Annotated in this window: 40 protein-coding genes and 2 pseudogenes (1 of these 42 cut by a window edge); 29 read left to right on the forward strand and 13 right to left on the reverse strand. The window is 71.8% G+C overall.

Annotated features, from left to right (window positions below):
- The 4 genes in view from ABZZ04_RS16720 to ABZZ04_RS16735 are tightly spaced (at most 3 nt apart) and all read left to right on the forward strand, a layout consistent with a single transcriptional unit that may run on beyond the window.
- Positions 1-4481, forward strand: the 3' portion of a protein-coding gene (locus ABZZ04_RS16720; protein WP_356932939.1) for an amino acid adenylation domain-containing protein. The gene continues 688 nt to the left of window position 1, outside the view; 4481 of the gene's 5169 nt are visible here — the last part of the coding sequence; its start codon lies beyond the left edge, outside the window; the stop codon is at positions 4479-4481.
- Positions 4478-11083, forward strand: coding sequence for an amino acid adenylation domain-containing protein (locus ABZZ04_RS16725; protein WP_356932940.1), 6606 nt, complete (start codon positions 4478-4480; stop codon positions 11081-11083). Before ABZZ04_RS16720 ends, ABZZ04_RS16725 begins: the two co-directional genes overlap by 4 nt.
- A 3-nt stretch (positions 11084-11086) precedes the next feature.
- Positions 11087-12058 carry an ornithine carbamoyltransferase gene (locus ABZZ04_RS16730; RefSeq protein WP_356932941.1) on the forward strand — a complete coding sequence of 324 codons (972 nt, stop codon included), beginning with the start codon at positions 11087-11089 and terminating at the stop codon, positions 12056-12058.
- A complete protein-coding gene (locus tag ABZZ04_RS16735) occupies positions 12055-13545 on the forward strand; it encodes an MFS transporter (protein ID WP_356932942.1) in 1491 nt (496 codons plus the stop codon). The genes ABZZ04_RS16730 and ABZZ04_RS16735 overlap by 4 nt, the downstream gene beginning before the upstream one ends.
- A 102-nt stretch (positions 13546-13647) precedes the next feature.
- On the opposite strand, the gene ABZZ04_RS16740 is transcribed toward ABZZ04_RS16735, so the two are convergent.
- Positions 13648-14553, reverse strand: coding sequence for a hypothetical protein (locus ABZZ04_RS16740; protein ID WP_356932943.1), 906 nt, complete (start codon positions 14551-14553; stop codon positions 13648-13650).
- Between the two features lie 410 nt (positions 14554-14963).
- Between ABZZ04_RS16740 and ABZZ04_RS16745 the strand changes: the two genes are divergently transcribed.
- The 12 genes from ABZZ04_RS16745 to ABZZ04_RS16800 all read left to right on the forward strand — a co-directional run bounded on the left by ABZZ04_RS16745 (position 14964) and on the right by ABZZ04_RS16800 (position 28035).
- Positions 14964-15752, forward strand: a complete 789-nt coding sequence (locus ABZZ04_RS16745; protein ID WP_356932944.1) for a Tat pathway signal sequence domain protein — start codon at positions 14964-14966, stop codon at positions 15750-15752.
- A gap of 51 nt (positions 15753-15803) precedes the next feature.
- Entirely contained in the window at positions 15804-16991 is a 1188-nt protein-coding gene (locus ABZZ04_RS16750; RefSeq protein WP_356932945.1) for an inositol-3-phosphate synthase, read from the forward strand.
- Positions 16988-17902, forward strand: a complete 915-nt coding sequence (locus ABZZ04_RS16755; RefSeq protein WP_356932946.1) for an SCO3242 family prenyltransferase — start codon at positions 16988-16990, stop codon at positions 17900-17902. The genes ABZZ04_RS16750 and ABZZ04_RS16755 overlap by 4 nt, the downstream gene beginning before the upstream one ends.
- On the forward strand, positions 17899-18786 hold the full coding sequence (locus ABZZ04_RS16760) for a sugar phosphate isomerase/epimerase family protein (protein ID WP_356932947.1): 888 nt from the start codon (positions 17899-17901) through the stop codon (positions 18784-18786). Before ABZZ04_RS16755 ends, ABZZ04_RS16760 begins: the two co-directional genes overlap by 4 nt.
- On the forward strand, positions 18783-19442 hold the full coding sequence (locus ABZZ04_RS16765) for an EboA domain-containing protein (protein ID WP_356932948.1): 660 nt from the start codon (positions 18783-18785) through the stop codon (positions 19440-19442). The genes ABZZ04_RS16760 and ABZZ04_RS16765 overlap by 4 nt, the downstream gene beginning before the upstream one ends.
- Before the next feature lie 63 nt (positions 19443-19505).
- Positions 19506-20363 (forward strand): TatD family hydrolase, encoded by an 858-nt coding sequence (locus ABZZ04_RS16770; protein WP_356932949.1) that lies wholly within the window; start codon positions 19506-19508, stop codon positions 20361-20363.
- 12 nt (positions 20364-20375) lie between these two features.
- Positions 20376-21557: a metabolite traffic protein EboE gene (gene eboE / locus ABZZ04_RS16775; protein WP_356932950.1), complete on the forward strand. Its 1182-nt coding sequence runs from the start codon at positions 20376-20378 to the stop codon at positions 21555-21557.
- Positions 21554-22930, forward strand: a complete 1377-nt coding sequence (locus ABZZ04_RS16780) for a nucleotide pyrophosphatase/phosphodiesterase family protein (RefSeq protein ID WP_356932951.1) — start codon at positions 21554-21556, stop codon at positions 22928-22930. The genes eboE and ABZZ04_RS16780 overlap by 4 nt, the downstream gene beginning before the upstream one ends.
- A gap of 36 nt (positions 22931-22966) precedes the next feature.
- On the forward strand, positions 22967-23755 hold the full coding sequence (locus ABZZ04_RS16785) for a 4'-phosphopantetheinyl transferase superfamily protein (protein WP_356932952.1): 789 nt from the start codon (positions 22967-22969) through the stop codon (positions 23753-23755).
- 89 nt (positions 23756-23844) lie between these two features.
- Positions 23845-24579: a hypothetical protein gene (locus tag ABZZ04_RS16790; protein WP_356932953.1), complete on the forward strand. Its 735-nt coding sequence runs from the start codon at positions 23845-23847 to the stop codon at positions 24577-24579.
- Between the two features lie 103 nt (positions 24580-24682).
- The gene (locus ABZZ04_RS16795; protein WP_356932954.1) at positions 24683-25468 is read left to right on the forward strand and encodes an ABC transporter ATP-binding protein; all 786 of its coding nucleotides are present in this window, start codon (positions 24683-24685) and stop codon (positions 25466-25468) included.
- On the forward strand, positions 25468-28035 hold the full coding sequence (locus ABZZ04_RS16800) for an FtsX-like permease family protein (protein ID WP_356932955.1): 2568 nt from the start codon (positions 25468-25470) through the stop codon (positions 28033-28035). The genes ABZZ04_RS16795 and ABZZ04_RS16800 overlap by 1 nt, the downstream gene beginning before the upstream one ends.
- Before the next feature lie 148 nt (positions 28036-28183).
- Here the strand turns inward: ABZZ04_RS16800 and ABZZ04_RS16805 are convergent, their stop codons facing one another.
- Positions 28184-29194 (reverse strand): TauD/TfdA family dioxygenase, encoded by a 1011-nt coding sequence (locus ABZZ04_RS16805; protein ID WP_356932956.1) that lies wholly within the window; start codon positions 29192-29194, stop codon positions 28184-28186.
- A gap of 249 nt (positions 29195-29443) precedes the next feature.
- On the opposite strand from ABZZ04_RS16805, the gene ABZZ04_RS16810 reads away from it, so the two are divergent.
- Together ABZZ04_RS16810 and ABZZ04_RS16815 are read left to right on the forward strand one after the other, a co-directional pair.
- A complete protein-coding gene (locus ABZZ04_RS16810) occupies positions 29444-30283 on the forward strand; it encodes a 4'-phosphopantetheinyl transferase superfamily protein (protein WP_356932957.1) in 840 nt (279 codons plus the stop codon).
- On the forward strand, positions 30280-30816 hold the full coding sequence (locus tag ABZZ04_RS16815) for a hypothetical protein (RefSeq protein WP_356932958.1): 537 nt from the start codon (positions 30280-30282) through the stop codon (positions 30814-30816). Before ABZZ04_RS16810 ends, ABZZ04_RS16815 begins: the two co-directional genes overlap by 4 nt.
- Before the next feature lie 59 nt (positions 30817-30875).
- Here the strand turns inward: ABZZ04_RS16815 and ABZZ04_RS16820 are convergent, their stop codons facing one another.
- Positions 30876-32699, reverse strand: coding sequence for a BTAD domain-containing putative transcriptional regulator (locus ABZZ04_RS16820; RefSeq protein WP_356932959.1), 1824 nt, complete (start codon positions 32697-32699; stop codon positions 30876-30878).
- Between the two features lie 232 nt (positions 32700-32931).
- Between ABZZ04_RS16820 and ABZZ04_RS16825 the strand changes: the two genes are divergently transcribed.
- Positions 32932-33699, forward strand: a complete 768-nt coding sequence (locus tag ABZZ04_RS16825; protein WP_356932960.1) for a hypothetical protein — start codon at positions 32932-32934, stop codon at positions 33697-33699.
- Between the two features lie 53 nt (positions 33700-33752).
- On the opposite strand, the gene ABZZ04_RS16830 is transcribed toward ABZZ04_RS16825, so the two are convergent.
- The 4 genes from ABZZ04_RS16830 to ABZZ04_RS16845 form a co-directional block, all read right to left on the reverse strand.
- Complete coding sequence (locus ABZZ04_RS16830; RefSeq protein WP_356932961.1) at positions 33753-35066, reverse strand: BNR-4 repeat-containing protein; 1314 nt, start codon at positions 35064-35066, stop codon at positions 33753-33755.
- A 226-nt stretch (positions 35067-35292) separates the two neighbouring features.
- Positions 35293-36594 (reverse strand): extracellular solute-binding protein, encoded by a 1302-nt coding sequence (locus tag ABZZ04_RS16835; RefSeq protein WP_356932962.1) that lies wholly within the window; start codon positions 36592-36594, stop codon positions 35293-35295.
- A gap of 80 nt (positions 36595-36674) precedes the next feature.
- Complete coding sequence (locus ABZZ04_RS16840) at positions 36675-37598, reverse strand: carbohydrate ABC transporter permease (RefSeq protein WP_356932963.1); 924 nt, start codon at positions 37596-37598, stop codon at positions 36675-36677.
- The gene (locus ABZZ04_RS16845; RefSeq protein WP_356932964.1) at positions 37598-38542 is read right to left on the reverse strand and encodes a sugar ABC transporter permease; all 945 of its coding nucleotides are present in this window, start codon (positions 38540-38542) and stop codon (positions 37598-37600) included. Before ABZZ04_RS16845 ends, ABZZ04_RS16840 begins: the two co-directional genes overlap by 1 nt.
- 433 nt (positions 38543-38975) lie before the next feature.
- Between ABZZ04_RS16845 and ABZZ04_RS16850 the strand changes: the two genes are divergently transcribed.
- The gene (locus ABZZ04_RS16850) at positions 38976-41273 is read left to right on the forward strand and encodes an FAD-dependent oxidoreductase (protein ID WP_356932965.1); all 2298 of its coding nucleotides are present in this window, start codon (positions 38976-38978) and stop codon (positions 41271-41273) included.
- A gap of 117 nt (positions 41274-41390) precedes the next feature.
- On the opposite strand, the gene ABZZ04_RS16855 is transcribed toward ABZZ04_RS16850, so the two are convergent.
- Both ABZZ04_RS16855 and ABZZ04_RS16860 read right to left on the reverse strand, forming a co-directional pair.
- Positions 41391-42179, reverse strand: a complete 789-nt coding sequence (locus tag ABZZ04_RS16855) for an IclR family transcriptional regulator (RefSeq protein ID WP_356932966.1) — start codon at positions 42177-42179, stop codon at positions 41391-41393.
- 232 nt (positions 42180-42411) lie between these two features.
- Complete coding sequence (locus ABZZ04_RS16860) at positions 42412-43317, reverse strand: LysR family transcriptional regulator (RefSeq protein ID WP_356932967.1); 906 nt, start codon at positions 43315-43317, stop codon at positions 42412-42414.
- 95 nt (positions 43318-43412) lie between these two features.
- On the opposite strand from ABZZ04_RS16860, the gene ABZZ04_RS16865 reads away from it, so the two are divergent.
- From ABZZ04_RS16865 to ABZZ04_RS16875, 3 genes and pseudogenes are all read left to right on the forward strand, one after another.
- On the forward strand, positions 43413-44570 hold the full coding sequence (locus ABZZ04_RS16865) for a nuclear transport factor 2 family protein (protein WP_356932968.1): 1158 nt from the start codon (positions 43413-43415) through the stop codon (positions 44568-44570).
- 88 nt (positions 44571-44658) lie between these two features.
- Positions 44659-44931: pseudogene (locus ABZZ04_RS16870) on the forward strand (LLM class F420-dependent oxidoreductase); the annotation flags it as partial.
- Positions 44928-45332 carry a VOC family protein gene (locus ABZZ04_RS16875; RefSeq protein WP_356932969.1) on the forward strand — a complete coding sequence of 135 codons (405 nt, stop codon included), beginning with the start codon at positions 44928-44930 and terminating at the stop codon, positions 45330-45332. The pseudogene ABZZ04_RS16870 and the gene ABZZ04_RS16875, both read left to right, overlap by 4 nt.
- A 25-nt stretch (positions 45333-45357) precedes the next feature.
- Here ABZZ04_RS16875 and ABZZ04_RS16880 read toward each other — a convergent pair whose 3' ends face one another.
- The 4 genes from ABZZ04_RS16880 to ABZZ04_RS16895 all read right to left on the reverse strand — a co-directional run bounded on the left by ABZZ04_RS16880 (position 45358) and on the right by ABZZ04_RS16895 (position 47744).
- Positions 45358-45789, reverse strand: a complete 432-nt coding sequence (locus ABZZ04_RS16880) for an HIT domain-containing protein (RefSeq protein ID WP_356932970.1) — start codon at positions 45787-45789, stop codon at positions 45358-45360.
- 132 nt (positions 45790-45921) lie between these two features.
- Positions 45922-46602 carry an O-methyltransferase gene (locus tag ABZZ04_RS16885; protein WP_356932971.1) on the reverse strand — a complete coding sequence of 227 codons (681 nt, stop codon included), beginning with the start codon at positions 46600-46602 and terminating at the stop codon, positions 45922-45924.
- A 102-nt stretch (positions 46603-46704) separates the two neighbouring features.
- Positions 46705-47121, reverse strand: a complete 417-nt coding sequence (locus tag ABZZ04_RS16890; protein ID WP_356932972.1) for a DUF4267 domain-containing protein — start codon at positions 47119-47121, stop codon at positions 46705-46707.
- 176 nt (positions 47122-47297) lie between these two features.
- A complete protein-coding gene (locus ABZZ04_RS16895; RefSeq protein WP_356932973.1) occupies positions 47298-47744 on the reverse strand; it encodes a DUF1772 domain-containing protein in 447 nt (148 codons plus the stop codon).
- 90 nt (positions 47745-47834) lie between these two features.
- Between ABZZ04_RS16895 and ABZZ04_RS16900 the strand changes: the two genes are divergently transcribed.
- From ABZZ04_RS16900 to rpsI, 6 genes and pseudogenes are all read left to right on the forward strand, one after another.
- Entirely contained in the window at positions 47835-48413 is a 579-nt protein-coding gene (locus ABZZ04_RS16900) for a TetR/AcrR family transcriptional regulator (RefSeq protein WP_356932974.1), read from the forward strand.
- 100 nt (positions 48414-48513) lie between these two features.
- Positions 48514-49062: a YciI family protein gene (locus ABZZ04_RS16905; protein WP_356932981.1), complete on the forward strand. Its 549-nt coding sequence runs from the start codon at positions 48514-48516 to the stop codon at positions 49060-49062.
- 70 nt (positions 49063-49132) lie between these two features.
- Positions 49133-50272 carry a lipase gene (locus ABZZ04_RS16910; RefSeq protein ID WP_356932982.1) on the forward strand — a complete coding sequence of 380 codons (1140 nt, stop codon included), beginning with the start codon at positions 49133-49135 and terminating at the stop codon, positions 50270-50272.
- Positions 50273-50605: 333 nt separating this feature from the next.
- Positions 50606-51166 (forward strand): hypothetical protein, encoded by a 561-nt coding sequence (locus ABZZ04_RS16915; RefSeq protein WP_356932975.1) that lies wholly within the window; start codon positions 50606-50608, stop codon positions 51164-51166.
- Positions 51167-51654: 488 nt separating this feature from the next.
- Positions 51655-51825, forward strand: coding sequence for a hypothetical protein (locus ABZZ04_RS16920; RefSeq protein WP_356932976.1), 171 nt, complete (start codon positions 51655-51657; stop codon positions 51823-51825).
- Between the two features lie 991 nt (positions 51826-52816).
- Positions 52817-52911, forward strand: a pseudogene (rpsI, locus tag ABZZ04_RS16925) (30S ribosomal protein S9); the annotation flags it as partial.

Below are 52911 nucleotides of genomic sequence, written 5' to 3' on the forward strand. Positions count from 1 at the left end.
ACCGCCTGGGCCCGGCCGACCGGGTCCTGCTCAAGACGACCGTCGGCTTCGACGCCGCCGGACTGGAACTGTTCTCCCCGCTCATCAGCGGCGCCGCCCTCGTCCTCGCCCCCGAGGGCACCGAACACGACCCCGCGGCCCTGCTCGCCGCCGTCGCCGACCACGGCATCACCGTCCTGCAGGGCGTCCCCTCCGTCTACCGGCGCCTGGTCGAGGAACCCGGCTGGGAACGCGCCGGCGCCCTGCGCCTGGTCTTCAGCGCCGGCGAACCCCTCCACGCCGACCTGTGCCGCCGCATCCTCGAACGCGCCCCCGGCGTCCGCATCTGGAACACCTACGGCCCCACCGAGGCATCCGTCGACATCACCGAACACGAGTGGGACCCCGACCGGGACACCGCGGCCGTCCCCATCGGACGCCCCATCGGCAACATGCGCGTCCTGGTCCTGGACCCGGCGGGACGGCCCGTCCCCGTCGGCGTGCCCGGCGAACTCCACGCCGGCGGCATCGGACTCGCCCTGGGCTACCTCGGCCGCCCGGACCTGACCGCCGAACGCTTCGTACCCGACCCGCACAACGAGGGACAACGCCTCTACCGCACCGGCGACAAGGTCCGCTGGCGCGCCGACGGCGCCCTGGAATACCTCGGCCGCCTCGACCAGCAGACCAAGGTCAACGGCGTCCGCATCGAACCCGGCGAGGTCGAGGCCGCACTCACCGCCCACCCCTGGGTACGCGCCGCCGTCGCCGCCGCCGTGCCCGACCCCACCGCAGGCGGCAACCGCCTGGCCGCCTGGATCCAGCCGCGCGGCCAGGAACCCCGCCCCGACGAACTGCGCGCCTTCCTGCGCCGCACCCTGCCCGACGTCCTGGTGCCCGCCGTGTTCGTCACCGTCGACCAGTGGCCGCTGACCGCCAGCGGAAAGACCGACCGGGGCGCCCTGCCCGACCCCGCCGACGTCCGCACCACCACCGAACACGTCCCGGTGCGCACCACCACCGAACGGGCCGTCACCGAGATCTGGACACGGCTGACCGGCGTCCCCGCCGAACAGATCGGCGCCACCCACGACTTCTTCCAGCTCGGCGGCTCCTCACTGATGCTGACCCGGCTGGCCGAACTCCTGTCCGCCGCGGCCGGCACCCCCGTACCGCTGCGCGCCCTGTTCACCGCCACCACCGTCCAGGCCCAGGCCGCACTGATCACCCGCCCCGCCGCCCCGGCCGGCGACGACCACACCGCCGAAACGGTCCTTCCCGTACCCCGCAGGCCCGAGGGCCTGCCCCTCTCACCCGGCCAGCAGGGCATGTGGCTCCTGGACCGGCTGCGCCCCAACAGCAGCGAGTGGAACGCACCCGCCTTCCTCACCCTGCCCGCCCACTACAGCGACGCCACCGTCGCCGCCGCCCTGACCGCACTGGCCGACCGGCACGAGATCCTGCGCACCCGCTACGTCCTGCACGGCACCGAACCCGTCCAGATCGCCGACGCGCCCGGCACCCGCCCGCCCCTGCTGCGCACCGCGCACGCCGCGACCGCCGCCGAACTGAACGCCCTGGTGCAGGAGGAGTTCGCCCGGCCCTTCGACCTGGAGAACGGCCCCGTCTGGCGGGCCCTGACCGTACGCCGGGACACCGGACACCTGCACGTGATCCTCTGCCTGCACCACATCGCCTGCGACGGCTGGTCCTCCGTCGTCCTGGAACGCGACCTCAAGGCGCTCGCCGCCGCCGCCCACACCAACACCCGGGCCGACCTGCCCGAACTCCCCGTGCAGTACGCCGACCACGCCGCCCACCGCCGCGCCCGGCTCACCGACACGGTCCTCGCCCGCGAACTGGCCCACTGGAAGAAGACCCTGGACGGCATCGTCCCGCTCGACCTGCCCGCCGACCGGCCCCGCCCCCCGGTGCGCGACGCCCGCGGCGCCGTCCACCTCTTCACCGTCCCCGCCGCCCTCACCGAACGCGCCGCCGCCCTCGGCCGCAGCTGCGGGGCGACCCTCCAGCAGACCCTGCTCACCGCGTTCGCCACGCTCGTCGCCCGCCTCACCGGCCGCTGGGACGTCCCCGTCGGCATCCCCGTCGCCGGCCGCGAACGGCCCGAGACCGCCGACGTCGTCGGGTTCTTCCTCAACACCCTCGTCCTGCGCTGCGACGCAGCCGCCGACGACACCTTCCACGACGCCGTCGTACGGGTCCGCGACACCGCCCGCACCGCCTTCGCCCACCAGGAACTGCCGTTCGACCGGCTCGTCGCCGAACTCGACGAGAACCGCGACGCCGCCCGCACCCCGCTCTACCAGGTGATGTTCGACCTGCACGAGGAAGGCCGCACCGGCACCGCGACCTCCTGCGGCGACCTCGACGCCTTCCAGGGCGCCTGGCAGGCCGCCCGCACCGACCTCACCCTCGTCGTGCAGCGCCAGGACGACGGCTCCCTGCTCGGCATGGCCGAATACGCCACCGCCCTGTTCGACCCGGCCACCGTCGAACGGTTCACCGCCTGCTGGACCCGCCTGCTGGAGACGGTCACCGACGACCCGTGGACACCACTGGGCACCGCCGACATCCTGCCCGCCGCACTGCGCACCGAACTCCTCGCCCACGGACCCGGCCCCGCCGAGACGGACGGCACCGTCACCGAAACGACCGGCGGCGTCCACACCGCGATCGCACACACCGCCCAACACTCCCCGCACGACCCCGCCGTCGTCTGCGGCGACGAGACCTGGACCTACCAACGGCTCACCCGCCGCGCCGAATTCCTCGCCCACCGGCTGCGCGACCTCGGCGCCGGACCGGAGACCACCGTCGCCGTGCTGCTCGGCCGCACCCCCGACCTGCTCGCCACGATCCTCGGCAGCTGGCACGCGGGCGCCGCCCACGTCCCCCTCGACCCCGGCGCCCCCGACGACCGGATCGCCCACGTGCTCACCGACTCGCAAGCCCGCGTCCTGGTCACCGACACCGCCGGCGCCATACGCCTCGCCAGGATCCACCACGGCCCCGTCCTCACCCTGGACACGGAGACGGACACCGCACCACCGGCCGACGGCGCACCCCTGCCCGCCGCGGACCCCGCACGCCTCGCCTACCTGATGTACACCTCCGGCTCCACCGGCCGCCCCAAGGGCGTCGCCGTCGAACACCGCACCCTGCTGCCGACCCTGCGCGCCTTCCAGGCCCACCTGGACTTCGGCCAGGGCCCCGACGACGCCTACCTCGCCCTGGCCCAGCCCACCTTCGACATCTCCTGGACCGAACTGATCATGCCGCTCGTCGCGGGCGGCCGGGTCGTCCTGGCCCAGGACCACGAACTGCGCGACCACCGCGCCCAGCTGACACTGCTCGACCGGCACGGCGTCAGCCACCTCCAGGCCGCCCCCGCACACTGGCAGATGCTCATCGACGCCGGATTCGGCCGCCGCCCACTGGTCGGCAAGACCGGCGGCGAGGACTGCCCGCCCGCCCTGGCCCGCGACCTCTCGCGCAGACTGCGACGCTTCATCAACGAATACGGGCTCACCGAGACGACCATCGCCTCCACCCGGTGGGACGCACACGACACCGCACCCTCCACCCCCATCGGCCGCCCCTACCCGCACTGCACGGTCCGGGTCCTGGACGAACACCTCACCCCCGTCCCCTACGGAGTCACCGGCGAACTGTGCATCGGCGGGACCGCCCCGGCCCGCGGCTACACCGGCCGCCCCGACCTGACCGCCGCCGCGTTCGTGCCCGACCCGCACGGCGAACCCGGCGCCCGCCTCTACCGCAGCGGCGACATGGCCCGCATGCTGCCCGACGGCACCCTCGAATTCGCCGGACGCGCCGACGGCCAGGTCAAGATCCGCGGCCGCCGCGTGGAGACCGGCGAGGTCCAGGCCGTCCTGGCCGAACACCCCGCCGTCGCCCAGGCCGTCGTCACCGTCCACGACACCGGCCCCGACGCCGCACTCGTCGCCTACTGGACGGCCGCCGACAACACACCCGTACCCGGCGACAGCGAACTCCTGGACCACTGCGCCCGCAGCCTGCCCGACTACATGGTCCCCGCACTGCTCGTGCCGATCACCACCGTGCCGCTCACCCGGCACGGCAAGGTCGACACCACCGCCCTGCCCGTGCCCGACCTCGCCGCCGCACTCGCCGACGAGCCGTACACCGCCCCCGAGGGCCCCGTCGAGGAGATCATCGCCGGGATCTGGGCCGAGGTGCTGCTCGGCCCCGACACCGCCGCGGACCACCGCATCGGCTCCCGCCAGGGATTCTTCCGCAGCGGCGGGAACTCCGTGCGCGCCGCCCGGGTCATCGCCCGCATCCAGGAGGAGTTCGACGTCGAACTTCCCCTGCGCACCATCTTCGAACGCCCCACCGTCACCCGGCTCGCCGAAGCCGTGGAAGAGGCCGTGACGGCCGAGATCCAGACCCTCACCGAAGCCGAACTCGCCCTCGCCCACAGGGAGTACCAGCCGTGACCGCACCCACCGCGCCGACCCAGCCCACGCAGGAGGAGCTGCGCGCCGAGCTCCTGCGCCGCCGCCTGGCCGGACGCGCCGGGCGAGGCACCGCCACCCCCGCCCGCACCGCCGCGATACCACCCGCCGACCGCACCCGGCCCCTCGAACTGTCCTCCGGACAGCGCCAGCTGTGGTTCCTGCACCAGCTCGACCCCGACAGCCCCGAATACCTCCTGCCGATGGCCCACCGGCTGCGCGGCCCCCTGCAGACACACACCCTCCAGCAGGCCTTCGACTCCCTCGCCGCCCGCCACGAGATCCTGCGCACCCGCTACGTCCTGGACCCCGACGGCCCCCACCAGGTCATCGACCCGCCCGGCCCCGTCGACCTCGCCCTCACCGACCGGCCCAGCCTGGACACCACCGCCCGCGACGAGGCCGCCGTCGCCTTCACCCAAGCCCACGCCGCCCAGACCTTCGACCTGGCCACCGACCACCCCCTGCGAGTACGGCTGCTGCGCCTGGCCCCCGACGACCACGTCCTGCTCGTCGTCATGCACCACATCGCCTGCGACGCACTGACCCGCCCCCTGCTCCTGGACGACCTCGCCGCCCTCCACCGCGGCGAACAACTGCCCGAACTGCCCGTCCAGTACGCCGACTACGCCGCCTGGACCGCCCGCCGGCAAAACGGCCCCGACGCCGACCGCGGCCTGGACCACTGGCGCAGGCAACTCGCCGGCGTCGAACCGCTCGCCCTGCCCACCGACCGGCCCCGCCCCGCCGTACGCACCTGGGACGGCGCCACGCACGGCTTCGACATCCCCGCCACCACCACCGAAAAGCTGCGCACCGTCGCCCGCGACAACGACGCCACCCTCTTCATGGTCCTGCTCACCGCCTACCAGACCCTCCTCGGCCGCTACACCGGCAAACGGGACATCGCGGTCGGCACCGCCGTCTCCGCACGCACCCGCCCCGAACTGCGCCGCATGGCCGGATACGCGTACAACACCCTGGTCCTGCGGGCCCGCTGGGGCACCGACCCCACCTTCCGCGACGTCCTGGCCGCCAACCGCACCACCGTCCTGGACGCCTTCGACCACCAGGACACCCCCTTCGACCGCATCGCCGACGAACTGGAACCCGAACGCGACCTGTCCACCACACCGCTCTTCCAGGTCATGTTCGACCTCGCCACCGGCGAGGGAACCGACGCCCCCGACCTGCCCGGCATCACCGCCGAACCCGTCCCCGCCACAAGCTCCATCGCCCGCTTCGACCTCACCCTGCACCTGGCCGAACGCGCCGACGGCACCCTGCACGGCAGCCTCGAATACGCCACCGCCCTCTTCGACCCCGCCACCGCCGCCCGCATCGCCGACCACTACACCCGCCTCCTCACCCAGATCGCCACCGCCCCCGACACCCCCCTGCACACCCTCGACCCCATCGGCCCCCAAGAACGCGCCCTGCTCCTGGACGGACCGGCCACCCCCGTCGGCACCGACCACCCCCTCGACCCCACCGCCCTGCGCCCCGTCCTGCACACCATCCTCGAACAGGCCGCCGCCACCCCCGACGCCACCGCCCTGCGCCACGACGGCACCCCATACACCTACCGCCGCCTCGCCGAGGAATCCGAACAGCACGCCCGCCGCCTCGCCGGCCTCGGCATCGGCCCCGAGGACACCGTCGCCGTCCTCCTGGACCGCTCACCGCAACTGATCGCCGCCCTGCTCGGCATCTGGCGCGCCGGCGCCGCCTACGTACCCGTCGACCCCGGCCACCCCGACGAGCGCATCGGCCACATGCTCACCACCACCCACACCCGCACCGTCCTCACCCAGACCCGCCACGCCCACCGCTTCGCCGCCCACACCGCCCCGGACGGCGGCGAGGACGGCCTCACCGTCCTGGTCACCGACGACCCGGCCGAACAGACCGCCCGCACCACCGCCACCGCCGCCCTGCCCACCACCCACGACCTCGACACCCTCGCCTACGTCATCCACACCTCCGGCTCCACCGGCACCCCCAAGGGCGTCCTGGTCACCCACCGCGGCCTGGCCAACTACCTCGGCTGGACCGCCCACGCCTACGCGCACGCCGGCCCCGGCGGCGCCCCGCTGTTCTCCTCGATCGCCTTCGACCTCGGCGTACCCGACCTCTACGCACCCCTGATGACCGGCCGCGACGTCCACCTGCTCCCGCAGGACCTCGACACCGCCGACCTCGGCACCCTGCTCGCCCGGGGCGCCCCGTACGCCTTCATCAAACTCACCCCCGGCCACCTCGACCTGCTCCAGCAGCAACTGACCGACGACCAGATCAAGAACCTGGCCGGCCTCGTCATCGCCGCGGGCGACTCCTTCACCGCCCGCCTCGCCGAACGCTGGACCACCTCGGCGGGCCCCGACGGCACCCGCCTGGCCGCCGAGTACGGCCCCACCGAGATCACCGTCGGCAACTCCGCCTACTTCCTCGACACCCCCCTCACCACCGAACTCGTCCCCATCGGCCGCGCCATCCCCAACACCACCATGTACGTCCTGGACGAACACCTGCGGCCGCTGCCCGTCGGCGTGCCCGGCGAGGTATGGATCGGCGGCACCGGCGTCGCCCGCGGCTACGCCGGCCGCCCCGACCTGACCGCCGAACGCTTCGTCCCCGACCCCTACGGCCCGGCGGGCACCCGCCTCTACCGCACCGGCGACATCGCCCGCGTACTGCCCGACGGCAACCTCGACTTCGTCGCCCGCGCCGACCACCAGGTCAAACTCCGCGGCTACCGCATCGAACCCGGCGAGATCGAAACCGCCCTCACCGCCCACCCGGCCGTCGCCGAAGCCGTCGCCCTGGTCCGCGAGGACACCCCCGGCGCCAGGGAACTGGTCGCCTACCTCGTCCCCGCCCAGGACGCCGAACCCGACGACCTCACCCCGGCCGCGCTGCGCGCCCGCCTCGTCGAAACCCTCCCGCCCTACATGGTGCCCGCCGCCTACCTCACCCTCGACGCCCTGCCCCTGACCGCCAACGGCAAACTCGACCGCCGCGCCCTGCCCGCCCCGGGCCGCGCCGCCACCGCCGTCAACAGCACGTACGTCGAGGCCCGCGACACCACCGAGGGCGCCATCGCCGGGATCTGGGCCACCGTCCTGGGCCGCGACACCGTCGGCGTCCACGACAACTTCTTCGAACTGGGCGGCGACTCCATCCGCGCCGTCACCCTCGTCGGCGCACTGCGCGAGGCCGGCTGGGAGACCAGCGTCCGCGACATCTTCGCCCACCGCACCGTGGCCCGGCTCCGCGCCGCCCTCGGCGACACGCACACCACCGCACCGGACACCGCCGCACCGGACGGCACCGTCGCCCGGTTCGCCCTCATCGGCGAAAAGGACCAAGCCGCCCTGCCCGCCGACGTCACCGACGCCTACCCCGTCTCCCTCACCCAGGCCGGGATGCTCGTCGAGATGTACGGCCGCAGCACCGAGAACCGCTACCACAACATCACCTCCTTCCGGATCCGCGACGACCTCCCCTTCGACCCCGACGCCTTCCAGCGGGCCGCCGACCTGATCGTCGAACGCCACGAGGTCATGCGGACCTCCTTCGCCCTGGACGGCTACTCCCGCCCCCTCCAGCTCGTCCACGCCGCCGGACGGATGCCCTGCCTCTTCGACGACCTGCGCCACCTGCCCGCCGAACAACGCGAGCAGGCCCTGTGGGAGTTCGCCGACCGCGACCGCGAAGAACTCTTCGACCTCACCCGCGCACCGCTCATGCGCATGGCCGTCCACCTCCTGGACGACGAGAGCTGGTGGCTGTCCATCACCGAATGCCACCCCGTCATCGAGGGCTGGAGCTACCACTCCCAGCTGATGGAGATGCTCCGCGCCTACCACGCACTGCGCTCCGGCACCGAGCCCCAGCCCGCCCCGCCCCTGCCCGCCGTCCGCTACGCCGACTTCGTCGCGGGCGAACTGCGCTCCCTGGACGACCCGGCCGACCGCGACCACTGGCGCCACATCGTCGACACCCACGAACGGTTCAGCGTCCCGGCCGGCTGGCAGGGCGACGACGAGACCGACGAGCGCTACCGCATCGACATCCCGCTCACCGGCATCGAACCGGGCCTGCGCGCCCTGGCCACCGCCGCCGAAGTCCCCTACAAGAGCGTCCTGCACGCCGCACACAGCAAGGTCCTGTCCCTGCTCACCCGCGCCGAACGCTTCCGCGGCGGCATGGTCGCCGACGCCCGCCCCGAACAGGCCGGAGCCGAACGCGTCTCCGGCATGTACCTCAACTCGGTGCCCTTCCCCTACGAACGCACCGCCACGACCTGGGGCGAACTCGCCCGGCAGGTCTTCGCCCGCGAGGTCGAGCTGTGGCCGCACCGCCGCTACCCCATGCCCGCCATGCGCACCCCCGGCGGCGAGTCCCACCTCATCGACGTCCTCTTCCACTACCTCGACTTCCACCAGGTCGACACCGAACTCATCGACATCATGGCCAGCCGCGACGACAGCCCCAACGAGTTCCGGCTCGTCGTCGGCACCCCCGTCCGCGGCCACCTGTCCATCGCCTCCCGCACCCGCACCCTCTCCCGCGGCCGCGCCAGACGCCTCGCCGCGCTCTACACCGCCGTCCTCACCGACATGGCCCGCACCGGCGCCGACGGCGACGCCCGCGGCGCCTACCCCGACAGGCACGAGCGCGCCGCCCTGGCCGCCCCCGCCCTGCCGCACTCCGACACCCCCGCCGACGTCCTCACCGCGTTCGAGGCCCAGGCCGCCCGCACCCCGACCGCCCCCGCCCTCTCCCACGGAACGGCCACCCTCTCCTACGCCGCGCTCGACACCCGCGCCGAAGCCGTCGCCCACCACCTGCGCACCCTGGGCGCCGGCCCCGAGACCCGCGTCGCCGTCCTCCTGGACCGCGGCTTCGACCTGGTCGCCGCACTCCTGGGCATCTGGAAGGCGGGCGCCGCCCAGGTACCCCTGGACCCCTGCACCCCCGATGCCCGCATCACCGCCACCGGCTTCTCGCTCGCGGTCACCGAACGCCGCCACGCCACCCGCCTGGGCGACGTCCCGCTCCTGATCACACAGGACATCGAGGACACCCCCGCACCCGCCCGGAAAACCGCCGCCCACGACCCGGACCGGCTCGCCTACGTCCTGCACACCTCCGGCTCCACCGGCACCCCCAAGGGCGTCGAGATCAGCCACCGCTCGCTCTCCCACTACCTGCACTGGGCAATCGAGCAGTACGCCGCGGCGGGCACCGGCGGCGCACCGTGGTTCACCTCCGTCGGCTTCGACCTCGGCATCCCCGCCCTGTACGCACCCCTGATGACCGGCCAGACCGTACGGCTGCTCCCGCAGACCCACCGGCCGCAGGAGTTCGGCGCCGAACTCCTCAAGGGCGCCCCCTACTCCTTCGTCGGACTCACCCCCGGCCACCTGGCCCTGCTGGAAGCCCAGCTGACCGACGCCGAACTCGGCTCCCTGGCCGCGCTCGCCGTCTGCGCGGGCGACGCCTACCCGGCCGCCCAGGCCGACCGCGTCGCCGCCCGCATCCCGGCGGGCGGCATGACCCTGGCCGCCGAATACGGCCCCACCGAGACCACCGTCGCCGCCACCGCCCTGCGCGTCCTGCCCCGCCACCGCGACCGGCACCCGGGCCCGCCCCGCCCCGCCGCACCCGCATCCGGCGTACGGGCCGGACTCCAGCACGCCGACACCCTGCACGCCCCCGAACGGCCCCGAAACCCGCACACCCTGGTGGCCCTCGGCTCCCCGATCCCCGGCACCACCCTGCGCCTCCTGGACGACGCACTGCGACCCGTCCCCGACGGCACCGCCGGCGAGGTGTACCTCGGCGGCGACGGACTCGCCCGCGGCTACGCCGACCGCCCCGACCTGACCGCCGCCGCATTCCTGCCCGACCCCTACGGCCTGCCGGGCGCCCGCCTCTACCGCACCGGGGACCTGGCCCGCCGCCTGCCCGGCGGCGCCCTGGAATTCCTCGGCCGCACCGACGACCAGGTCAAGATCCGCGGACACCGCGTCGAACCCGGCGAGGCCGAGGCCGCACTCGCCGCCGACCCCTCGGTACGCGAAGCCCTCGTCGCCGCCGTCGACGCCGCCGACGGCAAAAAACGCCTGGCCGCCTGGGTCGTGCCCGCCCAGGGACACACCGTCCTGGTACCCGCACTGCGCGACCGCCTGCGCACGGTACTGCCCGCCGCCGCCATCCCGGCCACCGTCACCGCCCTGCCCGCCCTCCCGCTCGGCGACAACGGCAAACGCGACAGAGCCGCCCTCGTGGCCCGCGCCGCCACCGCCACGGACACCCCCCACCAGGAACCGCGCACCGACACCGAACGCCGCCTCGCCGCCGTCTGGGCCCAGGTCCTGGGCCTCGAACAGGTCGGCGTGCACGACGACTTCAGGGACCTGGGCGGCGACTCCCTGCTCGTACCGCCCCTGCTGCTCGCCGCCCGCAGAGCCGGCCTCCCGCTCGACCTCGCGACGGCACTGCGCCACCACACCGTGGAACACCTGGCCGCCGCACTCGACGTCCGCACGGCCCACGACCCGGCCCAGGAAGGCTGAACCATGCGCCATCTGATCTCCATCGACGACCTCACCGACGCCGAACTGCGACGGATCGTGCACCGCGGCGCCGAGTTCTCCGCCGGCTCCGCCCGGCGCCCCGCACCACTGGACGGCCAGGTGGTCGGCGTCTACTTCGCCAAGACCTCCACCCGCACCCGCACCGCCTTCTCCTCCGGAGCACTGCGCCTGGGCGGCTCCCTCATCGCCTACGGACCCGGCGACCTCCAGCTCAACACCGGCGAGACCACCGAGGACACCGGCCGGGTACTGTCCGGGATGCTCGACGTCCTGGTCGCCCGGACCGCCGGACCGGAAGCCGAACTGCGCGGCTGGGCACAGCAGAACACCATGTCCGTGGTCAACGCCATGACCGCCGGGGAACACCCCACCCAGGCCCTCACCGACCTCACCACACTGCTGCGCCACTTCGGCCGCATCGAGGGCCTGCGCATCCTGTACGCGGGCGAGGGCAACAACACGGCCGCGGCCCTCGCACTCGCCCTGACCCGCTTCCCCGGCGTCCACCTGGAGATCCGCACCCCGCCCGGCTACGGACTCGCAGGGACGGTCGCGCACCGGGCCCGCGCCCGGGCCGCCCGCACCGGCGCCACCCTGGTGGAACGGCACGACATGGACGAACTGCCCGGCGGCTACGACGTGATCTACACGACCCGCTGGCAGACCACCGGCACCAGCAAGCCCGATCCCGGCTGGCGCGACACGTTCGCCCCCTTCCAGGTCACCCCCGCCCTGTGGGCCACCAGCCCCGGCGCCGTGTTCATGCACGACCTGCCCGCCCACCGGGGCGAGGAGGTGGCGGCCGAGGTGCTGGACGGACCGCACAGCATCGCCTTCGCCCAGGCCACCAACAAGATGCACAGCGCGATGGCGGTACTGGAGTTCGTCCGCACCCCCGCGAAGGCCGAAGAGCCCGCGGCGGCCCCGGACCGCACCCTGGTGGCCGCACGATGAAACCCGCGACCGAGCCCGCGACCGACCCGGCAGTGCTGCCATGGCTCCCGGCAGCACCACACAACAACACCGAAACCGAAACCGACACCGAAACCGAAACCGACACCGGCACCGGCACCGGCACCGGCACCGGCACGGACGCCGGTGCCGTACCGGGGGAGGACCACCGCCCGGCCGAACAGCTGCGGCCCGCCCCGGACGGGAACCGGAACCGGAACGGGAACGGGAAGGGGAGCGGGGGAGGGGAGGAGGGCGGGGGGACCGCGCCGCCCCCGCCCGTACCGCTGCGCCGCAACCGCGACTACCGCCTGCTGTGGGGCGGCGCCGGCCTCTCGCTGCTCGCCGGACGCGCCACCGCCGTCGCCTACCCGCTCGCCGTCCTGTGGGCGACCGCCTCGCCCGCCGACGCCGGACTGGTCGGCACCGCGCTGCTGCTCCCGCAACTGGTGGTGCAACTGCCCGCGGGCGCACTCGTCGACCGCTGGGACCGGCGGCGCATCCTGCTGGCGGCCGGACTGGGACAGGCGGTGGTGACCGCCGCGGTCGCGGCGCTCCTGCTGAGCGGGCACATCTGGCTGTGGGCGCTGCTGGCCGCCGCGTTCGCCGAGGGCACCCTGGGCGTGCTGTTCCAGCTGGCCGAACGGGCCGCCGTGCCCGCCGTGGTGCCGCCCGAGCAGATCGGCGCCGCCATGACCGGCAACGAGGCCCGCACCCGGGCGGCCGCCATCACGGGCCAGCCACTGGGCAGCGCACTGGTCACCCTCGGCACGGCACTGCCGTTCGCAGCCGCGGCCCTGGGCCAACTCGCCTCCACCGCCTGCCTGTTCAAGGTACGCGGGAAACTCCAGCAAGAACGCCAAGACACCCGGGAGACCGCCCTGGCCGCCGAGGTCCGCGCCGGCCTGGCCTGGATGTGGCGCCAGCACTTCCTGCGGGCCGTGATGGCCGCCATAGCCGTCTCCAACCTCCTCTTCCAGGGCCTCAACCTGGCCGTGATGTCCGGCATCCAGTCGGCGGGCGGCACCGAGTTCCAGGCAGGCGTCGTGCTCTCGCTCAGCGGAGCCGGCGGCCTGGCCGGAGCCCTGAGCGGCGGCAGATGGACCGAACGCCTGTCGATGCGCGCCCTGGTCATCGCCGGACTGACGGTCTGGGCCCTGCTGATGGTGCCCGTCGCCGTGCTCCGCGACCCCTACGCCCTGGGCACGATCTTCGCCCTGAGCGGCTACGTGGGCGGAGTGTTCAACGTGGCCGGCGGGGTCTACCTCGTACGGATCGCCCCGGACAACATGCGGGGCCGGGCCAACTCCCTGGCCATGCTGGTCGGCGGCGGCGCCATGGCCGCCGGCCCCGTCGCGGCCGGCTTCGCCCTGGAGGGCATGGGCCCCACCCGCACGATCCTGGCACTCAGCCTCGCGATGGCCGCGACCGCCCTGGCCGCCCTGATCTCCCCGGCCCTGCGCCGGGGCCCCTTCGCGACAACCCGCTGAACAACCCCCCGGGCGGGCCCCGGGAACACCGCACCCCGCACAGGTGCCCGCGGGGGACCGCCGCAACCGCGACGGCCCCCCGCGGGCACCCTTGCGGGAACATCACCTCCCGGGCGAGGCCCGCCCCGCACGGCACGCCGCCGCGACGAGCACCGCGACCACCGCCGCCACGACCGCACCGGCCAGCCAGGCACCGGCCATGAGCGTGGCACGGTCGGGCTCGAACAGCGCCTGGCCCCGCCGCGCCTGCCACAGCAGCAGAGCGGTCACCGCGGCATGGCCCGCACCGCAGACCACGACCAGGGCCGTGCGCGTGCCCTCGCCCCGCAGCAACGGCACCCGCACCGCGAGCATCCCCAGCCCCACGGCCACCAGAGGCAGCAGCTGCAGCGCGTGCAGACCCACGAAGTGCGCCACCCGCAGATCCCCGCCGCCCGTCGCCCAGCCGGTCAGCGGCAGCCCCGGACACCCGTCCGCCACCCCGACACCGTGCGCACCCAGAACGGGCGGATCCTGCCCGGCGTCCAGGGCCCGCTGCTGCGCGGCCGTGGGAGTGGTCATCAGATACCCGACCGACATCCCCGCCAGGGACACGAACAGCCCCAGCGGAAGGGCCCACGCCATCGGCCGGTCCACCCTGCGCTGCCACAGCAGCAGGACCCCCAGCAGCAGCGTCATGGCCCAGCCGGCGTACGCCGCCCCGCCCATCGCCTTGACCAGCACGTCGTCGAGCGTGGACGACACATTGAAATGACTGCGCTCGCCCCGCACGGCCTGGAACGTGATGACCGACATCTCCGGGACGATGAACAGCACCACCAGAAGCGTGCCGACCCGCCGCAGGGCACGCCGCCGGCGCTCCATCAGACCGATCATCCACGCCAGAGTGATCGCGTACAGGCCGAAGGACACCGCGAACTTCAGGGGTTTGAGCCACACCCCCTCACCCAGCACGGTGCGTTCGTCGAGGAACAGACCGCCCGCGGCGACGGCCGCGAGCAGGGCCATGGCCGCCGCGCACCGGGCGAGGGGGCCGTGTAATCGGGGCGGATTCCCCTCGCCACCGGTGTCCCTGAGCCGGACCCGGGCGTTGGTGAGCGTGACCACAGTGTCTCCTTCACTGGTGGGGGCAGTGACCGGCTGCCGGCCCGCACACGGGGCCGGAGAACGGCTCGGCGCTGCGCACGGCCGTTTTCCGGAAGAACGTAATCCGTTGCCCTATCGTCCCGGCATCACAACGGCTTCCACCCCCGCCCGCACCCCACATGACCAGCCAATACACCCTGCCGGGACGGTTATAGGACGCACATAGCGCACCCCGCGAGCATCAGTGCAACACCGCACATCAGCACACCGACACACCGCACACCGACACACCGCACATCGACGCACCGCCCACCGACGAAGGAGACCCACCGATGCCGCACAACACCATGGACCGCCGGGGCGTCCTCAGGGCCGCCGCCGGCATCGCCGGGGCGGCGGCCGCGGTGACGGTGGCCGGCACCCTGCCGGCCGCCGCACACGGCCGGCCCCACCGGTTCCCCGAGGTCCCGGGCATGGTCGGCGACCGCCGCGCCAACGAGTTCTGGTACGAGTACGACGAGCGGTTCTACTACAACCCGACCCCCGAACTCTCCGAGGCCGTCGACGTCATCTGCAAGCCCTTCGGCGACTTCACCAAGATCGACTCGGGCTGGGCCGCCACCCGCACCGGCGGCCGCTACCCGCGCAGCTACCTGGAGCTCATCCGCCCCAACCGCGACGCCTTCCAGCTCCTGTCCGACGCCCAGCGCGAGGTCTACCGCGAGTTCTACCGCCACGACCCGCAAGGACTGGTCCACGCCTTCCAGCTCTTCGGCCAGGGCGTCCTGTTCGACCCGCGCCGCCCGGCCGGCAACAAGGTCCACATGATGAACTTCACCCCGCCGGACTTCACCCACGCCTACCACCGCTGGCACCCCTTCCTGGCCGGCTTCCGGCTGCTGGACATCGACGCGCAGTGGTGGACGCACATCAACCGCCTCGCGGGCACCGCCTGGGAACTGCAGTCCCTGGGCCGGCCGGTCACCGACGCCAACGACAACAAGCCCCTGCCCCGGCGCACCGTGCACGGCATCACCCGCAAGTGGATGCACCGCAGCCCCCGCCAGCTCGACCGGGCCTTCGACACCTACCCCTACCCGGCCGACCTGGGCACGTTCTAGCCCCCGGGGCCACGGCCCCACCCCCGTACGACTCAGGAGGCACAGCCCACCATGCCAGCCACGACCGCAACTTCACCCCGCATCGGCGTCTGGATGATCGGCGCACGAGGCTCGGTCGCCACGGCCGCGACCGCCGGCGCCGCCGCGATCGCCGCGGGCCACGCCTCCCCGGACGGATGCGTCACGGACCTCCCCCCGTTCCGCGACGCATCACTCCCGGCCCTCGCCGACCTCGTGTTCGCCGGACACGACATCGTGTCCGTCCCCCTGACGGCGAGGGCCGGGCAGCTCGCCGCGGCGGGCGTCCTGCCCCCCGCACTGCCCGCCACCGTGCACGACGCCCTGGAAGCCGCCGACCGCGAGATCCGCGACGGATCACCCCGCCCCGGCGAGACCCAGGCCGCCACCGCCGCACGCCTGGCGGCCGACATCGCCTCCTTCCGCGAACGGCACGCCCTGGAACAGGTCGTCGTCATCAACGTCTCCTCCACCGAACCACTGCCCGACCCCGACCCCGCCCACCTCGACCTCACCCACCTCGAAGCCGCCCTCGCCACCAGCACCGACCTGCTCCCGCCCAGCTCCCTGTACGCCTACGCCGCCTTCCGCGCCGGCTGCGCCTACATCAACTTCACCCCCTCCGCGGGCGCTTCGCTGCCCGCCCTGGAACAGCTCGCCCGCACCTGCGGCGTCCCGCACGCCGGACGCGACGGCAAGACCGGCGAAACCCTCGTCAAGAGCGCCCTGGCCCCGATGTTCACCCAGCGCGCCCTGCGCCTGCGCTCCTGGTCGGGCACCAACCTCCTGGGCGGCGGCGACGGCGCCACCCTCCAGGACCCCGCCGCCGCCCGCAGCAAGACCGAGTCCAAACAGCGCAGCCTGGAGGAGACCGTCGGCCACCCCGTCCAGGGCCAGGTCCACATCGACAACGTCCCCGAGATGGGGGAGTGGAAGACCGCCTGGGACCACATCTCCTTCGAGGGCTTCCTCGGCGTACGGATGTCCATGCAGTTCACCTGGCAGGGCTGCGACTCCGCCCTGGCCGCCCCGCTCGTCCTGGACCTCGCCCGGCTGGCCGCCCACGGCCGCCGCCGCGGCGAGGCCGGCGCACTGACCGCGCTCGGCTTCTTCTTCAAGGACCCGGCCGGCTCCCGCGAACACAACCTCACCCTCCAGTACGAGGCCCTGACCGCCTGGGCCAACGCCCCCGTCCCGGCCACCGCGGGCAGCCCCCGGTGAACACCTCCCCGGCCCTCTACGCGGAACTGGTCCGCGCCCCGGCCGCACTCACGGTCCCCGGCGACGTCGTCGCCGGGGCACTGGCGGCCGGCCGCCCCGGCGCCCTGCGCACCACGGCCCTGGCCGCCTCCTCCGTCACCCTCTACTGGGCGGGCATGGCCCTCAACGACTGGGCCGACCGCACCCAGGACGCCACCGAACGCCCCCACCGCCCCATCCCCTCGGGCCGCCTCACCCCGCGCGCCGCCCTGGCCACCGCCACCGCCCTCACCGGCGCAGGCCTGGGCCTGGCCGCCCTCGCCGGCGGCCGGCACACCCTGCTGCACCGCACCCTGCCGCTGGCCACCGCCGTCTGGGCCTACGACCTCGGCCTCAAACACACCGCGCTCGGCCCCGCCGCCATGGCCGCCGCCCGCGCCCTGGACGTCCTGCACGCCACCGGCCCCGGCCGGCTGCCCGCCGCCCTCCCGGCCGCCGCCACCGTCGCCGCACACACCTACGCCGTCACCCGCCTCAGCCGCCACGAGGTCGACGGCGCCCCGGCCGGCGAACCGGAACTCTCCCTGGCCACCACGACGGCCATCACCGGCGCCGGCACCGCCCGCCTCCTCACCGCGCCCCCCGCCGCACCGGCCACCACCGGGCACCCCGCACCCCACCACCCCGCCCGCACCCTGGTCACCGCCACCGCCCTGGCCGCCTACGCCGGCACCTGCACCCGCGCCCAGAGCGCCGCCGCCCGCAACCCCTCACCTCCCCGCGTCCGCGCCGCCGTCGGCGCCGGCATCCACGCCCTGCTGCCCCTCCAGGCCGCCCTGATCGCCCGCGCCGGAGCACCCCTGCTCGCCCTGCCGTTCGTCGCCGCCCTGCCCCTGGCCGGCCGCCTCGCCCGGAAGGTGTCCCCGACATGAGCACCCACCACCCCGCCCCGCCCGGCGGCCTGCGCCTGGCCTACGGCACCAACGGCTTCGCCGACCACCGCCTGCCCGACGCCCTGCGCGTCCTGGCCGACCTCGGATACCAGGGCGTCTCCCTCACCCTGGACCACCAGCACCTCGACCCCTACGCACCCGACCTGCCCCGGCAGATCACCCGCACCCGGCACGCACTGGAAGCCACCGGCCTCGCCGTCGTCGTCGAAACCGGCGCCCGCTACCTCCTGGACCCCTGGAACAAACACCGCCCCACCCTGATGTCCGCCGAACCCGAAGGCCGCGAACTGCGCCGCGGACTGCTGCGCCGCGCCATCGGCATCGCCGCCGAACTCGGCGCCGAGGCCGTCCACTTCTGGAGCGGCACCCCCGACCCGGACACCACCCCCGAACAGGCCTGGCACCACCTCGTCGAGGGCTGCGCCGAAACCGTCGCACACGCCGACGCCACCGGCATCGACCTCGCCTTCGAACCCGAACCCGGCATGCTCGTCGCCGACCTCGCCGGCTACCGCAGACTCCACCGCGCCCTCGGCCGCCCCGAACGCTTCCGCCTCACCCTGGACATCGGCCACTGCCGGTGCCTGGAACCCCACACCGTCCCCCGCTGCATCGAACTGGCATCCGACCGCCTCGCCCACGTCCAGATCGAGGACATGCGGCGCGGCATCCACGAACACCTGCCCTTCGGCCAGGGCGAGATCGACTTCCCCCCGGTCCTGCACGCCCTGACCACCGCCGGATACCGAGGCCTGGTCTCCGTGGAACTGCCCCGGCACAGCCACGCCGCCACCGCGACCGCCCGCCACAGCATCGAGTTCCTGCGCACCGCAGCCCGGCCGAAGGAGACCGAACCGGCATGACCGCACCCACGATCACCCCGCCCCCCACCACCGTGCACCACCCCCTGACCCTGCGCGCCCTGGCCGAAGGACTCGGCTCCGCCCTCGGCCACGAACACCGCACCCGCCTGAACCAGGACCTCGCAGCCGTCACCGAACAGGGCCCCACCGCCCTCGACAGCCGCTTCCCCGCCGCCGGCCGCCGCTACGGCCGCACCCGGCTGCCCGGCTGGGCGGGCTGGCACATCGAGGACGCCGTACGCACCCGCCTGCTCGCCCGGCTCGACCTCCACGCAACCCCACTGGCCCAGGAAGCCACCCGGCGCTACCGCGACGGCGACGCGGCCGAACGCCGCGGCGTCCTGCACGCCCTGCCCTTCCTGCCCCTGGGCCCCCACGCCGTCCACCTCACCGACGACGCCCTGCGCACCAACGACAACCGCCTGATCGCCGCCGCACTCGGCCCCTACGCACAGGCCCACCTCGACCAGTACCGCTGGCGCCAGGCCGTCCTGAAATGCCTGTTCACCGGCATCCCCCTGGCCAAGGTCGCCGGACTGCACGAACGACGCGACGCCGAACTCGCCCGGATGGCCACCGGCTTCGCCGCCGAACGCCGCGCCGCCGGCCGCACCGTACCCGCCGACCTGTGGCTGATCGCCACCCACGACGGCTGAGAAACCACCCCACCCGGCCCCGCACACGAGGACCGGGCCACACCCACCCGACGGAGACCGGCCATGCGCATATTCGACCCGCACATCCACATGACGTCCCGGACCACCGACGACTACCGGGCCATGTACGACGCAGGTGTACGCGCCCTGGTGGAACCGGCCTTCTGGCTCGGCCAGCCACGCACCCACCCGGCCAGCTTCGCCGACTACTTCGACGCCCTGCTCGGCTGGGAGCCCTACCGCGCCGCCCAGTTCGGCATCCGCCACCACTGCACCATCGGCCTCAACCCCAAGGAGGCCAACGACCCGCGCTGCACCCCCGTGCTCGACCTGCTGCCGCGCTACCTCGCCAAGGACTCCGTCGTAGCGGTCGGGGAGATCGGCTACGACACCATGACCGACGCCGAGGACCACGCCTTCCGCGCCCAGCTCGCCCTGGCCGTCGAATTCGCCCTGCCCGCACTGGTCCACACCCCCCACCGCGACAAGGCCGGCGGCACCGCCCGCTCCCTGGCCGTCATCGAGGAATCCGGCATCGAACCCGGCCACGTCGTCCTGGACCACCTCAACGAGGTCACCGTCACCGAAGTGATCGACACCGGCTGCTGGATGGGCTTCTCCGTCTACCCCGACACCAAGATGACCCCGCAGCGGATGGTCGACATCCTCAAAAAGTACGGAACGGAGCACATGCTCGTGAACTCGGCGGCCGACTGGGGACACAGCGACCCCCTGCTCACCAGGATCACCGCCCAGGCCATGCTCGACGCCGGTTTCGACGAGGATGATGTCGACCGCGTCATGTGGCGCAACCCGATCACGTTCTACGGGCAGTCGGGCAGGCTTGACCTGGACGGTTACAACGATGTACAGGCCGCGGGGCTGTACGCCGGCAACTCGATCGCCCGCGGCGGCAGCTGAGGGCGATTCATCATGCGTCTGCACCACCCCGACTCCACCACCATCCACCTCGCCTACTGCACCAACGTGTACCCCGCGGAAACCCTCGACGGAATCACCGCCCAGCTCACCGACCACGCCGAACAGGTCCGCCGCCACCTGGACACCGACCTCGTCGGCCTGGGCCTGTGGCTCCCCGCCGACGTCGCCCACCACCTCGCCGCCCACCCGGACGACACCGGGAAACTGCGCCGCACCCTGACCGCCCGCGGCCTGGAGACCGTCACCCTCAACGGCTTCCCCTACCGCGGCTTCCACACCCCCGTCGTCAAACGCGGCGTGTACTTCCCCGACTGGTCCGAACCCTCCCGCCTCACCTACACCCTCAACCTCGCCCGCGTCCTGGCCGCCCTGCTGCCCCCCGACGCCGCCCGCGGCTCCATATCCACCCTGCCCCTGGCCTGGCGCACCCCCTGGACCGGCGTGCAGCGCTCGGCCGCCGCCCGCCACCTCGACGAACTGGCCGCCGGACTCAAGCAGATCGAGGCCGAGACCGGCCGCACCATACGCGTCGGCCTGGAACCCGAACCCGGCTGCGTCGCCGAGACCACCGCCCAGGCCGCCCACGCCATCGCCGGCGCCGACCACGACTGGATCGGCCTGTGCCTGGACGCCTGCCACCTCGCCGTCCAGCACGAGGACCCGCACGACGCCGTCACCGCCCTGGTCGCCGAAGGCGTACCCATCGTCAAACTCCAGGCATCCTCCGCCCTGGTCGCCGACACCCCCGCCGACACCGAGTCCCGCAACGCACTGCACCCCTTCACCGAACCCCGCTTCCTGCACCAGGTCCGCGAACAGCTCCCCGACGGCACCCTGCGCGGCTGCGACGACCTCGCCCCCGCCCTGGCCGGCGCCCTGCCCGGCGACGCACCCTGGCGCATCCACTACCACGTCCCCCTGCACGACCAGCCCGAACCACCCCTGCGCAACACCAGCGACGCCCTCCAGGAAACCCTGCGCGCCACACTCGGCGGACCGCACGCCCTCACCGACCACGTCGAGGTCGAGACCTACACCTGGGACGTCCTGCCCGCCGGACTGCGCCCCACCGGCGCCGCCGGCATCGCCGCCGGCATCGCCACCGAACTCGAATGGACCCACGGCGAACTGACCCGCCTCGGCCTCACCGAGCACCCCGGAGCCACACCATGACCACCCGCCAGGTCGCCGTCCTGTGCACCGTCGGCCTCACCCCCCGCCTCCTGGACCAGATGCCGCACATCGCCGCCATCGGCCAGGAAGGCTTCACCGCCCGCCTCGACACCGTCTTCCCCGCCGTCACCGCCACCGTCCAGGCCACCCTCACCACCGGACTGCTGCCCCGCGACCACGGCGCCGTCGCCAACGGCTGGTACCACCGCGACCACGGCGAAGTCATGATGTGGCGCCAGCACAACGCCCTCGTCCACGGCGAGAAGGTCTGGCAGACCGCCCGCCGGAAGAACCCCGACCACACCACCGCCTACCTGTGCTGGTGGTGGGCCATGGGCGCCGACGTCGACACCGTCCTCACCCCCCGCCCCGTCTACCACTACGACGGCCGCAAATCCCCCGACTGCTACACCAAACCCGCCGCACTGCGCGACGAACTCACCAAAATCCAGGGCGAATTCCCCCTCTTCCACTACTGGGGACCCACCGCCTCCATCGCCTCCACCCGATGGATCGCCCGGGCAGCCCGCCACATCAACGACACCCGCCGCCCCGACCTGTCCTTCATCTACCTGCCCCACCTCGACTACGACCTCCAGCGCTACGGCCCCGACAGCCCCCAGGCCCTGCTCGCCGCCCGCGAGGCCGACACCGCCATCGCCCCCCTCCTGACGGACCTGCGCGACCGCGGCACCACCGTCGTCGCCCTCGCCGAATACGGCATCAGCCCCGTCTCCCGCCCCGTCGACATCAACCGCGCCCTGCGCCGCGAAGGACTCCTGTCCGTCTACACTCAGCGCGGCATGGAATACCTGGACCCCTGCACCTCCCGCGCGTTCGCCGTGGCCGACCACCAGGCGGCCCACGTGTACGTCGCCGACCCCGCCGACATCCCGCGCGTGCGCGACGTCCTCAAACACACCGACGGCATCGACGAGATCTGGGACCGCACCCAGCAGAACACCTACGGCATCGACCACCCCAACGCGGGCGAACTGGTCGCCGTCGCCGAACCGGACGCCTGGTTCACCTACTACTACTGGCTCGACGACACCCGCGCCCCCGACTTCGCACGCGGCGTCGAGATCCACCGCAAGCCGGGCTACGACCCGGCCGAACTCTTCTTCGACCCCGCCGACAGGGCGGTGAAGGCGAAGGCAGCACTCACCCTGCTGCGCAAGAAGGCCGGGATGCGCGCACCGCTCACCGTGGTGCCGCTCGACCCGGCCCACGTCAGGGGCAGCCACGGACGGCTGCCCCAGGACCACCGGGACGGGCCGCTGCTGCTGTGCTCCGACCCGGGCCAGGAACGGGACCGCTACCACGCCACCGAGGTCAAGGAACTGCTCCTGCGCCTCAACGGACTGGCCTGAGACCGGCCGTATCGATAAGGATCGAGAGGAGGCCAGATGACACCTCGGCGGAACACCGCGATCAGCGAGGTGCGCATACCCCGCCCGGCGCTCGAAGCGGTCGACCGGATGCGGGAATCGGGCGAGATCCACGTGTGGTGGTGGCCGCTCGGCACCAGGACCGACCCGGCGGACTACGCCGTGCTCGACGAAGTGGAACGGGGCCGGGCCCAGCGCTTCCACGCCGAGGCGGACGCCGCCGCGTTCACCGCCACCCGGGCCGGCGCCCGCCGGGCCGTGGCCGCACTGCTCGGCATCGAACCGCACCAGGTCGGCTTCGGCCGCCGCACCTGCCCCGGCTGCGGCGACCGGGAACACGGCCCGCCCGCTGTGTCCGACCCGCCGGTCCCGCTCGCGGTCAGCCTGTCACGCACCGCGGGGGCCGGAGCCTTCGCCATACGGGCGGGCGACTGGGTGGGCGTGGACGTGGAGGCCCGCCGGCCGGTCGAACCGGCCGGCCTGGCCGACATGGTCCTCACCGCCACCGAGAGCGCACACGTCCTGGGCCTGCCCGAGGGCCCGGCCAGGGACGCCGCCTTCCACCGGGCCTGGACCCGCAAGGAAGCCGTGGTCAAGGCCGTCGGCCTCGGCCTGCTGGGCATGGCGCTCAACACCCTGGACGTCCACCCCGCACAGGACGGGCCCGTACAGGTGGTGCACCGCTACCGCGGTGAGGAAACACGCTGGCAGGTGACCGACCTCGACATCGGCGAGCGCTGGGCGGCCTCCGTGGCCCGCCCGGCCGCAGACCCCGCCGGACCGGTCCACCTCCACGCCCCGGCGTGAGAGCCGGCTTCGCGCCGCGAGAAACCCCCCCTTCCCGCGGCGCGAAGCCATGCCCGAAACCCTCCGCACCCCCCACCCCCGGAGCCCCCATGGCCCTCACCCAGCACACCACCCCCACCCCCGCACCCGCCCCCGAACCGGCCCCCGCTCCCCGCAAAGACCCCCCGCACACCCCGCCCCCCGGCCCCGCACCCCTCCTCGCCGCCACCCTCACCGCCACAGCCCTCATCACCACCGCCGCCCTCGCCGCAGGCCCCGTACGGACCTGGCTGGACACCATGGCCGGCGTCGCCGCCCTGGTCTGCCTCTCCGGCTCCGTACTCCTCGGCCTCACCAGCACCTTCCGCGACCTGCTCACCCCCCGCCACCGCCAGTACGCCCAGCACCTGCACCGCACCGCCGCACTGGCCGGAATCGCCTTCCTCCTCCTGCACATCACCGTCAAGATCGCAGCCCACCGCATCACCCCCCGCGACGCCCTCCTCATCGGCCCGCCACCCACCACCGCAGCCGACTTCTGGCTCGCCCTGGGCACCCTGGCCTGCCACCTCTTCCTGCTGGCCGCCGCCACCGGCATCTGGCGCGGCCTGTTCGCGGCCCGCCGCTGGATCCGCCCGTTCCGCATCCTGCACGCGTCCTCCTACGCCGGCTGGACCGCCGCCGTGATCCACGGCCTCACCGCCGGCCGCACCCCCGCCCCCTGGGTGACCGCCTCCTACGCCGCCTGCCTCACCGCCACCGCGGCAGCCCTGCTCCTGCGCCGCAGACGCACCCCCTCCCACCGCAGGACACCCGCCCAACCGCACCGAACCACCCATAAATAGATCGAATATAGAAGTACGGAACACGCTCGACCCGATGCCTTATACGCTCAAAAACCATCCCTCTGAGACCCGGAACCACACTATGGAGAGGACAGGTCGCAACATGGTGACCGAGACGAGCCGCCCTTCCCGAAACAACGGCTACAACACGGTCAACCGGGGGCACGCCCTTCGACTGGCCGACGTGACGAAGGTGTACGGCAAAAGCGGCAGAGGCGTACGGGCCCTGGACGGGGTCTCCGTAGGGATCGAGCGCGGCTCCTTCACCGCCGTGATGGGCCCCTCCGGCTCCGGCAAATCGACATTCCTGCACTGCGCGGCCGGCCTCGACAAACCCACCACCGGCCAGTCCTACATCGGCGACACCCAGCTCAACGACATGAACGAGACCCAGCTGACGAAACTGCGCCGCCAGCGCATCGGCTTCGTCTTCCAGGCCTTCAACCTCATCCCCTCCCTGTCGGTCCGCCAGAACGTCGAACTGCCCCTGCGCCTGGCCGGCGAGAGCCTCGACAGGAACTGGCTCGACGAGATCCTGGGCCGCGTCGGCCTGGGCGGCCGCGCCTCCCACCGCCCCGCCGAACTCTCCGGCGGCCAGCAGCAGCGCGTCGCCATCGCCCGCGCCCTCATCACCCGCCCCGACGTCATCTTCGGCGACGAACCCACCGGCGCCCTCGACACCGTCACCGCCAAGGAGATCCTCTCCCTGCTGCGCACCTGCGTGGACGAGACCGGCCAGACCGTCGTCATGGTCACCCACGACCCGGTCGCCGCCTCCTACGCCGACACCGTCTTATTCCTGGCCGACGGCAAGATCGCCGGACAGATGGACGCCCCGACCGCCGACCTCGTCGCCGAGCGCATGACACACCTGGGAGCGTGGGCCTGATGCTGCGCTACGCACTGCAGACCCTCAAGGCCAGGAAAGGCGGCTTCATCGGCGCCTTCCTCGCCCTGTTCTGCGCCGCCGCCCTGGTCACCGCCTGCGGCATCCTCCTGGAGACCGGCCTGCGCGGCACCATCGCCACCGAACGCTACGCCGCCGCCCCGGTCATCGTCGGCGCCGACCAGAACGTCCACCAGACCACCGTCAAGAAGAAGAAGGGCAAGGTCAAGCAGAAGCACAAGGCCAAGCCCCTGGCCGAACGGGTCTGGCTGCCCGAGAAGACCCTCCAGACCCTCGCCGCCCTGCCCGGCGTGCGCAAGGCGGTGCCCGAGACGAACTTCCCCGCCTACGCGGTCGGCCCCCAGGGCCGCATCGTGCCCGGCATCGACAACAAACCCTCCTACGGCCACGCCTGGTCCTCCGCCGAACTGACCCCCTTCCGGCTGACCGAGGGCAAAGCACCCACCAGCCCCGGCGACGTCGTCCTGGACCGGGAACTGGCCACCCGCACCGGCCTGAAGACCGGCAGCAGCCTCGTCATCCAGTCCACCGGCGCCCCCACCACCTACAAGATCAGCGGCATCGCCGCACCCCAGGACGGCGACCTGCACCAGCAGACCTCCCTGTTCTTCTCCGACGAGACCGCCCGCACCCTGTCCGGACGCCCCGGCCAGATCACCACCGTCGGCCTGCTGCCCAAACCCGGCGTCTCCCCGTCCGACCTCGCCGACCAGGCGAAGAAGGCCCTGGACGGCGACGGCCGCAGGTACGCCGTCGCCACCGGCGGCGAACGCGGCCCCATCGAATTCCTCGACGCCGGCAAGGCCCGCGTCAAACTCGTCTCCATGGGCGGCGCCATGGGCGGCACCTCGCTGCTCGTCGCGATCCTCGTCGTCGTCGGCACCTTCGCCCTGTCCATCCAGCAGCGCTACCGCGAACTGGCCCTGCTGCGCGCCATCGCCGCCACCCCCAAGCAGATCCGCCAGCTGATCGGCCGCGAGGCCCTGATCATCGGCGGCCTCGCCGGCGGCCTCGGCTCGGTGGCCGGCCTGCCCATCGCGTACTGGCTGCACAGCAAGTTCATCGACTTCAAGGCCATCCCCGACACCCTCGAACTCACCTTCAGCTTCGTGCCGTTCGCCGCCGCCGTCGGCGCGGCCCTGCTCGGCGCATGGGTCGCGGCCCGCATCTCCGCCCGCCGCACCGCCCGCATCCGCCCGGCCGAGGCCCTGTCCGAGGCATCCATGGAACAGCGCCACTTCGCCTGGGGACGGCTCGGCGCGGGCATCCTCGTCCTGGCCCTCGGCATCGGCGTGGTCGTCCTGCTGGGCTTCCTGCGCACCGAACCGGCCTCGCAGCCCGTCACGTTCCTGTCCGTCGTCGTCCTGGCCGTCGCGGTCTCACTGCTCGGCCCGGTCATCGCCCGCATCGCCGTCGCCGTCCTGGGCATCCCGCTGAAGATCTCACGCGTCGGCGGCCACCTCGCCACCGCCAACGCCCGGGCCAACGCCAAACGGATGGCCGCCGCCGTCACCCCCCTGGTCCTGCTCATCGGCATGGCCTGCACCGTCCTGTTCGTGCAGACCACCATGGGCGACGCCGCCACGGCCCAGGCCAAGGCCGGCAACAAGGCCGACTGGGTCGTCGCCTCCGAGGGCCCCGGCGTCCCCGCCCGGGCCACCGACGCACTGCGCACCGTGCCCGGCGTCACCCAGGTCACCGAGATCGTCCGCACCCAGGTCCGCGTCGGCCTCGACAAATACCCCGCCCAGGGCATCTCCACCACCGGCCTCACCACCAACTGGGACCCCGACGTCTCCCGGGGAAGCCTCAAGGACTTCGGCGACAGGAGCATCGCGATGAGCGACGTCTCCGCCGACCACCTCGGCAAGAAACCCGGAGACACACTCAAGGTCACACTCGGCGACGCCACCGAAGTCGAACTGAAGGTCGCCGCCGTCTACGAACGCGGCCTGGGATTCGGCGACCTGACCATGTCCCACGCCCTGGTGGCCCGGCACGTCGACAACCCGCTGGCCTCCTCCGTCCTGGTCAAGACCGCCGGCGACGGCAAGGCCGGCCGCGAACAACTGGCCGGCGCCCTCGAACAGTTCCCCGGCATCGGCATCCTGGACCGCACCCAGGTCGACGACCTCCAGGCCGAGGTCCAGCAGTCCAACGCCGAGGTCAACTACCTCGCGATGGGCCTGATCATCGCGTTCACCGCGATCGCCGTGGTCAACACCCTGGCCATGTCGGTCTCCGAACGCACCCGCGAGTTCGCCCTCCTGCGCCTGGTCGGCACCACCCGACGCCAGGTGATGTCGATGCTCAGGATCGAGTCCGCCCTGATCGTCCTGGTCGCCGCGGTCCTGGGCACCGCCATCTCCCTCGCGGTCCTCACCGCCTTCAGCATCGGGATGACCGGCGCCGCCCAGCCCTCCCTCGACCTGCCGATGTTCCTGGGCGTCCTCGGCCTGGCCGCACTGCTCACCGCGGCGGCCACCCTGGTCCCCGGCCGCGTCGCACTCGGCGGCCGCCCCGCCGACGTCATCAGCGCCCGCCAGTGACACACCCAGGGACGCACCGGCCGGACCCCGCGCCCGGCCGGTGCACCCCCCAAAAAAACACCGCACGACACAACGGCCGAGGGGCCGGCCCCCACCACCGGGGGCCGGCCCCTCGGCCGACGACGAACACCGGGGCACACGGCCCCGCTCAGCCCAGGACCGCCCCGTTGCCCGCCCGGTCCACCCGGCTGCGCCGGTGGTCCAGATGCGCGTACACCCGGTGCAGCCAGCGGTCCGCACCGTCGTAGGACGGAGTGAACGACGTACGCCCGTGCACCGCCAGACGGTTGTCCACCACCGCCAGGTCACCCACCCGCAGCGACAGCGCCGACATCGTCTCCACGAACGCGTCCCGCAGCTCCGCCATGGCACCCCGGGCCTCGTCGTCCAGCGGATGCGTGGCGGAGAAGTCCACCAGCACATTGGGATCCGCCACATCACCGTTCAGCACCGCATGAGCGGGCGTCACCCGGTCCAGCGCACCGAAGGACGGCGGCGGCTCGGTCAGGAACCGCGGCTCACCGAGCACCGCCCGCGCCCGCGCGGAAAGCAGCGGAAGCGCCCGGCGGACGGACGACGTGCACAGCCTCGCGTCCCCCGTCGGATCCTCCCGCACACACAGCAGACCAACGAAATCCGGACGGTTGTCATGGAACGCGTTCTCGATGTGCAACTCCAGAAGAACAGAACCCGCATTGCTCTGCGAGGCCTCACTCCCCGGCACCGGAACAACATTCTGGACCAGCGCCCCGGTCTTCTCGTTGCGGAATGCCACGACCTCCCCGAGATGAAGCATCGCGGTGGTGATGACGGAAGCAGCGACGGTCGGCACACGCTCCACCGACCCCTTCACCGCCGGAGTCGCCGGCAACGGATCACCCGCGACCACCGGCAGACCGCGCAGCAGCAGCACCCCGTCGGGGCCCGCATCGTGCCTGAACGCGCGCAACGCCGCGAGAATCCGGTGCGGAAGCCGCACAGAAACCTCACGCGCAGCCTCCAGCCAGCAAGGATCATCGATCCTGCCGCCCGCGGAATCCTGCGCGACCAACTGCCCGGCGACAGCGGCCACCGCACGCCGCTCGGCCTCGGTCAACTCCACGACAGTACCGGCCGCAGCCGCCGAGAGCGGCACGGAAAGCGTATGGGTCTTGGACATGCGAATATCCCTCGGATCGTTCGGAAATTACCGAACCAGTCTCCAAGGGACCGCTATCGCAACCCTACGGGGAATTCACACACGGACACATATAGACGGCCCGTAGCCGCCCGGCGGACGATCGCCCCGTGGCATTTCTGTCCGCACGCCCGGCCACGCGGACCGACCGGAAACCACAGAACAACAAAAAAGAAAGACCCGAAAAGCCGGAAGAAGCCGGCACGGACATGAAGGAATGGGGGTCAGCCCATGCCGTTCACACACGACACACCGAAGAACACCGGGACCGGGCAGCCGTCCCGGGCCGCACCCACAACACCCGACCTCGCCGGCGCCGCCCACATCTGGTGGTGGCAGCCGCCGCAGCAGGTCGTCCCCGACGACCTCGCCCTGCTCGGCACCGACGAATTCCACCGCGCACTGGGCCTGCTCGCCGAACGGGACGTGGCCGCCTTCGTGCACACCAGGGCCGGAGCACGCCGCGCCCTGTCCGAACTGCTGCTCGTACCACCGCAGACCATCGAACTGGGCCGCCGCCGCTGCCCCGGCTGCGGAGACCTCGGACACGGCCCGCCGGTCATCGAACACCCCCAGGTGCCCTGGGCGGTCAGCCTGTCCCGCACCGCGGGCTGCGGCGTCTTCGCCCTCGCCGAAGGACACGCCATCGGCATCGACGTCGAAGAGGTGCGCCCCATGCGCCGCACCTCGCTGTACGACTCGGTACTGACCGACAACGAACGCGCCCACCTGCTCTCACTGCCCCCCGGACCACAACGCGACACCGGCTTCCACCGGGTCTGGACCCGCAAGGAAGCCGTCGTGAAAGCAGCCGGACTGGGCCTGGTGGGCACCGCACTGAACCAGCTGGAGACCTGGCCGGCCCGGCCCGGACCGGTCCGCGTCCTGCACACCCACTCCGGCCGCACCACCGTCTGGTCGGTCCAGGACCTGCGGCTCAACGACCACGTCGCCGCCGCCGTCGCCCGCCCGCCCTGCGGCACCACCCCCGGACCCGTCCACATCCACCACCTCCCCGCCCCGCCCGGACAGCCCGGCGCACCCCGCACCGAAGGAAACCGGCCCTCATGACGACGCACCCCCTGCAAACCGCACCACCCCGCCACCACCCGAACCCCGCCCCCGCCGAAGGCCCCGGCCCGCTCGACGACACCGCACTGGCCGATTACTTCGCCGACCTCACCGCCGCCGTCGAACAGGCCGACCCCGGACCCGCCGCACCCGGCGGCTGGGAGGAACGCGAACGCGTCCGGGTCTGCGTCTGGGTCCGCACCGCCTACGAACACCCCCTGTCCGCCGCCGTGTTCGACAGCCCCGACGGCACGGTCGCCCACCGGGCACGCGCCGCCCAGGCCGCCGAACTCGGCTTCCGCATCGACGTCGGCCGGGGCCGCGCCCTCCCGGCCAAACCCTCCGCCGAGGTCCGGGCCGTCGCCGCCGTCGCCGCGATGTGGGCGGTCACCGCCACCGCCCTCGCCCCCACCACACCCCGCCCGCCCCGCGAACGCGTCGTCGCCGACGCATGGACCGTGGTCCGCGAGACCATCGCACCCGCCCTCGTCCCCGAGATCCCGACCTACTCCTGGACCCGCGGAACATGGTGAGCCCCCGCACGACGACCGTCCCGTGAACGGCACGGCCACCCGCGCCCCGGCCACCGCGGTCACCCGACCGCGGTGGCGCCGTCACGCACGGCGGACAACGGAGCGAAAGCGGCCGGATCCGGCGCCGCCGCGTACAGCAGAACCAGCTCATGACACCGGTACAACGGCAACCCCTGCGGATCGAGCCCCGACAGATCCAGCAGCGCGGTGTCCACCAGTAACTCCAGCACCCGCTCCGCCTCGTCCTCCAGCACCCCCAGCCGCACCGAGACGTCCCGCGCCGAGAACGGCTCCGTACCGGCACCCGACAGCATCGCGAGCGCCTGCGGACCGGCAGCGGCCAGCCGCCGCACCGACGGCAACAACGCCCCGCGCACGTCCAGATCACCGAACGACAGCTCCGCGAGCCGCTGCGCCGGGTCCGCGAGCCGGTTCGCGAACCGGCCGGCCGGCCACGACGGCCGCGCCGCCATCCGCGCCCCCACCACGGCCAGCGCCAGCGGCAGCCCCCCGCAGTGGGCGACCAGGTCGTCGGCGGCATCCGGGTCCTTCGCCGGCCGCTCCGCACCGGCCGCCGCCACCAGCATCGCCAGCGACTCCTCGTCACCCAGCGGCGCCAGGGCCACGGTGTCCGCCCCGGCCACCCGGGCCAGCCGGGACCGGCTCGTGATCAGCACGGCCGCCTGCGGGCTCGCGGGCAGCAACGGCGCCACCTGCAGATCACCGGCCGCGTCGTCCAGAACGACCAGCAGCCGCTTGCCCGAGGTCCGCGCCCGGTAGAGCCGGACCAGCTCGTCCCGGTCCAGGGCCCGCGAGGAACCCTCGTCCAGACCCGGCTCGCCCAGCGCACGCAGCAGCCGCACCAGCACCTCACCGGCATCCTTGGGACTGCCGTCGCGGTGGCACAGCTCGGCGAAGAGCTGACCGTCGGGGAAACGGCCCGCACTGTCCTGGGCGGCCCGCACGGCGAGCGCCGTCTTGCCCACCCCCGCCATCCCCGTCACCAGCAGACGCCGGGGCCGCTCCGCCCGCTGTGCCAGCCGCGCGGCCAGCAGCGACCGCTCCGCGGCCCGGCCGACGAAATCACCCTCCGCAGCGGGAAGCATGGCGGGCACATCGGACCGCCCCCGCGCCGCCCCTGCACCCCGCAGCCGCAACTCCCCGCCCAGCACGGCCTGGTACGTCGCCCCGAGCACCTCGCCCGGATCCACCCCCAGCTGGTCGACGAGCACCTTGCGCCCCTCGTAGTACGTCTGCAGGGCATCGGCCTGCCGCCCGCACCGGTACAGCGCGGTCATCAGCTGCGCCCGCAGCCGCTCCCGCACCGGATGCTCGGCGACCAGCCCCGTCAGCTCCGCCGTCACCTGCTCGTGCATGCCCAGCGCGAGATCCGCCTCGATACGGTTCTCCAGCGCCAGCATCCGCGCCTCCTCCAGCCGCGGCAGCTCGGCCTCCAGGAGGAACTCGGTCACGTTCGACAGGGCCGGACCGCGCCACCACCCCAGCGCCTCGCCCAGCAGCGCCTGCGCATCGGCGTAACGCCGCTCCCGCAGCGCCTCCCGGCCGAGCCGGTCCAGCCGCTCGAACTCGACGACGTCGATGAGGGCCCCGGGCGTGCGCAGGATGTACCCCGGCTGGCGCCGCACGATCTCGACCCCGTCGCCCAGCAGCTTGCGCAGCCGCGACATGTACGTGTAGATCTGCGCGTTCGCGGTGACCGGCGGGTCCCACCCCCACAGCATCGCGCTGAGCCGGGAGTCCGAGACGACCCGCCCGTGCGCGAGCAGCAGCGCGGCGAGGACCGTGTGCACCTTGGAACCGGACAGCGCGATCCAGTCCCCCTCACGCCGGGCCTCCACCGGCCCGAGAATCCGGAAGTCCATGCGGCAAACCCCTTTCAGGTCTGAGCCTCCTGCATGGAACCCGAAGGTAGGCGGCACCCTTATCCATGGGTTATCGCCAAAGCCCGCACACCGATACCGCCCCCGGAGCGCGGCCTTCCGGGCACGGCACCCGCAGGCCCGTACCCCCTTCGCCGCACCGCCCGGCCTGCGAGAATCACCGGCCGGAACAGAAGCGGGAAGAAGACGAGAAGCGGACAAGGAGAGAAGGGGAATGGGGGAGACGGAGACGACGGGGAAGGCGGGGGACGCGGTGACGGACCCGCACGCACGGGCCGAGGCACCGGTCGTGCCGCTGCGGGACCGCGCACTCGTCCTGGAGAGCGAACGGGCCCGGCGGCTGCTGGCCGAGGACCGGTGGCGGCTGTCCCCGGCGGACGCCGAGGCGGTGCGGGCCGTCCTGGCCCGCCTCACCGCCCCGCTGCCGGCCGGACGGGACGCCGCCGCACGCGGAAAGGAACGGACGCACCGGGACAGACGGCTCCAGCGCATCCTGCGCACCACCGTCCACCACCTGGACGCCGGGGCCGTCAGCCCGTCCGCCGCCGCTCTCCTGGCCGCCCTCGCCCGCGCCCTGCTGCCCTGGCACGGCTTCCCCGGCCCGCCCGCCGCGGCCGCGGCCCCCCGGTACGAAACCGTGCCGGGAGCGCCGCCGACCGGGGCGGGCGAGGCCCTGCTCCCGGGCCTGGCCGGCCTGTTCACCGCCCTCGCCGCGACGAGCCGGCCCGGCGACGCGGGGCTCACCCCGCCCGTCGAGCCCTGGCGGGCCCGCCACCCGGGCAGGTTCCGCCACTTCACCCGGCCCGCGAGAGGGGTGTGGGCGGCCGGGACCGTGTGCTGCCCGCGGTGCGGGGGCAGCGACGGCCCGTGGACGGTGACCTGCGACTGGCGCCGGGCCGAACTGGGCTGCCCCTGCGGCGCGGTGCACCGCGAGCACGGCCTGAGCCTCTCGGAGATCTGGCTCGCACTGCCCCGGACCTGACGGGCATTCACCCCCGCCCCGCCCCGCACAACGGCAAACGGGCGGACGGGGCCTCAGCGCAGCCCGTAGTAGAGCGAGTTGTGCGCGACGTCCGGCAGGTAGAGCACGTCCTTGCCGTCGGAGTCCCGCTGCACCGCGAGCCGGTCCGCGCTCACGCCCGGAGCGGCGGACTGCGAGGTCCACGTCCCGTCCGCGGCCTGGGTCGCGGCGAAGACCCGGTCGGTGCCGGTGCCGGTGATGTAGTACACCCGCTTGGTGTCCGTCGCGTTCCAGGTGATGCCCAGGGCCGCCGCGGTCTGGCCGCCCGCGTACACGGTCTTGCTGACCCAGCTGCTGCCGCTCGGGTAGGCGTAGTACACGCGGAAGTTGCCGCCGCTGTCGGCCGAGCGGTAGCGGTAGGCGACCTTCGGGGCGGAGCCGTCCAGGGTGAGCTTGGCGCTCTGCACCGCCGGGCCGGTGTAGGCGTTGTCGATGCTCCACTCCTCGCCCGCGGTGAGGTCCTGGATCACGTCGGAGGTGGCGGGGGTCGCCGGGGTGGTGACGGCCGCGCCCGTGCTGTCGGCGAAGGCGCCGGTCGCCGGGTCGTAGCGCAGGTAGGACAGCTGGTGGCGGAACGCGGTCGCCGGGGCCTTGGCCCACTCGTACAGCAGGTGCACGCGCCCGGCGGAGTCCACCGTCAGGTCGTCGGGGTACACGGAACGGTTCAGCGCCCCGGCGAAGGTGGCCACCGTGCTCCAGCGCGCCGCGGCGTTGTCCCAGCGGTACAGCTTGCCGGGCCGCTGGTCGGCGCCGGAGCCGACCCGGGCGGCCAGGTACAGGTCGCCGTTGGGCGCGGTGGTCACGACGGGGTAGGTGATGCCCACGCCCTGGTCGGGCAGCTCGGCCGCGTGGTCGGTGACGTCGGTGCCGGGGGCCTCGGTGCGGAAGTAGCGCCAGGAGTTGGCGTGCATGGAGGCGAACACGTGCAGGCGGCCGCTGCCGTCGCGCGCCACGGAGGGCTGGTTGTGCCCGTTGTCGTCGGGGAACTCGGCCTGCTGCCCGTCGCCGTTCAGCAGCGGCAGCCGGCTCCAGACCCCGTCGGGGTCGCGCCGGGCGATGGCCGGACGGTGCGTGGCGGCCGTCGAGCCGGGCTCGTTGAAGGCGAAGTACGTGTACTGGCCGCGTCCCTTGTACGTGGCGACCGGCGTCCACCAGGCGGCCTGGTTCGACGAGTCCATCGCGTACGGGACCTTCTCGATCACCGTCGCCGCCGCCGCCACACCACCGGCGCCGTCGGCACTGCCGGCATGGGCGGCCGGCAGTGCCGTGAGCAGAGCGGCCAGGGCCGCGGCCGAGGCGGCGTACGCGCGTGCCGTGGGACGTCGCAAGGTGAACTCCTTCGCGGGCGTGGGGTGAGGCGGACGGGAACGGACCTTGCAGGTTGGCCCGCCCCCGTCCGCTGCGCCGGGAGCCTACAGCGAATCCCGGATGATGAACAGAAGTTGCACAATGCGGATTCAAAATACGTCTTGAGGAATGCGTGTGCGGAACGCCCGAGGGCCCGGTGCGGACCGCAACGGTCCGCACCGGGCCCCCGGGGCGCCGGCCGAGAGTTCAGCGCTTGATGAGGTCGGTGACCTCCTCGGCGGCCTTCTTCATCGCGTCCTTGGGCTTCTCCTTGCCCACCAGGACGGCCTGGACCTGCTTGGCCACGGCCTCCTCGATCTGGGCGTTCTGCGCGAACTGCCAGAACGGGCTGCCGGTGGCCGTGTCGGTGATCTTCTCGGTCCACTCGGTGGTGAAGGTGTCCTCGGCGACCTTCGGGTCGGACAGGCCCGCGGTGGTCGACGGCGGCAGGGCGCGCTCGGTGAAGTACTGGGTGGTGGTGGCGCGGTCGGAGGTGGCGTGCAGCGCGAACTGCGTCGCCGCGTCCTGCCCCTTGCCCTTGACGATCGCGATCACACCGCCCCACAGCAGCGCCTGCGGCTTGTCACCGGCGCGCAGCACCGGACGCTTCATCGGCTGCATCGCGTCGGCCAGCGTCTTGTCCTTGGACTGGGCCGCGGTCACGCCCTTGCCGATGATGGCGTCGTCGTAGAAGGCGGCCTTGCCCTGCCCGAACAGGGCGCGCGCGTCGAAGCGGTCCACATCCGCGGCGATCAGCTTCTCGTCGTGCAGCTTCTTGTACCAGGTGACCGCGTCGACGGAGGCGTCGTCGCCGATGGTGACCTTGTTGCCCTCCAGCAGCGTGCAGCCGAAGGTCTGCATCCACGGGAAGATGTCCTTGAGCTGCGCGACCTTGGTGGCGGCGGCATAGGGCACGACGCCGCCGCCAAGCCCCTTCAGCTCCCGCAGCGCGCCCTCGAACTCCTCGATGGTGGTGGGGTGCTTCTTGATGCCGGCCTTCGCCAGGAGCTTGGAGTTGGCGATCACACCGATCGAGCCGGTGTTCCACGGCAGGCCGTACTGCTTGCCGTCGTACATGCCGCTGTCCAGCGCCACGTTGGTGTAGCCGCCCTTGAGGGCCACCGCGCTGAGGTCGGCGAGCTTGCCCATCTGCGCCACCGCGGCCAGCCAGGCGATGTCCAGGTGCACCGCGCCGGTGGTCTCCCCGCCACCGAGCTTGAGGGTGAGCTGGCTCAGGTACTCGTTGTACGGGTACGAGACCGCGCGGATCTTGGAGCCCTCGGCCTTCTCCCACGCCTTGATGATCTTCTCGATCGCAGGCTTGGCGGCTTCCTCGTTGAGCGACCAGGAGGTGAAGTCGAAGTCCTTGGACTTCGTGTCGCCTCCGTTGGAGGAGGAGCTCGCGCCGGACGGCGCGCAGGCGCCCAGCACGCCGGCGCCTGCCACGCCGAGCGCGCCGATGCCGAACATGCGCAGCGCGCCGCGCCGGCTGATGCCAGAGGTGGTCATGGTGTCTCCATGGATGGGGGAGTGGGCGGAAAGGGGCAAGCAGGTGGGGGGAGGGGTGCGGGGGACGGGGCCCGCGGACTTCAGCTCTTGACCGAGCCGGCGGTCATGCCGCCGACGAGGTAGCGCTGGAGGAACATGAAGGCGATGACCACCGGGACCGACACGACGAGCGAGGCGGCCATCAGCTCGGGCCACGCGGTCTGGAACTCGCCGATGTAGGTGGAGACCAGGCCGGGGGGCAGGGTCTGCTTCTCCTTGTCGGCCAGCGTGACGGCGAAGATGAAGTCGTTCCAGCCGCGGACGAAGGCGAACAGGCCGGCGGCGATCATCCCGGGCGCGGCCAGCGGCGCCACCACCGAGTGCAGCGTCCGCCACCGCGACGCGCCGTCGATGGAGGCGGCCTCCAGCAGGGCGTCGGGGATGGTGTCGAAGATGCCCTTCAGCATCCACACGCACAGCGGCATCGTGAACGTGGTGAAGGACAGCACCAGGGCCGTGTACGTGTTCAGCAGCCCGAAGCTGGAGAACACCGCGTACAGCGTCACCAGCAGCAGCGCCTGGGGGAACATCTGGGAGGCCAGCACCAGGTGCATCAGCGAGCGCCGGCCCCGGTAGCGGAACTTGGAGAACGAGTAGCCCATGTACGTGGCGACCACCACGCTCAGCACGGCGGTGATCGAGGCCACGATCAGGGAATTGACCAGGTACGAGATCAGCTGCTCGTTCTCGGCCAGGGCCGTGAAGTTGTCGAAGGTGATCTCGGTGGGGATCAGCCTCGGCGGGAACTGGAAGGTCTGCTCGGGGCTGCTCAGGGCGGTGGCCAGCAGCCAGTACACCGGCAGCATGCCGAACGCGCCGATCACCAGGACCGCGCTCCAGGCGGCGATCCGCGAACGCAGCAGGTCCTTGCGGATGCGGCGCCGCGAGGTGCGCCCGGCGGGCGCGGCCTGGGTGCGGTGCCGGCCGGTGCGCGACAGCGGGGTGGTGGAGGTGGTGGAGGTCATCAGGCGTCGCCCTTGCGCTCGGTGATCCGGATGTAGACGACGACCAGGAGCAGCAGGAGCAGCATCCACAGGCCGCCCAGCGCGGTCGCCCGGCCGATGTCGAAGCCCTTGAAGGCGGTCTGGTACACGGCGGTCGCGAAGGTCTCGGTGGAGCCGGCCGGGCCGCCGCCGGTGAGCACGTAGATGGTGTCGAAGTGCTGGAAGTTCCAGATGAACTCCAGCAGCAGCACGATCGAGGCGACCCCGCGCACCTGCGGCCAGGTCACGGCGAAGAAGCGCCGTACCGCTCCGGCCCCGTCCATCGCGGCCGCCTCGTGCAGCTCCTTGGGCACGGTCTGCAGGCCGGCCAGGAGCATCACCATCATCCAGGGGAAGCTCGCCCAGGTCTTGGTGATGATGACGGCGAGCATGGCGGTGCCGGGCTGGCCGAGCCAGGAGATCGACTCCTCGATGATCCCGGCCTTCATCAGGATGCCGTTGAGCACGCCGTAGTTCGCGTTGAAGATCCACATCCACAGGAAGGAGACCACCACGCCCGGGATCACCCACGGGAACAGGAACAGGCCGCGCAGGAAGCCGCTGCCCTTCAGGCCCGAGTTCAGCGCGAGCGCGAGCGCGAAGCCGATCACGAAGGGAAAGATCGTCGCGCCGACGGTGAAGATCATCGTCTGCTTGAGGATCGTGAGGAAGTCGCCGTCCAGCCAGTGCGCGAAGTTCTCCAGGCCGACGAACTCACGGCCCGGAAGCCGCAGGTCCTGCTTGAAGAAACCCGTGAAGAGCGCCGATATCAGCGGATAGATGATGATCGTCGCGAACAGGGCGAGCCCCGGTGCGGTCAGCAGCAGTGCGAACGCGCCGTTGGAGAGCCGCCCGCCGGACCGCCCGCGGCGCTCGGCGGCTGTGCGGGGGGGTGCGGCCTTGTGAGGAGGTGCGGCCGTACTCATGGATGTGTCCTCTCGAACGGTGCGGGAGCGGTGGTACGGGGCATGGCACGACGGGCCGCGCGCCGGAGGGCGGGCGCGGCGCGGCCGGGCACGGGCGCGAGCGCGCCCCGTCCCCTGTCCCGGCCGGGTCCCTGTGTGAATGCCATGCATGCTCCATTGAACGCAAGTTGCAGCATGCGGGATCGTTCTCCATATCGCGCGACGACGTCAACCCTTCTGGCTGGCGAAACGCCGGTTCCATAGCAGGACGGCGGCATCGCCGAACAGGTCGAATCCAGCCGTCGGCCCACGGCGACGGCATCGTCGACTGCGCCGGAAATCTACAGCACATCCCACTAGCTGGATAGTGGTTGCACAATATGCATGTGATGTACGTTCAAGGCGCTCCGCTACGCCGGAGAGTACCCGAGCTTCACACCAAGGAGGCCGCCCCGTGCGGGAAGAAGACGCCCACTACGACATCGCCGTCATCGGCGGCGGTCTGGCCGGGACCTGCGCGGCCATCGCGGCCGCCCGCCTCGGCCGACGCGTCGCCCTGGTCAACAACCGCCCCGTCCTGGGCGGCAACGCCAGCAGCGAGATCCGGGTCTGGGTCTGCGGCGCCACCGCACACGGCGTCCACCGCTGGGCCCGCGAGACCGGCATCATGGGCGAGCTGTACACCGAGAACCAGTACCGCAACCCCGAAGGCAACCCCTACTACTGGGACCAGGTCGTCCTCGACGCCGTACGCGCCGAACCGAACATCGACCTCTACCTCAACACCGACGTACGGGAAGCCCACGCGACCGGCCCCGACGACGCACGCGAGATCCACTCCTGCACCGGCTGGATGATGGGCTCCGAACGCCGCATCACCTTCCACGCCCAGCAGTTCCTCGACTGCACCGGCGACGGCCTGCTCGGCCACCTCACCGGCGCCCACCACCGCATCGGCCGCGAAGCACAGGCCGAATTCGGCGAACCCTGGGCCCCCGAGGAAGCCGACGGAGCCCTGCTCGGCTCCACCATCCTCTTCCACACCAAGGACACCGGCCGCCCCGTCAAATTCGTCCCCCCCGCCTACGCCCGCGACCTCGCCACCACCCCCATCCTGCGCAACCGCGTCCTGCGCACCGGCGACAACGGCTGCGACTACTGGTGGATCGAATGGGGCGGCGAACTCGACACCGTCCACGACAACGAACGCATCCGCGACGAACTCCAGGCCGTGATCATGGGCATCTGGGACCACATCAAGAACTCCGGCCAGTTCCCCGACGCCGAGAACCTCACCCTCGAATGGGTCGGCAGCCTCCCCGGCAAACGCGAATACCGCCGCTTCCTCGGCGACCACGTCCTCACCCAGCAGGACATCCTCGAACAACGACAGTTCACCGACCGCGTCGCCTTCGGCGGCTGGTCCGTCGACCTCCACCCCGCACAGGGCATGTACGCCGACGAACCCGGCGCCCGCCAGCGCTACGCCGACGGCATCTTCCACATACCCCTGCGCTCCCTGTACTCCGCCAACGTCACCAACCTCCTGTTCGCCGGACGCAACATCTCCGCCACCCACATCGCCTTCGGCGCCACCCGCGTCATGGCCACCTGCGCCACCCTCGGCGAAGCCGCCGGCACCGCCGCCGCACTGTGCACCACCGAGAACCTCACCCCCCGCGAACTGGCCACCAAACACCCCGACCTGGTCCGCCGCACCCTCCTGCGCCAGGACGCCTCAGTCATCGGCCTCGCCGACGACGACCCCGACAACCTCGCCCGCACCGCCCGCGTCACCGCCTCCTCGCACCAGAACCGCCTGGCCGCCGAACCCGCACCCGCCACCCCCGGCGAGCCCCACCCCCTCACCCGCGACCTCGCCCTGCTCCTCCCGGTGGACCCCGCACTCGACACGGTCGACCTGCTCGTCCACGGCGCCCCCGGCCAAACCCGCGAACTGACCGTGGAACTGTGGAGCACCGGCCGCCCCGAGAACGCCGTCCCCACCGACCGCCTGCTCACCACCACCGTGACCGTCCCGGCCGACGGCCCCCACTGGGTCACCGCCCGCCTCGACCACCACCCCGACACCCCGCACAACGCCGTCCTGATCGTGCGCGCCTGCCCGGACACGGCCCTGGTCCTGCTCCCCGAACGCACCGACGGCGTCCTCGCCCTGCGCAGCAAGGCCGAAGGAGACGCGGCCGTCGACCACGACATCCCCGAGGAGGACGGCCAGCTCGTCCTGGAATGGCAGGCCCGCGGCCTGCGCCGCCACACCTTCGCCTTCCGCGCCACCCCCGACACCGCCGCCTTCCTGCCCCAGCGGGCCGTCGGCGGATACCAGCGCCCCTACAAGGGCCCCCAGATGTGGTCCTCCGCCCCCCTGCCCGACCCCGACCGGGCCGAACAGTGGCTGCTCCTGGACTGGGACGAACAGCAGCAGCTCACCGAAACACGCGTGGTGTTCGACGACGACGTCGACGAATACCTCAACAACCTGCACCGCCACCGCACCCCGTTCGAGATCATGCCGGAACTGGTCCGCGACTACCGCATCCAGAGCCGCGAGCCCGACGGCACCTGGCACACCCTGCTCACGGTGACCGGCAACCGCCGCCGCCACCGCGTGCACCACCTCGAAGGCCCCGACGGCGGCCCCGTGCGCACCGACGCACTGCGCCTGGTCGTGGACGCCACCCACGGGGCACGGCACGCCCACGTGATCGCGTTCAAGGCGTACGGCGCGTAACCGGCAGACGAAAAAAAGGGGGGTGGTGAAGGCCGCAGGGCCTTCACCACCCCCCCTTTTTCCTTTCCCGTCCGGGCGCCCGAGGGGCGCCCGCGGAGCTGCGGGGTGCGCGGCGGGTCAGAGGGCGCCGAGCGCCTGACTGATGACGTCGGCGGCCTCGATGACCTCACGGGTCAGGGCCAGCCGCTGCCCCTCGGCCTCGGTCCGGCCGCCCAGCAGGGAAGTGGGCCCCCACAGGGAGATCGCGGCGACGACCTCTCCCGAGGCGTCCCGGACCGGCGCGGCGAGCGAAGCCCGCCCCAGGGCACGCTCCTCGGCCTCCACGGCGTACCCGGTGCGCCGCACGGTCTCGATCTCACCGTCCAGGAGGTCATGGCTGGTGGTCGTGTACTCGGTGTGCGCCGCCAGCGGCTCGGGAAGCAGCCTGCGGCGCTCCTTGGGCGTCAGCCCGGTCAGCAGGCACTTGCCGATACTGGTGGCGTGCAGCGGGGCACTGTGCCCGGCCTGCGTGTACGACTTCGGGGCACGGGACCCCTCGAAGTTGCACAGGAACATCAGCTCGGTCCCGCGCCGGATGGCGACGTTGGCCCCCAGCCCGGTGCGGCCGGCGAGATCCTGGAGGACCATGCGGGCGGCCCGGTGGACGGGATGGCGGTTCAGGGCGGTGGCGGCGAGCGGAAGCATCCCGAGGCTGAGCCGGTAGAGATTGCTGACCGGATCGCGCTCGACCATGTCGAGGCGCTCGAGGGTGGACAGGAGCCGGGACGTGGTGGAGGAGCCCAGCCCGGTCAGCTCGGCGACATCGGAGACGCGCAGTTCAGCACGGCCGGAGTCGAGTGCACGCAGCACCGAGACCGCTCGTTCGACACTCTGGTTCGTACCGGCGTCGGCCGCCCGAGTAGCCATGACCCTCCTCATTTTGCAAATCGCTTGCACAATCTGCATCAGCATACCGTGCCAGTTCCGGGCCGTTCCGGAAATCCACCGACCCGCAGCCGGAACAAATACAGCCCCCACCCCCCACCCCACAAGGCCCCCGCAACCACACACCACACCCACACCACCGGCACAACACCCCACCCCACAAGGCCCGGACCCCGGCAACCACACACCGCACCCCTGCCGCCCGCAGCACCCCTCACCCCCGCCCCCCGGTCCCCGCCCGCCCCCCGAACACCTCCACGAGCCGCTCGAACAGAACCCCCGCACAAGGATGGGGATCACGGCGCGGGGTGAGCACATGGACCCCCCGCACCGGAGGATCGACGAGAGCCACCGCGACGACATCCGACCGCAGCGCACGGACCAGCACCCCCGGCACCAGCGCGACCGCATGCCCCGTCGCCACCAGAGCCAGCTTGCCCGGCAGATCCGCCGCAGCCAGATCGATCCGGGCACCGACCCCCGCACGGGCCGCCCACTGACGCAGCAACGCCGCCGAACCATCGTTGTCCTCGGCCCAGACCTCCCCGGCCAGCGCCCGCATGCCCACCGGCCCCCGCCCGGCCAGCGGATGCCCGGCAGGCAGAACCACGACCATCTCGTCCAGCCCGAGCAACCGACGCTCGACCCGCACATCCTGCACCGGCCCCGGCGGCGCATCGGTGACCACCGCGACATCCAGATCACCGGCGACCACCCGGTCGTGCAACTGCGCACTCAGCCCCGGCAGCAGACTCCACCGGACGGACTCCGACTCCAGCAGCCCCCCGATGGCCTCCGGAACGATCCCCGCAGCCAGCGAAGGCGTCGCCCCCACCGCCAACGGCCGGACACGCACCCCGTCCCGCACATCACACACCGCCCGCACCGCCCGGTCCGCCTCATTGAGCACCACCAGGGCATGACGACGGAACACCTCACCGGCCGCAGTGGGACGCACCCCACGCGCATGACGCTCCACCAGAACCACACCGAGCTGCTGCTCCAGCCCCGCCACCTGCCGGGAGACCGCCGACTGCGTGTGATGGAGCTCGGCCGCCGCCGCCGACAGCGAACCGAGCCGGCACACACTCACAAAAGTCCGCCACACCGTCAGATCCACGACGCCAGTATGCCCACCAGCCATGCGAGTTGCGCATACCGGCCCTGCGAAACCTGCGCTTGTCGCAACCACACCGGTGCACGACCCTGACACCCATGACCACACCGCACACCGTCGCCGTCCTCGGCCTGGGACGCATGGGCAACGCCCTCGCGACACGACTGACCGCCCGCGGCCACGACGTCATCGGCTGGACCCGCTCCGGAAAGAACCCGGCCGCACACCGCACGACCGGCGACCCGAACGACGCCGTCACCGAGGCCGACCTCGTACTCCTGTCCCTCTTCGACGGCCCGGCCTGCCGACAGGTCCTCGACACCGTCCGCGACTCACTGCGCCCGGACACCATCGTGCTGAACACCAGCACCATCGCCCCCGCCGAAGCAGCCGAACTGGCCCTCCAGACAGGCCCCTCCTACATCCACGCCCCCGTGCTCGGCTCCGTACCGGCCGCCACCGCCGGCACCCTCCACATCCTCACCGCCGCCACCCGGAACACGTTCGACCGGGCCCGGCCGGTCCTGGAAACACTCGGCACCCCCCTGCGCGTCGACGACGCCCGCACCGCCGCCGCACTCAAACTGATCGCCAACAACAGCCTCGCCGGCGCGGTCCTGGCACTGCGCGACTCACTGCGCCAGGCCGACGCCCTCGGCCTGCCCCGCAACCAGGCACTGGACATCCTCGAACTCGGCCGGCTCGGCGCACTGGTCGCCCCCAAACGCCCCCTCCTCACCGGCGAACCGGCCACCACCCCCGCCCAGTTCACCATCGGCGCACTGACCAAGGACATGAACCTGCTGGCCGCCGCATCGAACACCCCCCTGCGCAGCGCGGCCGGCCTCGCCCACACCCCCACCGACCCCGAAGCCGACATCGCCACCGCAGCCACGGCCCCCGCCGCACCCGACACCGTGCTCGCACCCCTGCACGCCTACATCCGCACCCACGCCACCGGCGACCCCGCCCACCTCCACGACGCGTTCCTGCCCACCGCCCACATCGAAGGAATCCGCGACGGCGCATTCGTCTCCTGGTCCCTGGAGGAGTACCGCACACTCTTCCCCGGACACCCCGCCCCCGACGAACCGGCCCGCACCCGCCGCATCGACACCCTCGACGTCCACGGCACCGTCGCCACCGCGACCATGACCCTCTCGCACGGAACGGACACCTTCACCGACATCTTCCTGCTGGTCCGCACCGACAACGGCTGGCGCATCGCCAACAAGGCCTACCACCAAAACCCCTGACGGAACATCACCCCACCGGCACGGCTCACACGCCCCCACGCACCCTCCCGCGCACCGCGTCGAGCGCAAGGGACAGCAGCCGGCGCACCTGCCCGGCGGCCCGAGCCGCCGCCCGGTGGACGCGATCGTCGCCCACGGGGACACCGAAACCATCCACCGACGCGTACAGCAACACCTGCGGGCCGGAGCCGACCACGTCTGCCTGCAGATACCGACCGCCGACCCGGCCGCACCGCCCCGACGAGAATGGCGCGAACTCGCCCCCGCCCCCACACCCCGCCAGACCACCGGAAACGAACAGCACCGACCCCTCCCGGCCGGTGGCGGACCCGACACCACCCGGGCAGGCTCACACCCATGACCTCATCAGTGATACAGAACGTGGCGATCGACTGCACCGACGCCTACCAACTGGCCCTGTTCTGGAGCCGCGCACTCGGCAGCCCCCTGCACCCGGAAGCCGAACCCGGCACCCCGGAAACAGCGGTGATGCTGCCCCAGGGCCCGCTGCTCCACTTCAACCAGGTGCCCGAACCCAAAACCGCCAAGAACAGAATCCACCTGTGCCTGCGCCCGGAGACCTCGCGCGAGGAGGAGGTCGAACGGCTGCTCGGCCTCGGCGCCACCCTCGTCGCCGACCGCCGGGAACCCGACGGCACGGGCTGGGCCGTCCTCGCGGACCCCGAGGGCAACGAGTTCTGCGTCCTGCGCAGCGCGGCCGAACGCGCCGCGACATCCGTGCCCTCCGCACCGGCGGGCTGAACACCCGGCTCGGGCCGGTACGGGGTCAACTCCCGTGACGGGGCGGCCGGCCGAGGTCGAGCGCCCCGGCCAGCCGCTCGACCGGATCACCGGGAAGGCGATGGCGGGACCGGCCGGCCGGCCACGTGGAGATCCCGTCGTCCGCCCACCGCGGGACGACATGGAAATGCAGATGGGGGACGGACTGCTCCGACCCGGGCCCGCTCGCACTCAGGACGTTGACACCCGAAGCGCCCAGCCCCGTCCGCATGGCCGCCGCCACGCGCTGGACCAGCACCGTCGAAGCGGCCAGGACATCGGGCGGGGTGTCGAACACACCCGCGTAATGACGGGTGGGAACCACCAGCGTGTGCCCCGGCGCGAGCGGGTCCAGCGGGGCGAAGGCGCAGGCCTCGGGTTCCCGGGCCACCCAGCGGGCGGTGCCTTCGCTGATGAGCCGGCAAAAGACGCAGTCCATGCCGCCCCACCCTGTCACAGCCGCCCCGGACCCCGTCGGCCGGCCGTTTCCGGGCCGGGAGACGGGAGACGGGGTCGGGGGCCGGGGGGGGGAGGGGTGGGGTGGGGGCTGGGCGGATTCGGGGCGGCGGGCCTAGCCGGTGACGAGCGCGACCAGGAAGCCGTCGTGGCCCTTGGAGCCGACGGTCTGGAGCGCGGTGGCCTCCAGACGGGGATCGGCGCCGACCAGTTCGGTGAAACGGCGGACGCCGTCCACCCGCGCGTCACCGGTGTCCGGGGAGACCACCGCGCCGTCGCGCACGACGTTGTCCCCGACGATGAGGCTGCCGGGCCGGGTCAGCCGCAGGGCCCATTCCAGGTATTCCGGGTTGGACGGCTTGTCGGCGTCGATGAAGACCAGGTCGAACGGTTCCGTACCCTGCTCCCGCATCTCCTCTGCCAGTTGCGGCAGGGTGTCCGCGGCCCGGCCCTCACGCACTTCGACCACATGGCCGAGCCGGGCACGGGCGATGCTCGCGGCGGCGGTCGCCGCACACACCGGGTCCGCCTCCAGCGTCACCAGACGCCCGCCCTCGGGGAGCGCACGGGCCAGCCAGATGGTGCTGTACCCGCCGAGCGTTCCGATCTCCAGCACCCGGCGGGCGCCGCCGAGCCGGGCCAGCAGGTGGAGCAGCTTGCCCTGGTTGGGAGCCACCTCGTGCGCGGGAAGACCTGCGGCGACGGAGCTCTCGCGGGCGGCGGTCAGCGCCTCGTCCTCCTCCACCAGATGCCCGTTGAAGTAGGCGTCGACAGCCGACCAGGTATCCTGCGACATAGTGAGTTCCTTTTCGATACTTACTGTCTGACCAGTGCGAACACTACCCCCTCCGGGGCCGCGGCGAACCCGTGGGCAACCGCGGCAGCCCGCATGCGGCCGTCAGGCGGGAACCGGGGCGGGAACCTTGCGGGCCTTGCCGGTCTCGCGGAGGAACAGCAGGCCGGTGAGCGCGACCAGCGCCGAGGTCAGGCCGTGTATGCCGAACGCGGCGGCGACGGAACCGTGGTGGGCCAGGACGTTGACCATGTCGCCGAACGGGGCGACGGCCTCCATCAGCAGGACCCAGCCCAGGGCGCGGCGGTGGCCCGTCACCAGCAGGATGCCGATGACCAGGCCCATCGAGAATTCGCGGATGCCCTTCATGACGAGGAAACCGCCGCCGTCGCCGTCGGGCCAGCTCGGCAGGCCGACGCCGGGAGTGGACGCCCCGGGGGCCAGGATGAAGGACAGCCCGAGGTAGAGGACGAACAGGGTGCAGGCGATGGCCAGGGCGGTGTTGACGTTCTTCAGCGACACGGTGTTTCTCCTTCGAGGTTCGGCGCGGGATTCAGTGGCGGGTGCGGGCGCCGTCGGCCTCACGTCCCGGCGTGGTGCGGATGCGCGACTGCCCGGGGGAGGGGGCGGGGCTTCTCCGGCTGCGGCTGCTGCACTCCGGGCACGCGGCCGGCTGCCGGGCAGGTGGGTCCGTGGGCTCAGACGAGAGCGGTGACCAGCAGGGCGAAGGCGGCGATGATGACGGCGACGCGGACGTAGTGCCAGCGCTCCCAGCGGTTCATCTGCTCCTTCCAGTCCTCGGGCCGGTTCTCGGGGGTCCACGTCTTGTTCCGGTCGTTGATCGGAACGAGCAGCAGGAGCGACATGACCACGCTCAGGAGCAGGAGCGCGCCGGCGGTGACGACGAGGCCGGTGCCGTGGTGGTGCCACCCTGCGGCGGCCCAGGCGCCTACGAGGGCGAGCGAGCCGATGTACCAGACCGGCATCACGGCGCCGAGCATCCGGCCCCCGTGGGCGTGGCCGAGCTGACGGCTGTCCTCCGGGAGGGCGTTGAGGATCGGGCCGATGACGAAGGCGACGGAGAACTCCACCCCCACCATCACGCCGACTATCACGGTGGTGACGATCTCGAGCGCGTTGAGCATGACGATCCTCCCGGGATCTAGCATTGCTAGCTGATGGGTCAACGCTAGTACTGCTGCCGCTCGAATGTCTAGCGATGCTAGGATCGAGTCATGTCGGTACAGGAACGCAAGCAACGCGAACGAGCCGAGCGCGAACGCCTCATCGTGGCGACAGCCCGCGAACTCGCCGAGCAACAGGGCTGGGACGCGGTCACCACCCGCCGGCTCGCCGAACGCATCGAATACAGCCAGCCCGTCCTCTACAGCCACTTCCGCGGCAAACGCGAGATCATCGGCGCCGTCGCCCTCCAGGGCGCCACCGAAATGGCCGCAGAAGTACGAGCCGCAACCGCCACCGCGGACGGCCCCCGCGAGCGGGTCACCGCCCTAGCCCGCACCTACCTCGACTTCGCCGCACGCAACCCGGCGGTCTACGACGCACTCTTCCAACTCGACGGCGGCCTCGCATACGCACAGGAAGAAACCCCGGAACCCCTCAAGGACGCCTTCGCCGCCCTGCAGGAGTGCCTCGAAGGAGCCGCCGGGAACGGCATCGCCCCAGGACTGTTCACCGAGGTGTTCTGGGCATCCCTCCACGGAGTGGCGACCCTGACCCGATCGGGACGACTGCCACCGGAAGACACCGAACGGAGAGTGCAACTACTGGTGGACCGACTCGCCAAGATCTGACACACCCCGGCCGACGGAACGCTGTTCCGCTCGGAACACGGGAGCCTTCGGCGACAAAGCCGCTTGAAACGTTGCCCCGGGCGAGGAAGGGTCTGTGACCATGGAGTACTTCTGCTACCACCGAGACCGGCCGGACTCCCGCGCATTGCGCGAAGAACTGCTGGAGAAGCACTGGTCCTACATGGACCGGTACACGAAGGAACTGATCGCCCGCGGCCCGACCTTCGCCGACGACGGTGAGACACCCACCGGAAGCGTGCACATCGTCGACCTGCCCGACCCCGCCGCTGCCCGCACATTCGCCTTCGACGAGCCCAACTACCAGGCCGGGGCATACCGGGACGTGCTGCTGCGCCGATGGCACAACGTACTGGGGCGCACCATGTGGGACTTCCCCGGTGACCGAAGCAGCGGCAACCAGTACCTGCTCCTCGGCCTCGGCGAAGGTCCCGCCGCAGACCTCACCCCACCACCCGACCAGGACGAACTGATCGCATACGGGCCGCTGCTGTCCGACGACGGCGACACATGGCTCGGCACAGCCGCACTGCTCCGGGCCCCGAACCCGGACACGGCACGCGCCACCCTGACCCCGGACCGGTACGCGACCATCGAAGTCCACAACTGGGAGCCCGGTGGACGCCGATGAACCACGAGGGCACCGGGCCGACGCCATCCCCGAAGCACATGGACCTGGGACAGGAGCGGTGACGGTGACGATGCGGACGGTCCCGTTGGTGGGCGGACCGGTGGAGCTACGGGGTGCGCTGGACCTGGAGACCACAGCGGCAGGGGTCATGCCGCGCCGGTTACCGGCGTGGACCAAGGAGCAGTACCAGAACCCATCGGTCTACGGAGTGACCGTGATGCCTTCAGGGGTGCGGCTGGTGTTCCGCACCGATGCACGCGCACTGGAGTTGGAGGTACTCACCTCCACCGGCCGACTCGCCACCGACCCCCACCCTCGCCCAACCGGCATGCTGGAGCTGTTGGTTGACGGCATCCCGGCCGGACGCCGGCAGACACCGGTGGGCAACGTGCTGAGAATGGCGGGCCCCGGAGCCGCACAGCGACTCATCCCGGGCAAACCCGGAACCGTACGGTTCGCCGGACTGCCGACCGGCATGAAGAACATCGAACTGTGGCTCCCGCAGCAGACCCCCACGGAACTGGTGGCACTGCGCGCCGACGGCGACGTGCTGGCACCGCTGCCGGACGGGCGCCGCCGCTGGGTGCACCACGGCAGCTCCATCAGCCACTGCATCGAGGCTGACGGCCCGACCGGTACCTGGCCGGTGGTGGCAGCCACGCTCGGAGAGGTGGAGGTGATCAACCTCAGCCAGGCGGGCAACGCTCTGCTGGACCCCTACGTCGCCCGGACGATCCGCGACACGCCCGCCGACCTGATCAGCCTGAAGGTGGGCATCAACATCGTGAGCCTGTCCGCCTTCCGGCTGCGGACGTTCGGCCCGGCAGTACACGGATTTCTGGACACGATCCGGGACGGCCACCCGGACACCCCGCTGCTGCTGATCTCCCCGGTGAGCTGTCCGGCCCTTGAACAGGTTCCCGGCCCGACCAGGACCGGACCGGACGGGAGGATCACCGCCCTGGGCAACCCGGCCGATGTGGCCGACGGCGCACTGTCGCTGGCGGTGGTCCGCACCGAGCTGGCCCGGATCGCCGCGGTACGACAGACGTCTGATCCCCACCTCCACTGTCTCGACGGACGAGCACTGCTCGGCCCGGATGAGACAGCCGACCTGACCGACGGCCTTCACCCCACCGCCGCCGCGTACCGCCGAATGGGCAAGCGCTTCGCCGCCCACGCCTTCGCACCCCACGGCCCCTTCCACTGAACTGTTCGTAGTCCCTCGTGCGACGGCGGACACGCCCCCCTCCACGCGCCGCCAAGCCACCACCGACCCAATGCCCCTGCGGATGATCCGCAGCAGCCGCCGACCCCACCGTCATCGATCCCATGCCGCTGGAGCGTGTCAGACACAGGAGGAACCGTTGGGGCCGACCGGCGAGCACCTTGCCCGTGCTTCCTGACCGGAGGACGCCATCAACTGCCACGGTCGGCTCTTGCGAACCGCGTCCGCACCCTTGTGCCGCAGAGTTGCCGATTGTGGTGCCCATATGCACGATCTTGTCCCCGGGTGGGGAGGAGACCCATAGCATCGTCTGTCATGGCTACAGTGATCTTGACTGTCGGGCTGGCGTTCATCGGCTATCTGGTGACCTATTTGAACGGATTGCGCCTTGCGCAGCGGCAGGCCCGGCTCGCTCGTGTCAACCAGCAGTTGAGCGACTTCTACGGGCCGTTGTTCGCCCTCATGGAAGCCAACAGCCGGACCTATGACACCTTCTCGGAGAAGTACGCTCGCCCCGACGGTCGTGATCCCTTCCGCCATGACACACCACCTACCGAGCAAGAACTTGCGGAGTGGCGCACCTGGGCCACAACCGTCTTCATCCCCAACATCAAGGCGATGCGAGACGTGGTGGTCACCAAGGCCGACCTCCTCATCGAGGAAGAGATGCCTCCCGCCCTCCTCCAGCTTTGCGCCCATGTCTCGGGCTACGAGATCACTGCTGCCCGATGGGCCCAAGGCAACTACGAAGAGCACCTGTCACTCATATCCTTCCCCGGCCGGGAACTCAGGAAGTACATCCGTGACAGGTTCACACAGCTCAAGAGCGAGCAGGCGCGTCTGTTGGGACACAGCCGAACTGCCGGCGGAAACTGATGAACGTGCCCCGTCGGGTGATGAGGCGAACTCTGTTGGTATTTACGGGACAGTCCCTGGCTTGTTTTTTTATGGGCTGGCGTTGAATGTGGATTGAATTAGGTTGGTGTTTTCACGGTCCAGCGGGTGTGAGGGCAGCCTTTGCCTGATCTTTCGTTCCGTCGCAGAGACAGAAGAACTGGTACGAAGGCCGCGGTGGTGAGTCTGGAGCATCAAGACGTCCCGCAGGAGGTGTATGCGGAAGTGCCAGGCTTCCGGACGGGGGTTGTACGCGTGCATGACCGCGCGGGGCGACACGCTGCTGTGCACGGACGGGCCGGTACGCAGGCTGGTCGGCCCGGCGCTCGCGTCGGAACATCGCCGTGATCACGTGGCTCCGTACGGCGGGTGGTCGGCTGGTGCTGGCAGTGGATGTCTCACGATGGCTGCGCCGGACGCCAACAGGTGTGCTGCCCGGCTCTTTTGTCTCACGTTCGGCCGGGGTGACCATGGAGCAGATTCGCGAGGTCGTCGAACGGATGGATGCAGTCGGCCAGTGGGAGCCGGGCGGCCCGGAGGTCCTGGCCGTGCTGGACGCCGGATACGACGTTTCGGGCATCGTCCACCTGTCGGCCGGACTGTCCGTCGAGATCCTGGGCGGCTCCGTTCGGATCGGGTGATCCGACGACCAGCACCCTCACGCGAAAAGTTTTTCCTGGCCAACCTCATCGAGCACACGTCTCGCCTGTTCAAGCAGTCGACCGGTGGACCCGACTGGTGATCGCTGCCTGTGCCCGGTCCCGGCTCGTCCGGCCGCCGGCCGGTGGCCTACGACGCCCCTGGGAGAAGCCGGCCGGGCCGAGAACAGGCTCACCCCCCTGCCCGAGTCCGACAGGGGCTCAGGAACCTGCGCATGGAGACCGGCACTCCTTCCAGTGCACCGAAGCCGTCACACCCGGGCCTGACCGACCGCCGGGCCCCGAGGAACCGTCGCCCCGCCACTCGTCATGACGTGGGCGGAGTCCTCGCGACCGGCAAGGCGTACAACCGCCCGGCCCACCACAAGACCGGCACCAAAACCCGTCGAAAAGGATAAACAACAGGTTCGGCACCAGCCACTTTTCCGTTGCTCCCTGTATTTGGAATCCCTTGCCAGAAAAATTTCCCTCAAGGGGCGAACGAGAATTTACAGGAGCTCACCGACTCCATTTTTATAAAGCGTCAAACTGATTACTTTTCCCACCATTTCTGTCGTGAATGAATTTTTCTGACGAAGTGTCAGAAAAATTCATCCGGTCTCGAAAGCAGCGTGTTCTCAGATGGAATCAAGGCGTGAATACGGGCGCACCAGGAAGCTCAAGACCAGATCATTTCTCCAGGCGAGCGAGTGCCAGATCTCGCCAGAATTGACGAAACGTCAGATCTAACCCCCCAGCACCGCATGACTCCCCGTCACCAGGACCACCCCGCCCCGTAGCCAGCAGCCCGCGAAGCGGGCCAAAGAACAGCCGCGGAGCGGCTGTTCAGGTCTGCGTAGCAGACCGTCACATCAGGCGCGGAGCGCCAGATGTGACCCAGGGCCACGGAGTGGCCCAACACCCAGGAGCGCGGAGCGCTCCTGGGAAGTGACGCGTAGCGTCACCGCGTCGCGTCTGCGGAGCAGACCGCGCGTCGGGTCAGGCCGGTGCCCTGCGCCTCGGCGTGGCCCGTGCGCTGAACGAGGCCGACGTGGACAACAACCGTCCCACGCTGAAGAAGGCCGGCTT

Origin of the sequence: Streptomyces sp. NPDC006435 (assembly GCF_040612315.1) — a bacterium.
In the GTDB taxonomy this organism is placed as follows: Bacteria; Actinomycetota; Actinomycetes; order Streptomycetales; family Streptomycetaceae; genus Streptomyces.

Bases quoted from the DNA above. Each gene is read 5' to 3' on its own strand.
- ABZZ04_RS16770 (WP_356932949.1), top strand. From the start codon at position 19,506: ATGCGCATATTCGACCCGCACATCCACATGACGTCCCGGACCACCGAC.
- ABZZ04_RS16785 (WP_356932952.1), top strand. From the start codon at position 22,967: ATGACACCTCGGCGGAACACCGCGATCAGCGAGGTGCGCATACCCCGC.
- ABZZ04_RS16835 (WP_356932962.1), bottom strand. From the start codon at position 36,594: ATGACCACCTCTGGCATCAGCCGGCGCGGCGCGCTGCGCATGTTCGGC.
- ABZZ04_RS16910 (WP_356932982.1), top strand. From the start codon at position 49,133: ATGCGGACGGTCCCGTTGGTGGGCGGACCGGTGGAGCTACGGGGTGCG.
- ABZZ04_RS16825 (WP_356932960.1), top strand. From the start codon at position 32,932: ATGGGGGAGACGGAGACGACGGGGAAGGCGGGGGACGCGGTGACGGAC.
- eboE (WP_356932950.1), top strand. From the start codon at position 20,376: ATGCGTCTGCACCACCCCGACTCCACCACCATCCACCTCGCCTACTGC.
- ABZZ04_RS16905 (WP_356932981.1), top strand. From the start codon at position 48,514: ATGGAGTACTTCTGCTACCACCGAGACCGGCCGGACTCCCGCGCATTG.
- ABZZ04_RS16780 (WP_356932951.1), top strand. From the start codon at position 21,554: ATGACCACCCGCCAGGTCGCCGTCCTGTGCACCGTCGGCCTCACCCCC.
- ABZZ04_RS16805 (WP_356932956.1), bottom strand. From the start codon at position 29,194: ATGTCCAAGACCCATACGCTTTCCGTGCCGCTCTCGGCGGCTGCGGCC.
- ABZZ04_RS16815 (WP_356932958.1), top strand. From the start codon at position 30,280: ATGACGACGCACCCCCTGCAAACCGCACCACCCCGCCACCACCCGAAC.
- ABZZ04_RS16790 (WP_356932953.1), top strand. From the start codon at position 23,845: ATGGCCCTCACCCAGCACACCACCCCCACCCCCGCACCCGCCCCCGAA.
- ABZZ04_RS16865 (WP_356932968.1), top strand. From the start codon at position 43,413: ATGACCACACCGCACACCGTCGCCGTCCTCGGCCTGGGACGCATGGGC.
- ABZZ04_RS16885 (WP_356932971.1), bottom strand. From the start codon at position 46,602: ATGTCGCAGGATACCTGGTCGGCTGTCGACGCCTACTTCAACGGGCAT.
- ABZZ04_RS16745 (WP_356932944.1), top strand. From the start codon at position 14,964: ATGCCGCACAACACCATGGACCGCCGGGGCGTCCTCAGGGCCGCCGCC.
- ABZZ04_RS16810 (WP_356932957.1), top strand. From the start codon at position 29,444: ATGCCGTTCACACACGACACACCGAAGAACACCGGGACCGGGCAGCCG.
- ABZZ04_RS16880 (WP_356932970.1), bottom strand. From the start codon at position 45,789: ATGGACTGCGTCTTTTGCCGGCTCATCAGCGAAGGCACCGCCCGCTGG.
- ABZZ04_RS16875 (WP_356932969.1), top strand. From the start codon at position 44,928: ATGACCTCATCAGTGATACAGAACGTGGCGATCGACTGCACCGACGCC.
- ABZZ04_RS16730 (WP_356932941.1), top strand. From the start codon at position 11,087: ATGCGCCATCTGATCTCCATCGACGACCTCACCGACGCCGAACTGCGA.
- ABZZ04_RS16895 (WP_356932973.1), bottom strand. From the start codon at position 47,744: ATGCTCAACGCGCTCGAGATCGTCACCACCGTGATAGTCGGCGTGATG.
- ABZZ04_RS16800 (WP_356932955.1), top strand. From the start codon at position 25,468: ATGCTGCGCTACGCACTGCAGACCCTCAAGGCCAGGAAAGGCGGCTTC.
- ABZZ04_RS16845 (WP_356932964.1), bottom strand. From the start codon at position 38,542: ATGAGTACGGCCGCACCTCCTCACAAGGCCGCACCCCCCCGCACAGCC.
- ABZZ04_RS16840 (WP_356932963.1), bottom strand. From the start codon at position 37,598: ATGACCTCCACCACCTCCACCACCCCGCTGTCGCGCACCGGCCGGCAC.
- ABZZ04_RS16735 (WP_356932942.1), top strand. From the start codon at position 12,055: ATGAAACCCGCGACCGAGCCCGCGACCGACCCGGCAGTGCTGCCATGG.
- ABZZ04_RS16820 (WP_356932959.1), bottom strand. From the start codon at position 32,699: ATGGACTTCCGGATTCTCGGGCCGGTGGAGGCCCGGCGTGAGGGGGAC.
- ABZZ04_RS16765 (WP_356932948.1), top strand. From the start codon at position 18,783: ATGACCGCACCCACGATCACCCCGCCCCCCACCACCGTGCACCACCCC.
- ABZZ04_RS16750 (WP_356932945.1), top strand. From the start codon at position 15,804: ATGCCAGCCACGACCGCAACTTCACCCCGCATCGGCGTCTGGATGATC.
- ABZZ04_RS16855 (WP_356932966.1), bottom strand. From the start codon at position 42,179: ATGGCTACTCGGGCGGCCGACGCCGGTACGAACCAGAGTGTCGAACGA.
- ABZZ04_RS16760 (WP_356932947.1), top strand. From the start codon at position 17,899: ATGAGCACCCACCACCCCGCCCCGCCCGGCGGCCTGCGCCTGGCCTAC.
- ABZZ04_RS16915 (WP_356932975.1), top strand. From the start codon at position 50,606: ATGGCTACAGTGATCTTGACTGTCGGGCTGGCGTTCATCGGCTATCTG.
- ABZZ04_RS16920 (WP_356932976.1), top strand. From the start codon at position 51,655: ATGGAGCAGATTCGCGAGGTCGTCGAACGGATGGATGCAGTCGGCCAG.
- ABZZ04_RS16740 (WP_356932943.1), bottom strand. From the start codon at position 14,553: ATGGCCCTGCTCGCGGCCGTCGCCGCGGGCGGTCTGTTCCTCGACGAA.
- ABZZ04_RS16900 (WP_356932974.1), top strand. From the start codon at position 47,835: ATGTCGGTACAGGAACGCAAGCAACGCGAACGAGCCGAGCGCGAACGC.
- ABZZ04_RS16795 (WP_356932954.1), top strand. From the start codon at position 24,683: ATGGTGACCGAGACGAGCCGCCCTTCCCGAAACAACGGCTACAACACG.